The sequence below is a fragment of the Roseateles sp. P5_E1 genome (assembly GCF_054049335.1).
Window position 1 is genome coordinate 1 of the sequence record NZ_JBFUMN010000013.1, and the last position, 57380, is coordinate 57380.

General features: G+C 68.1%; 51 protein-coding genes and 2 tRNA genes (1 of these 53 running past the window's edge). 21 read left to right on the forward strand and 32 right to left on the reverse strand.

Annotated elements, in window-relative coordinates; translation table 11 throughout:
* The 3 genes from ACXJKJ_RS13290 to ACXJKJ_RS13300 form a co-directional block, all read right to left on the reverse strand.
* On the reverse strand, positions 1–1003 hold a 1003-nt coding region (locus ACXJKJ_RS13290), incomplete at its 3' end, for a DUF3488 domain-containing protein (protein WP_457390435.1).
* On the reverse strand, positions 1000–1983 hold the full coding sequence (locus tag ACXJKJ_RS13295) for a DUF58 domain-containing protein (protein WP_056193455.1): 984 nt from the start codon (positions 1981–1983) through the stop codon (positions 1000–1002). The genes ACXJKJ_RS13290 and ACXJKJ_RS13295, both read right to left, overlap by 4 nt.
* Before the next feature lie 50 nt (positions 1984–2033).
* Positions 2034–2861: a plasmid replication/partition related protein gene (locus tag ACXJKJ_RS13300; RefSeq protein WP_457390436.1), complete on the reverse strand. Its 828-nt coding sequence runs from the start codon at positions 2859–2861 to the stop codon at positions 2034–2036.
* 99 nt (positions 2862–2960) lie between these two features.
* Between ACXJKJ_RS13300 and ACXJKJ_RS13305 the strand changes: the two genes are divergently transcribed.
* From ACXJKJ_RS13305 to ACXJKJ_RS13325, 5 genes are all read left to right on the forward strand, one after another.
* On the forward strand, positions 2961–3497 hold the full coding sequence (locus tag ACXJKJ_RS13305) for a CbrC family protein (RefSeq protein WP_056193460.1): 537 nt from the start codon (positions 2961–2963) through the stop codon (positions 3495–3497).
* The gene (locus ACXJKJ_RS13310; protein ID WP_235531855.1) at positions 3494–3943 is read left to right on the forward strand and encodes a DUF5990 family protein; all 450 of its coding nucleotides are present in this window, start codon (positions 3494–3496) and stop codon (positions 3941–3943) included. The genes ACXJKJ_RS13305 and ACXJKJ_RS13310 overlap by 4 nt, the downstream gene beginning before the upstream one ends.
* A gap of 290 nt (positions 3944–4233) precedes the next feature.
* Positions 4234–4542: a luciferase domain-containing protein gene (locus ACXJKJ_RS13315; protein ID WP_457390504.1), complete on the forward strand. Its 309-nt coding sequence runs from the start codon at positions 4234–4236 to the stop codon at positions 4540–4542.
* Positions 4543–4697: 155 nt separating this feature from the next.
* Positions 4698–4853 carry a DUF3096 domain-containing protein gene (locus ACXJKJ_RS13320; RefSeq protein ID WP_457390437.1) on the forward strand — a complete coding sequence of 52 codons (156 nt, stop codon included), beginning with the start codon at positions 4698–4700 and terminating at the stop codon, positions 4851–4853.
* 189 nt (positions 4854–5042) lie between these two features.
* Positions 5043–6374 (forward strand): MBL fold metallo-hydrolase, encoded by a 1332-nt coding sequence (locus tag ACXJKJ_RS13325; RefSeq protein ID WP_457390438.1) that lies wholly within the window; start codon positions 5043–5045, stop codon positions 6372–6374.
* Positions 6375–6517: 143 nt separating this feature from the next.
* Here ACXJKJ_RS13325 and rsgA read toward each other — a convergent pair whose 3' ends face one another.
* The 4 genes from rsgA to ACXJKJ_RS13345 form a co-directional block, all read right to left on the reverse strand.
* Positions 6518–7588 (reverse strand): ribosome small subunit-dependent GTPase A, encoded by a 1071-nt coding sequence (rsgA, locus tag ACXJKJ_RS13330; protein WP_457390439.1) that lies wholly within the window; start codon positions 7586–7588, stop codon positions 6518–6520.
* Positions 7589–7910: 322 nt separating this feature from the next.
* Entirely contained in the window at positions 7911–8615 is a 705-nt protein-coding gene (locus ACXJKJ_RS13335) for a general secretion pathway protein GspB (RefSeq protein ID WP_457390440.1), read from the reverse strand.
* A gap of 26 nt (positions 8616–8641) precedes the next feature.
* Complete coding sequence (locus tag ACXJKJ_RS13340) at positions 8642–10306, reverse strand: ExeA family protein (protein ID WP_457390441.1); 1665 nt, start codon at positions 10304–10306, stop codon at positions 8642–8644.
* A gap of 105 nt (positions 10307–10411) precedes the next feature.
* Positions 10412–11350 carry an AAA family ATPase gene (locus ACXJKJ_RS13345; protein WP_457390442.1) on the reverse strand — a complete coding sequence of 313 codons (939 nt, stop codon included), beginning with the start codon at positions 11348–11350 and terminating at the stop codon, positions 10412–10414.
* Between the two features lie 35 nt (positions 11351–11385).
* On the opposite strand from ACXJKJ_RS13345, the gene ACXJKJ_RS13350 reads away from it, so the two are divergent.
* Both ACXJKJ_RS13350 and ACXJKJ_RS13355 read left to right on the forward strand, forming a co-directional pair.
* Positions 11386–12321, forward strand: a complete 936-nt coding sequence (locus tag ACXJKJ_RS13350) for a histone deacetylase family protein (RefSeq protein ID WP_457390443.1) — start codon at positions 11386–11388, stop codon at positions 12319–12321.
* A gap of 121 nt (positions 12322–12442) precedes the next feature.
* Positions 12443–13753: a mechanosensitive ion channel family protein gene (locus ACXJKJ_RS13355; RefSeq protein WP_457390444.1), complete on the forward strand. Its 1311-nt coding sequence runs from the start codon at positions 12443–12445 to the stop codon at positions 13751–13753.
* Here ACXJKJ_RS13355 and ahr read toward each other — a convergent pair.
* Genes ahr through ACXJKJ_RS13375 form a run of 4 tightly spaced genes read right to left on the reverse strand, consistent with a single transcriptional unit; the run spans position 13750 to position 17684 of the window.
* Positions 13750–14763, reverse strand: coding sequence for an NADPH-dependent aldehyde reductase Ahr (gene ahr, locus ACXJKJ_RS13360; protein WP_457390445.1), 1014 nt, complete (start codon positions 14761–14763; stop codon positions 13750–13752). The genes ACXJKJ_RS13355 and ahr overlap by 4 nt on opposite strands.
* Before the next feature lie 23 nt (positions 14764–14786).
* Complete coding sequence (locus ACXJKJ_RS13365) at positions 14787–15632, reverse strand: alpha/beta hydrolase family esterase (RefSeq protein WP_056201393.1); 846 nt, start codon at positions 15630–15632, stop codon at positions 14787–14789.
* Positions 15633–15648: 16 nt separating this feature from the next.
* On the reverse strand, positions 15649–16107 hold the full coding sequence (locus ACXJKJ_RS13370; RefSeq protein WP_457325365.1) for an N-acetyltransferase family protein: 459 nt from the start codon (positions 16105–16107) through the stop codon (positions 15649–15651).
* 38 nt (positions 16108–16145) lie between these two features.
* Entirely contained in the window at positions 16146–17684 is a 1539-nt protein-coding gene (locus ACXJKJ_RS13375; protein WP_457390446.1) for a fumarate hydratase, read from the reverse strand.
* A gap of 111 nt (positions 17685–17795) precedes the next feature.
* Between ACXJKJ_RS13375 and fumC the strand changes: the two genes are divergently transcribed.
* Positions 17796–19184, forward strand: coding sequence for a class II fumarate hydratase (fumC, locus tag ACXJKJ_RS13380; RefSeq protein ID WP_457390447.1), 1389 nt, complete (start codon positions 17796–17798; stop codon positions 19182–19184).
* 245 nt (positions 19185–19429) lie between these two features.
* On the opposite strand, the gene ACXJKJ_RS13385 is transcribed toward fumC, so the two are convergent.
* Complete coding sequence (locus tag ACXJKJ_RS13385; RefSeq protein ID WP_457353172.1) at positions 19430–20017, reverse strand: TIGR00645 family protein; 588 nt, start codon at positions 20015–20017, stop codon at positions 19430–19432.
* 49 nt (positions 20018–20066) lie between these two features.
* The gene (locus ACXJKJ_RS13390) at positions 20067–22952 is read right to left on the reverse strand and encodes a protein kinase domain-containing protein (RefSeq protein ID WP_457390448.1); all 2886 of its coding nucleotides are present in this window, start codon (positions 22950–22952) and stop codon (positions 20067–20069) included.
* A gap of 85 nt (positions 22953–23037) precedes the next feature.
* On the opposite strand from ACXJKJ_RS13390, the gene ACXJKJ_RS13395 reads away from it, so the two are divergent.
* From ACXJKJ_RS13395 to ACXJKJ_RS13420, 6 genes are all read left to right on the forward strand, one after another.
* Positions 23038–23628 (forward strand): ECF-type sigma factor, encoded by a 591-nt coding sequence (locus tag ACXJKJ_RS13395; protein WP_162247835.1) that lies wholly within the window; start codon positions 23038–23040, stop codon positions 23626–23628.
* A gap of 124 nt (positions 23629–23752) precedes the next feature.
* Entirely contained in the window at positions 23753–24529 is a 777-nt protein-coding gene (locus ACXJKJ_RS13400; RefSeq protein ID WP_457390449.1) for a PEP-CTERM sorting domain-containing protein, read from the forward strand.
* Positions 24526–26547 (forward strand): amidohydrolase family protein, encoded by a 2022-nt coding sequence (locus ACXJKJ_RS13405; protein WP_457390450.1) that lies wholly within the window; start codon positions 24526–24528, stop codon positions 26545–26547. Before ACXJKJ_RS13400 ends, ACXJKJ_RS13405 begins: the two co-directional genes overlap by 4 nt.
* Positions 26548–26639: 92 nt before the next feature.
* Positions 26640–27275: a PEP-CTERM sorting domain-containing protein gene (locus ACXJKJ_RS13410; RefSeq protein ID WP_457390451.1), complete on the forward strand. Its 636-nt coding sequence runs from the start codon at positions 26640–26642 to the stop codon at positions 27273–27275.
* Between the two features lie 93 nt (positions 27276–27368).
* Positions 27369–29330, forward strand: coding sequence for an acetate--CoA ligase (acs, locus tag ACXJKJ_RS13415; RefSeq protein ID WP_457353162.1), 1962 nt, complete (start codon positions 27369–27371; stop codon positions 29328–29330).
* 291 nt (positions 29331–29621) lie between these two features.
* Positions 29622–30572, forward strand: a complete 951-nt coding sequence (locus ACXJKJ_RS13420) for a PEP-CTERM sorting domain-containing protein (protein ID WP_457390452.1) — start codon at positions 29622–29624, stop codon at positions 30570–30572.
* 17 nt (positions 30573–30589) lie between these two features.
* On the opposite strand, the gene ACXJKJ_RS13425 is transcribed toward ACXJKJ_RS13420, so the two are convergent.
* From ACXJKJ_RS13425 to ACXJKJ_RS13440, 4 genes are all read right to left on the reverse strand, one after another.
* Positions 30590–33361, reverse strand: a complete 2772-nt coding sequence (locus ACXJKJ_RS13425) for a protein kinase domain-containing protein (RefSeq protein WP_457390453.1) — start codon at positions 33359–33361, stop codon at positions 30590–30592.
* Positions 33358–33948, reverse strand: a complete 591-nt coding sequence (locus tag ACXJKJ_RS13430) for an ECF-type sigma factor (RefSeq protein WP_457326558.1) — start codon at positions 33946–33948, stop codon at positions 33358–33360. Before ACXJKJ_RS13430 ends, ACXJKJ_RS13425 begins: the two co-directional genes overlap by 4 nt.
* Before the next feature lie 69 nt (positions 33949–34017).
* The gene (locus tag ACXJKJ_RS13435) at positions 34018–35388 is read right to left on the reverse strand and encodes an esterase-like activity of phytase family protein (RefSeq protein ID WP_457390454.1); all 1371 of its coding nucleotides are present in this window, start codon (positions 35386–35388) and stop codon (positions 34018–34020) included.
* A 138-nt stretch (positions 35389–35526) separates the two neighbouring features.
* Entirely contained in the window at positions 35527–35829 is a 303-nt protein-coding gene (locus tag ACXJKJ_RS13440; RefSeq protein WP_056201431.1) for a c-type cytochrome, read from the reverse strand.
* A gap of 59 nt (positions 35830–35888) precedes the next feature.
* Here ACXJKJ_RS13440 and ACXJKJ_RS13445 point away from each other — a divergent pair, with 59 nt between their 5' ends.
* Positions 35889–36149 (forward strand): TIGR04438 family Trp-rich protein, encoded by a 261-nt coding sequence (locus tag ACXJKJ_RS13445; protein WP_056201434.1) that lies wholly within the window; start codon positions 35889–35891, stop codon positions 36147–36149.
* Between the two features lie 229 nt (positions 36150–36378).
* Here the strand turns inward: ACXJKJ_RS13445 and ilvD are convergent, their stop codons facing one another.
* Complete coding sequence (ilvD, locus tag ACXJKJ_RS13450) at positions 36379–38058, reverse strand: dihydroxy-acid dehydratase (RefSeq protein ID WP_457390455.1); 1680 nt, start codon at positions 38056–38058, stop codon at positions 36379–36381.
* Positions 38059–38149: 91 nt separating this feature from the next.
* On the opposite strand from ilvD, the gene ACXJKJ_RS13455 reads away from it, so the two are divergent.
* The 6 genes from ACXJKJ_RS13455 (at position 38150) to ACXJKJ_RS13480 (ending at position 41879) form a co-directional block, all read left to right on the forward strand.
* The gene (locus tag ACXJKJ_RS13455; protein ID WP_457390456.1) at positions 38150–39004 is read left to right on the forward strand and encodes a LysR family transcriptional regulator; all 855 of its coding nucleotides are present in this window, start codon (positions 38150–38152) and stop codon (positions 39002–39004) included.
* A gap of 74 nt (positions 39005–39078) precedes the next feature.
* Positions 39079–40056 carry a tetratricopeptide repeat protein gene (locus ACXJKJ_RS13460; RefSeq protein WP_457390457.1) on the forward strand — a complete coding sequence of 326 codons (978 nt, stop codon included), beginning with the start codon at positions 39079–39081 and terminating at the stop codon, positions 40054–40056.
* A 55-nt stretch (positions 40057–40111) separates the two neighbouring features.
* Positions 40112–40927, forward strand: a complete 816-nt coding sequence (gene lgt / locus ACXJKJ_RS13465) for a prolipoprotein diacylglyceryl transferase (protein ID WP_457390458.1) — start codon at positions 40112–40114, stop codon at positions 40925–40927.
* 1 nt (position 40928) lies between these two features.
* Positions 40929–41657 carry a DNA polymerase III subunit epsilon gene (gene dnaQ / locus ACXJKJ_RS13470; protein ID WP_457353146.1) on the forward strand — a complete coding sequence of 243 codons (729 nt, stop codon included), beginning with the start codon at positions 40929–40931 and terminating at the stop codon, positions 41655–41657.
* Positions 41658–41691: 34 nt separating this feature from the next.
* Positions 41692–41766 (forward strand) — tRNA-Val (locus ACXJKJ_RS13475).
* A 38-nt stretch (positions 41767–41804) separates the two neighbouring features.
* Positions 41805–41879: transfer RNA gene (locus ACXJKJ_RS13480), tRNA-Val, on the forward strand.
* A gap of 63 nt (positions 41880–41942) precedes the next feature.
* Here ACXJKJ_RS13480 and ACXJKJ_RS13485 read toward each other — a convergent pair.
* From ACXJKJ_RS13485 to ACXJKJ_RS13550, 14 genes are all read right to left on the reverse strand, one after another.
* A complete protein-coding gene (locus tag ACXJKJ_RS13485; protein WP_457390505.1) occupies positions 41943–43703 on the reverse strand; it encodes a glycoside hydrolase family 9 protein in 1761 nt (586 codons plus the stop codon).
* 98 nt (positions 43704–43801) lie between these two features.
* Entirely contained in the window at positions 43802–46636 is a 2835-nt protein-coding gene (gene galA, locus ACXJKJ_RS13490; protein ID WP_457390459.1) for a beta-galactosidase GalA, read from the reverse strand.
* Positions 46637–46803: 167 nt separating this feature from the next.
* Positions 46804–47547: a PEP-CTERM sorting domain-containing protein gene (locus ACXJKJ_RS13495; protein ID WP_056201512.1), complete on the reverse strand. Its 744-nt coding sequence runs from the start codon at positions 47545–47547 to the stop codon at positions 46804–46806.
* Positions 47548–47693: 146 nt separating this feature from the next.
* On the reverse strand, positions 47694–48608 hold the full coding sequence (locus ACXJKJ_RS13500; protein ID WP_457353110.1) for an ACP S-malonyltransferase: 915 nt from the start codon (positions 48606–48608) through the stop codon (positions 47694–47696).
* Positions 48609–49439 (reverse strand): triphosphoribosyl-dephospho-CoA synthase MdcB, encoded by an 831-nt coding sequence (gene mdcB / locus ACXJKJ_RS13505; RefSeq protein ID WP_457390460.1) that lies wholly within the window; start codon positions 49437–49439, stop codon positions 48609–48611.
* Complete coding sequence (gene mdcG / locus ACXJKJ_RS13510) at positions 49436–50068, reverse strand: malonate decarboxylase holo-[acyl-carrier-protein] synthase (protein ID WP_457390461.1); 633 nt, start codon at positions 50066–50068, stop codon at positions 49436–49438. The genes mdcB and mdcG overlap by 4 nt, the downstream gene beginning before the upstream one ends.
* A 3-nt stretch (positions 50069–50071) precedes the next feature.
* A complete protein-coding gene (locus ACXJKJ_RS13515) occupies positions 50072–50773 on the reverse strand; it encodes a biotin-independent malonate decarboxylase subunit gamma (RefSeq protein ID WP_457390462.1) in 702 nt (233 codons plus the stop codon).
* Positions 50773–51633: a biotin-independent malonate decarboxylase subunit beta gene (locus ACXJKJ_RS13520; RefSeq protein WP_457390506.1), complete on the reverse strand. Its 861-nt coding sequence runs from the start codon at positions 51631–51633 to the stop codon at positions 50773–50775. Before ACXJKJ_RS13520 ends, ACXJKJ_RS13515 begins: the two co-directional genes overlap by 1 nt.
* Entirely contained in the window at positions 51633–51950 is a 318-nt protein-coding gene (gene mdcC, locus ACXJKJ_RS13525) for a malonate decarboxylase acyl carrier protein (protein WP_457390463.1), read from the reverse strand. Before mdcC ends, ACXJKJ_RS13520 begins: the two co-directional genes overlap by 1 nt.
* A gap of 7 nt (positions 51951–51957) precedes the next feature.
* Positions 51958–53622: a malonate decarboxylase subunit alpha gene (mdcA, locus tag ACXJKJ_RS13530; RefSeq protein ID WP_457390464.1), complete on the reverse strand. Its 1665-nt coding sequence runs from the start codon at positions 53620–53622 to the stop codon at positions 51958–51960.
* A 10-nt stretch (positions 53623–53632) separates the two neighbouring features.
* Positions 53633–54994 (reverse strand): TRAP transporter large permease, encoded by a 1362-nt coding sequence (locus ACXJKJ_RS13535; protein ID WP_457390465.1) that lies wholly within the window; start codon positions 54992–54994, stop codon positions 53633–53635.
* Positions 54991–55566 carry a TRAP transporter small permease gene (locus tag ACXJKJ_RS13540; protein WP_457390466.1) on the reverse strand — a complete coding sequence of 192 codons (576 nt, stop codon included), beginning with the start codon at positions 55564–55566 and terminating at the stop codon, positions 54991–54993. Before ACXJKJ_RS13540 ends, ACXJKJ_RS13535 begins: the two co-directional genes overlap by 4 nt.
* A 7-nt stretch (positions 55567–55573) precedes the next feature.
* Positions 55574–56593 (reverse strand): TRAP transporter substrate-binding protein DctP, encoded by a 1020-nt coding sequence (gene dctP, locus ACXJKJ_RS13545; protein ID WP_457390467.1) that lies wholly within the window; start codon positions 56591–56593, stop codon positions 55574–55576.
* A gap of 142 nt (positions 56594–56735) precedes the next feature.
* Positions 56736–57380, reverse strand: partial view of a hypothetical protein gene (locus tag ACXJKJ_RS13550; protein ID WP_457390468.1) — the 3' portion only. The gene runs 1059 nt beyond the window's last position; 645 of the gene's 1704 nt are visible here — the last part of the coding sequence; its start codon lies beyond the right edge, outside the window; it ends in the stop codon at positions 56736–56738.

Here is a 57380-nt window from a genome sequence, read left to right on the forward strand (position 1 = left end):
CCCACAGCCTCTCGGTGATGGCCCGCGGCCACAGCAATTGCAGCACGGGCCCGCGCAAGACGGTCAGCTCCCTCAGGTACAACTCGCAGACGACGCCCCCCAGGCTCATCTCCAGCAGGGGCAGCACCGAGATGCGCAGCGGCTCCAGCGTCATTTCATAGCGCAGCGCCGGGCCGGCCGTGGCCAGGTCGTCGCGGCCGCGCAGCCAGCTCTGGCTGGAGCGGGAGTCATAGGCGCGCCAGGTCTTGCCGTCGAAGCGGGTCAGCACCGGGCCGCGGAAATAGCGCTGGTCGGGCGGCGGCAAGGCCCCCTCGAACTTCAGCCGCATCGCGATGCTCTCGTCGTTGGCGATCTCGTTCATCGCGCCGAACTCGAGCTGGTTGGACAGGCCCGTGCGGCCGATGGCCTCGGTCGGCACGCCCCACAGCGGCGCGATGCGCGGGAACAGCACGAAGAGCAGCACCATGACGGGCAGGCCCAGCGCCGTGGTGCCGGCAGCGTGCCTTGCCGCGATGCCGATGCTGGGGATGCCCGTGGGCATCTGCGCCAGCACGACGGCGGCCAGCAGCCCCCACAGCGACGCCAGTGACCAGACCGCCATCAGCAGCGACTGCGAGTACAGGAACTGCGTCAGCACCAGGAAGAAGCCGAGGAAGAAGACGACGAAGGCATCGCGGCGCGCGCGCAGCTCCATGGTCTTGAGCGCCATCAGCATGACCAGCAGCGTGATGCCGGCCTCGCGGCCGATCAGCGTGCGAAAGGTCAGCCAGGTCAGGCCCGTGTAGACCGCGATGACGGCGGCCAGCCACCAGCGCCCAGGCAGCGGCCGCTGGCGCCAGGCCAGCGAGGCGCGCCAGGCCAGCACGACGGTGGTCAATGCGCTGCTCCACCAGGGCAGGTGGTCGGCATGCGGCGCGATGACGGCCGTGATGACGCCGAGCAGGAAGAAGCTGTCGCGCGCATCACGCGGCAGGCGGGCCCACCAGGCAGCTAAACCATTCATGCGTCAAACCCCGCGAGGGCTTCGAGGCAAGCTTGGCGGTGGGCCGCCCCGAGGGAAGGCGTGAGGTCACGCCCCGCCATGCGCAAGCCATAGGGCTGGCCCAGGCGTTCAGCCGCCAGAACCCAAGCGGCCAGGCGCGACAGGCGTGCCTCGACATCGCGACCCTGGGTGTCGCGCCAGTCCAGCCACAGGTCCTGGGCCAGCGGCGCCTCGGTCTCGCGCACCCACAGCGGCAGGCCCTGGTCCAGCGCCAGCGCGGACTTGCGCCACAGGATCTGCTTCATCGAGTCGCCGCGGCGGTAGCTGCGCACGCCGGAGAAATCGGTGCCGCTGGAGGACTGGCGTGTCGACGCGGCTTCGCCAGCGCCTGCCTCGGCCTGGGTGGGGAAGGGCGCCAGCACCTCCTCGGCCCGCGGGTAGACCCAGACCTTGGCTGCAGGCCGCCAATAGCTCCAGGCGCGGAAGAAGCCGAGCGGAAAGCGTGTCGTGACGATGAGGCGGGGCAGCTCGCGCAGGCCACGCTTGTCAGCCGGCAGGCGCAGTTTCAGCACTGCATGGCCCAGGGCCGGCACGTCGATCCAGGCCGGCTCGGTGGCGCCGCTGTCGAGCTGCGCGCTGACGGCGATGCCGAAGCGCGCGCTGCCCGGGTTGTGCAGGCGCAGCTCCAGCGCGTACTCGTCACCGGCGTGCACGCCCTCAGGCGCCTTCAGATCCATCTGCAGGCCGCGCAGGTTGGCGTGGGTGGTGTGCATGGACGCCAGGCCCGCGCCGGTCAGCGCAAAGGTCAGCGCGTAACCCAGACTCAGCTGCTCGTTGATGCTGGCCAGCAGCAGCACGCCCAGCGTGCCGCAGAAGGCCACGCCGGCCCAGGTCGGCACGATGTAGACATTGCGCTGCGTCGTCTGGTGGGTGTCGGCGGGCGACTGGCGGGCCTGCCACCAGGCTTGCCAGCGTTGGCGCAGGGCTTGGACGGGAGCCATGGGTCAGAGGATACGTGGGGTTCGCAAGCCTCAGCGTGACCTGGGGGTGTTCAGAAGGGTGCTTGCGCTTCCTCGACAGGGTGGGGCGAGGACGGCTGTGGGCGAAGCGCTGCCAGTTCCTGCCGCAACGCCGCGTTCTCGGCTTCAAGCGCCGAGACCCGCTGGCGCAGCGCTTCCATCGTGGGTTCCGGCGCGGAGGCTTCTGCCGTATCCAGCATCGGGTCGGCCGCGGGCGGCTTGCGCTTGGTCTCGCGCACGCGCTTGGCTGCCTGCTTGAGCTCTTGCGCACCGGCCGCCGCAGCGGCTGCCTGCTCCTCGGCCGGCAAGGTGGCGACGGCCGCGGCCGCGTTGATCGAGATCGCGCCGGCCTTCACCGCGGCAACCACCTCGGGCGTGGCCTGCTTCTGGATCTTCTCGATCATCACCACCTGGTTGCTGCTCAGGCGCGCGGCCTTGGCCAGGGCTTCGCGCGTTTGCAGGGCGTCCTGGGCGGGTGCCGGTGCCGCTGCCTGGGCGACAGGCTCAGCCGCTTCCACAGCGGCGCTGCGCGCACGCCGCTCGGCCASGATSTCGCGCTTGCGCAGCGCCAGCACGCCGCGCTGGAAGTCSGASAYGCTGCGCCGRCCCAGGTGCTGSTCGATCATCCACAGRTGCACRTCMTCCATSGACTKGAAGCGRGKGTTCTGCACSGTCTGGAAGGGCARCCCGTGCTTGCTGCAGATGCCGTAGCGGTTGTGCCCGTCCACCAGCACGTCGCCCCACAGCACCAGCGCATCGCGGCAGCCCTCGGCCAGGATGCTGCGCTCCAGGGCCTCGTGTTCCTCCGCCGTCAATGGGTCGATGTAAGCCTTGAGTTCTTCGTTGACGACGATGTCCATGGAGCCGGGTGCAGGGAGCTGGCAAAAGGGTGCGGATTCTAGAGAGCCTCAGCATGGGCCTGGGCGGCGAGCCAGAATCCAGTCTCACACGGAGTACCGATGGACAGCGACCTTCCCCATTTCCGCTACCACCCCGACCCGATGGCTACCGGGGCCATCGAGCCGCGACGGGTCCAGTGCGCCTGCTGCGGCCAGGCGCGCGGCTTCGTCTACGTGCAGCCGGTCTATGCGACCAGCGAGCTGGACGAGAAGCTGTGCCCCTGGTGCATTGCGGATGGCTCGGCGGCGAGCAAGCTGGGCGCGAGCTTTTCGGACGCGCATCCGCTCCAGCAGGCGGGGCTGGCGCAGGAGATCGTCGACGAGGTGAGCCTGAGGACACCGGGCTTCTCGTCCTGGCAGCAGGAAGAGTGGCTGGCTCATTGCAACGACGCCTGCGAGTTCCGCGGTGATGCGTCGGTGCAGGACGTGGAGCGTGCGAGCGAGGCCACCAAGGCGGACTGGCGGCAGCACTACGGGCTGACCGAAAAGGACTGGGCCCGCGCGACCGAGGACTACGAGCCCGCGGGCGACAACGCGTTCTACAAGTTCATGTGCCGGCACTGCGGCGTGGTGCGGCTGGGGTGGGATTGCTCGTGAGCGAACGCTTGGCTGCACCCAGCCTTCGCATGCGGATCGTCGTCGTCGATCCGCCGCCTGGCGTCAGCTTCGCCGTGCAGCGCGGCAAGTCCGAACTGCTGGCGCCGTTGGCTGAGCGGGGCGAGACGATCCAGTTCGAGTTGTCGCTTCGCCTGGGGTTGCCCTTGCCGGATGGGTCAGTCAACTTCCTGGGCGAGTTCGCTCAGGGCACGCCCGCGGATCGTTTCGTCTACCTCAACTCGGGCGCTCTCGCGGGACAGCCGGGCTCCAACTGGACGCGCCGCGCCAAGTTGAAGCTGGCTTCCATTCCCCGCGAGGTCGTGGAGGCCGTGTTGGCTTCCAGTGCGGGCGCCATCGAGGCCCGTGTCCTTGGCACCATGGCCGATGGCGGCCCCATCTGCGCTTCGGTGAAGCCGCACGCGGTGGTGTGGAGCCAGGTGGCCTGACCTGGCGCCAGAGAGGTCGGCTGGCAAGCGGTTACCGGATAGCCAACCAGCGCGCGGGCCTCGGGCAAACAACTTGGTATGGCCGTCATGCAATGTGAAGCAGTCACGCGCACTTCGGTCGCATGGGCATGCGCAGGCCGGATTCGGGTGCGGCAAGTGGTTGGGCAGCGCGGTAGCTGTCATCCGGGAATGCCGGGTCGGTGACCCGCTCCCGGCCATGAGCAGTCAGTTGCGAACGACGGCTTTCAGGTAGGCTCTCCACGCAACTTCGATGTCGGCACCACGTGAACATGCTCAAGCTGAAACTGCTTCAGTCGCTTGTCTCTATCGAAGGACTAGCTGCCGAACCGTCTCCTGTCTCGGGTGGTACAGCTCTATTCTTTAGGGGAAGGGAGTTTGTGCACTTCCACGACGACCATGAACTCGACCTGAGACTCACAAAGAAGGTCATCCGCGCGTTGGGTCTCTCCCATCCAGCCGGCTCCGTTCACCATCCGACCCGTTCTTCGTCCTCGCCTTGGATCGAGGTGCGCTTCCATACCGATGCTGAGGCAGAGCGTGTCGCCGAACTGGTCAAGGTCGCCATCGAGCAGCTATGAGCAGTCCAACGGCGGTTTCAGCTTGCAGGGATCTGAGCGGATGCTCGGCATCGGCCAGGAGACGCCGCTGACGATCGGCAGCTTTCGGGTAGGCTGAAGTGCATGCTTGGCGATGCTCTTGTCGTCGAGGCCGTGCGATAACCAAGGAAATTTCTATGAATCTCCATCTCGGCCTTGCCCCGATCATCTCCCTGCTCGCCGGCATCCTGATCCTCGTGGTTCCCAGGTTGCTCAACTACATCGTCGCAATCTACTTGATCGCGATCGGGCTGATCGGCTTAGTGGGCGCCGGTCAGATGCACCTGGGTTAGGCGGGGTTCACTGCCAATTTCGCGGATCGGCCAGGAGCCGACGGTTGAAGTGGTCTGCTTTCGGGGTGTCTAGCCGCGTCGAAGTGCGCATTGCCGAGGAATACACGCGGCCTATCAACACCCACGAAATGCCCGAATGCCGTATATGCGACGTCTGGAGATGGTTATCCGCCCCACCGGAGAAGTTTGATGAAGCACAAGCTGGTGAGCTGGGGGCCCTTTGCGGCTGTTGCGGCGATCTTCTCGTCGGTCGCCAACGCAGCGCCGCCGTCGGTGGAAATGACCTGGATGTCGATCGCCAATTGGTATTTCAAGGTCGGCGACAAGCGCATCGTCATGGACGGCTACATCTCCCGTCTGCCCGAAAACTTGTTCACGGCGTCTCCGGTCTACGCAAATGACGTGTATGCCTACACGAAGGAGCCGGCAGGCGTCGACGTCGCCTCCATCACCAAGGTGCGCGATGCAATGCTGGGGACTGACAAGCTCGATCTGCTTGTTGTCGGCCACAGTCATTGGGACCACAGTTGGGACACCCCCACGTGGGCGAAACTGACCGGCGCCCCGATGATTGGCGGCTCATCCACTTGCATGCAAGCCGCAGCACAAGGCGTAGCCGGGTCCCAATGCCGCAGCGTCAGCGGCGGCGAAAAGATCTCACTGGGCGACGGCATCACCATGCGTGTCGTTCGCTGGAACCACAGCGGCGACTCAAGCAATCCGATACAGCACTTTGCGCGAGAGCTGTATCGACCGCCGATTCCCGACCCGAAGTCCGGAGGCCTTCGCGCCGGCGTTGGAGAGGACTATCCCAACGGTGGCGGTAACAGGGCCTACCTGTTCACGGTGGACAGTCCCGAGGGCCAGCTCTCATTCTTCGTCAGCAATTCGGCAAGCGCGTTCGATCTGGACAAGGACATCGTGGTCGACGGTGTGAACTTCGGGCCACCTCTTGGCAACTTGGCCGCTGCAATGACGGATGCCGGACTCACTAAGGTCGACGCATGGATCGGCACAGGCGGAAAGCCGGTGGCGGAAATGGTTGTCCCGGTCATTCATCCGAAGACTTACCTGCCGAGCCACTGGGATGGACTGTTCAACGCTTTTTGGCCGGGCATGCCGTATCCATTCAAGGATGACGCACTCAAAGGGTATCTGGATGGCCAGAAGGTTTCGCTCGTAGCGCAAACGCAGTATTTCGACAAGTACATCCTGTCGTCGAACGGCGTCGTCACGGCTGCAAATCACGACGTCAAGAACAAACTGGGATTTGCGGATACAAAGCGATTTAGTCAGTCACTGCTGGATGCCGTCACGCACGTTTCCTCCACCAGCGTCGGTGACGATTGTGGTGAAGGATTTCAGCCACCGAGCGACTGGGCGAAGACCTTTGCCGAATTGCGCCAGTTCGGACCGGGCCAGCACGCTGACGCCGTTGGCCTCACGCGAGGTGCCAGGCGAGACCATCCCTTCGATCCGACACGGCGCATGACTCGCGATTCGACGGCTATGTCCCACTAGCACGCGTGCCACCGTCGATGCAGACCAGAGCAGTCTGCGCAAATGATTGCGTTCTTCTCGGGTCGGAACGCCTTCTAGCGATCGGAGGTCGTCATCTGCATGAGATGCTGGCATTGCCAAGCCGCTGTCTTGCTCGAGCCCCCTCAAGCCCTCTTCTCCCGCGCACGCTGGCTGCCCGCCTTGCCGATCTTCTTCCACTTGCTGCGCTGCGCTATGCGCTCCAGCGCCGTCTGCTCGCCGCGCTGGGCGTCGCGCATCAGCTTCTTGTAGTTGTCGAGCCGGTCCGCGTCGACGCGGGCGCGCACCGCGCAACCAGGTTCGTTCTCGTGGCAGCAATCGCGAAACCGGCATTGCTGCGCGAGCGCCTGCACGTCCTCGAAGGTGGCGGCGAGCGTGCTGGCGTCAGCATCGGGCCGGAAGGTGCGCAGGCCCGGCGTGTCGATGATGCAGCCGCCTTGCACGCAGCGGTGCAGCGAGCGCGCCGTCGTCGTGTGGCGGCCGCGGCCGTCGCCCTGGCGCACGCCGCCCGTGGCCTGGCCGGCGTTGGCAAGCGTGTTGATGAGCGTGGACTTGCCGGCCCCCGAGGAGCCGAGCAGCACCAGCGTCTGGCCTGCATGCAGCCAAGGGCCGATCTCGGTGCTGGCCTGGCGCGTCAGCGCGTTGACCGGTAGCACCGGCACGGTCGCGGGCAGGCGGGCATACATCTCGGCGATGCGTGCCTGCGCTTGCGGCGCGATATCGAGCTTGGTGAGCACGACGACCGGCACCACGCCGCAGGCGCGCACCATCGCAATGTAGCGCTCCATGCGGCGCGCGTTGAAGTCGGCGTCCAGCCCCATCACGAGCAGCGCCGCGTCGACGTTGCTCGCGAGCGGCTGGCGGCGCCCGTCGTTGGCGCGGCGTGCGATCTGCGTGACGGGCTCGACCCGGTCGGCGATCCAGGCCTGGCCGTGCGCGTCGATGTGAACGCCGACCCAGTCGCCGATGGTCAGCTGTTGAACCTGGGYCTGCAGCTGCTGCACCAGCCGGGGCAGCGCGCGAGCAAACAGCTCGGTGTAGCCGTCATGCAGCGTGAAGCAGTCGCGCTGCGCCTCGATCACACGCGTCAGGCGCAGTGCGGTTTCGGCATGGGGTTGAGGAAGTTGTACCGCACGGCTCGCGATGGCGGGGGTGAGCCCGAGGGCGTGCAGCGTCTCGAAATCGAATTCGATCATGGGAGTCCATTGAAAGTGGGCTTCGTCCGCGCACGGTGGCGCGGAGCAACAGGTGGGAAGCCGGCCGCGCTGTTGCGGCGATCAATGGACCCGCGGTGGACGCGAGGTCAGTCCGAACGCGAGTTCGAACTCAGTGGTGCTGGGCGCTCAGGCAGCCGGCAGGAGGAGGGCGACACGATCTGCTTGTTCCATGGTCTTCTCCTTTGCGGGCTGATTGATGAAGGCCGCCAGTCTGCCTGTGGCGTGCGGTACGCGTCAATGGCGATGCATGGTGCTGCAGGCATGCTGTTGCTTTGCCAGCGACGTGGCGGCCTCGGTGCCCCTACACCGGTTGTCGGTAGCGGTGGCCCCTGAACCTGAACACCAGCTCGCGCGGGCGGATCAGCTCCAGCACGTGGTCGGGGCCCAGTTGGGCGCCTTCGCGCAGCACCTCGCCATTGATCATCGCGAAGCGGCCGCGCGGGTCGTCGGAGTAGACGGAGCCGCTGACGACGATGCGGGGCACGTCGCGGCGGATGGCTTCGGGCAGCTCGGCCAGGCGGGGGATGGGAGCTTCGGCGGCTGGGGTGGGAGCTGGGGCGGGCGGTGCAGCAGGGACGGGGGCAGGCACGGCGACAGCCACGGGTGCGGGCGTGGCCTCGCTGACGGGACGGGGCGCCGGTGCTGTGGTCACCGCGACCGGCGGTGGCACGAGTGGCAGGTAGGGCGAGGCGGACGCGGTGGGCTGTGGCGTTGGCGCGGCGGGTGGCGCGGGCACAGCCACTGGCGCCGCGGTGGCCACCGGGGTGGGCGTTGGCGGCGAAACCGGCGGGGTCGCGTCCTGCGGGCCGCTTGCCCACCAACTGCCGGCGCCGATGCCAGCCAGCAGCAGCAGGCCGCCGCCGGCCCAGGGCAGCCAGCGGCGTGGGCCGGCGGCGCGGGCGGCGTCGCTGGCGGATACCGCTTGGGTGTTCAGGCCCGGCACCTGGCCGCGCTCGCGTTCGCGATCGGCTTCGGCACGGCGCAGGGCGTCGAGGATGTAGGACATGGCGTTAGGTCTTGCGATTCTCGCGTTCAGCGCGCCACGTCCAGGCGCGGCTCGGCTATACCGGCAGCCCGGTTGACTTGCATCAGAGTGATGGGGCCGACGCGGCCATCGGGTTGCAAACCCTGGCTGGCCTGGAAGGCCTGCACCTGGCGGCTCAGCTCGGGCCAGCCGGGCGCGGGTGCGGAGGCCGGCGCGGACGGCGCGCTACCCGGCACGCTGGCGAGCTGTGTGGCCAGCCAGTTGCGCAGGGGAACGATGTTCTCGGCCCGCTCTGCATAGCCCGGTGGCACGCGCCAGAAGGTCGTGAACTCGCCGCGCCAGGCGCCGGCCAGCTCGGGCAGCGTGACGCGGCGGGGCGTGCCGTCCACGACCAGCGTGGCGTGCTGCGCGCCCAGCGCCACCAGCGCGGCCAGGGCCGCCGGGTGGCCGGGGCGCTGCAGGGTCAGCAGCACGGGGCGGTCGATGAGGCGGATGAGCGAGAGGCTGCCGCTGCCGCTGCGGTAGCACTGCAGGCCGCGCTGCGCGGCCACGGTGCAGGGGTCGGCCTTGTCCGGCAGCGGCAGGCCCCAGCGCTGGGCGAGGGCCGCCCAGGCGTCGGCGTCCTGCGGCTTCCAGTCGGCGAGCGTCAGCAGTTCGGGGGCTGGCTCGGCGCGGCTGGCCGCGGAGGCGGGTTGCGAAGCCGCACTCGCAGCCGCTGCCGCAGCAGATGCCGCGCTGGCAGCCGCAGCCATGCCCTCCGCTCTGGCCTTCTGCAGGCGCCCGTCCATGGTGGCCTGCTGCGCCCGCCAGGCCAGCCAGCCGCCCACGATGGCCGCGGCCAGCAGGGCCACGCCAATGCCCGCCGCGACGGGCCTGCGCCCGGGCACGGGCGGCGCGGCCTGCTCGTCGAACATCTCGCGCGCAGCCTGGCGCACTATTGTTCGCGTGACCTGCGCCTGGCCGCTGGCATAGCCACCCAGCAGCGCGCGGTCGCAGAGCAGGTTGATGCGGCGCGGCACGCCGCGGGTGAGCTGGTGGATGAGGCGCAGCCCCTTGCGATCGAAGGGCAGCGCGCCGGTGAGGCCGGCCACGTTCAGGCGGTGGCGGATGTACTGCGCCGTCTCGGCCTCGGACAGCGCGCCCAGGTGAAAGCGCGCGATCACGCGCTGCGCCAGCTGCTCCAGCTCCGGCCGGGCCAGCATGCCGCGGAGCTCGGGTTGGCCGATCAGCACCACCTGGAGCAGCTTGCGCTCACTGGTTTCCAGATTGGTCAGCAGGCGCAATTGCTCCAGCACGTCGGCCGAGAGGTTCTGCGCCTCATCGATGATCAGCACGTTGTTGCGCCCGGCCGCGTGCTGCGCCAGCAGGAAGGCGTTCAGCGGGTCGACGTAGTCCTTCACCGTCCGCGCGCCCGCCGGCACCACGACATGGAATTCGTCGCAGATCGCCTGCAGCAGCTCTGTGACGGTGAGCTTGGGATTGAAGATGTAGGCGACGTTGCAGTTCGCCGGGATCTGCTCCAGGAAACAGCGGCAAACGGTGGTCTTGCCGGCGCCGATCTCGCCGGTGAGCAGCACGAAGCCGCCGCCCCCGTCCAGCCCGTACAGCAGGTGGGCCAGCGCCTCGCGGTGGCGCTCGCTCATGAACAGGTAATGCGGGTCCGGCGCGATCGAGAACGGCGCTTGTTTCAAGCCGAAGAAGGGCACGTACATGGGGCGGCAGGATAACCATCCCGCCGATCTGCCCGGCCCGAACCCGTCCGGCCAACCGCGACGTGCCGGCTGCGCAGGAGCGCCAGGCCGGCAATCAGCGCCAAGCTAGGGGAGGGCGATGGCTTCGATCATCGCCCGCACCTGCTCGCGAGCGCCGCGGCCCGCGCCGGCGCGAGGCTGCAGGCGGTGGGCGATGGTTTGCGGCAGGATGGCCTGCACGTCGTCGGGCGACACATAGTCGCGCCCCTGCAGCAGGGCCCGGGCGCGGGAGGCTCGCAGCACGGCAAGGCCGGCGCGCGGCGACAGGCCTTCCACGAACCATTGGCCCGAGCGTGTGGCCGCAATCAGTGCCTGCAGGTAGTCCAGCAGCGGCGGCGCGGCGTGGATAGCCTTGACGGCGGCTTGCGCCTGCATCAGCTCCGCCGGCGTCATGAGGGCGCCCAGCGACCGCAGTTGCTCGCGGCTGTCCTTCCCGGTCAGCAGCTCGCGCTCGGCGGCGGCGTCGGGGTAGCCAAGGGAAATACACATCAGGAAGCGGTCCAGCTGCGACTCTGGCAGCGGGAAAGTGCCGAGCTGCTCGCTGGGGTTCTGCGTGGCGATGACGAAGAAGGGCTCGGGCAGCGGGTGGCTGATGCCCTCGATGCTGACCTGGTGCTCTTCCATGGCCTCCAGCAGCGCGCTCTGCGTCTTGGGGCCGGCGCGGTTGATCTCGTCGGCCAGCAGCACCTGGGCGAACACCGGGCCGGGGTGGAAGGCGAAGCCGTTCTTCTCGCGCTCGTAGACGCTGACACCCAGCAGGTCGCTGGGCAGCAGGTCGGCCGTGAACTGCAGGCGCGAGAACTTCAGCCCCAGGGAAATGGCCAGCGCATGGGCCAGCGTCGTCTTGCCGACGCCGGGAAGGTCCTCGATCAGCAGATGGCCGCCGGCGATCAGGCAGGCCAGGGAATCGGCGATCTGGGCCGGCTTGCCCTTGATGACCGTGCTAATCTGGTTTTGCAGTGCCAGCAGTTGCGCTGCCAGCGTTCGTGATGGAGCTTGCGTCATGAGGCTGGACCATAGCAAGAGACAGCCGTTCCTTCATGCCTACCGCCTATTTCAATCCGCCTGAATGCCGCCGTCACGACATGGGCGAAGGCCATCCCGAATGCCCGGAGCGGCTGGCCGCCATCGACGACTGGCTGATCGCCTCGGGCCTGGGCCAGGCGCTCGAGTACTTCGACGCCCGGCCGGTGGACCTCAAGGACGTGGAGCTGGCTCACACCCACGGCTATGTCGCCGAGATCGGCGCCCTGCTGCGGGACTGCGCCGAGACGGGCGAACGTTGCGCCGTCGACCCCGACACCTCGGCCAACGCGCATACCTGGACCGCTGCCCTGCACGCCGCGGGTGCGGCCGTGCAGGCGACCGACCTCGTCATCGATGGCCGTGCCGACAATGCTTTCTGCTCGGTGCGCCCGCCCGGCCACCATGCCACGCGCGACCAGAGCATGGGGTTTTGCTTCTTCAACAACGTTGCCATCGCCGCCCGACACGCGCTGGACCGGCGCGGCCTCAAGCGCGTGGCCATCGTCGACTTCGACGTCCACCATGGCAACGGCACCGAGGACATCATTGCCGGCGACGAGCGTGTGCTGATGGTCAGCCTGTTCCAGCATCCGCTCTACCCCTACAGCGGCGCCGTCCCCAAGGGCACCAACATGGTCAACGTGCCGCTGCCGGCCTATACGAGAGGCGGCGAGACGCGCGAGATCATCGAGGCCATGTGGCTGCCGGCCCTGGAGCGCTTCAAGCCGCAGATGATCTTCATCTCCGCCGGCTTCGACGCCCACCGCGACGACGATCTCGGCCAGTTGGGCCTCGTCGAGGCCGACTACGAATGGATCACGCAGAAGATCAAGGCCGTGGCCGACCGTCATGCGCAAGGCCGTATCGTGTCGGTCCTGGAGGGCGGCTATAACCTGCACGCCCTCGCGCGCAGCGTAGGCATCCATTTGCGCGTATTGGCTGATTTGTGAACTTTGCGGGACAGACCGCCCGAGCGAAGCGAGTAGCTCTGTCCCCAACTAAGCTGAGAATTTTGCGGGACAGACCGCCCGAGCGCAGCGAGTAGCTCTGTCCCCAACTGACTAAAACCGTATGCACCAACCTTTGAGCCTGGCCGAACTCCAGGCCTTGCTGACCCGTGTCTTCAGCGCCGACGCGCTGGCCGAATGGGGCCTGCTATTCGGCTGCCTGGCTCTGGCAGGGTTGCTGAGTTGGGCGCTGTCGCGCGCCGTCACCCGGCGCGAGAACAGCGTGCTGTTCGGCGATCGCGTCATCGACGGCACGCTTTTCCCGCTGTTCGCCCTGGCCCTGGCCTTTGGCGCGCGCCGCCTGCTGCCGCTGTACGGGCTGGCACCGGCCTTGTTCAAGCTGGCGCTGCCGGTGCTGGTGTCGCTGGCCGCCATCCGCCTCATCGCCCGCGTGCTGCGCGCCGCCTGGCCCAATTCGACCGCCTTCAAGGCCTTGGAGAAGCTGGGCTCCTGGCTGGTGTGGATCGGCGCGGTGCTGTGGATCACCGGGCTGTGGCCCGTGCTGATGGACGAGCTGGACGACATCGGCTGGAAATTCGGCACCGTCAAGCTGACGCTGCGCAATCTCATCGAGGGCGGGTTGACGGCCACGCTGGTGCTGGTCGTTGCGCTGTGGATCTCGTCGGCCATCGAGGCCCAGCTGCTGCGCCGCGAGTCACTGGACCTGTCCATGCGCAAGATCGCGTCCAACGCGATCCGCTCGCTGCTGCTCTTCATCGGCCTGCTGTTCGCGCTGTCGGCCGCGGGCATCGACCTGACGGCCCTGGGCGTGCTGGGTGGGGCGCTCGGCGTCGGCCTGGGCTTTGGCCTGCAGAAGCTGGCGGCGAATTACGTGAGCGGCTTTGTCATCCTGGCCGAGCGGAGCTTGCGCATCGGCGACATGGTCAAGGTCGACGGCTTCGAGGGCCGCGTGACCGACATCAAGACGCGTTACACGGTGATCCGGTCGCTCGGCGGCAAGGAAGCCATCGTGCCCAACGAGATCCTGATCACTCAGCGGGTCGAGAACTCCTCGCTGGCCGACCCGCGCGTGCTGCTGTCGACGGTGGTGCAGGTGGACTACGACTGCGACGTCGACAACGTCATGCAGGCCATCACCAAAGCCGTCACCGAAGTCCCGCGCGTGTTGAGCGACCCGGGGCCATCGGTGCAGCTGAGCCGCTTTGCCGACAGCGGCCTGGAGCTGAGCGTGTTCTTCTGGATCATGGACCCCGAGAACGGCAGCGGCGGCGTGCGCTCGGACGTCAACCTGGCCGTGCTGCACACGCTGCAGCGCCTGGGCGTGGACATTCCCTACCCGCAGCAGGTGCAGCGCCAGCCGAAGTCGGCGACCACGGCCACGTCGCCGGAGGCACCTGCACCGACTGGCGGCTAGAAATCGGCGTCCAACACCACGCGGTAGCGCGCCTTGCCTGAGCGCAGGTGATCCAGTGCGTCGTTGACGCGGCTCATCGGGAAACGTTCCACCTGCGGCAGGATCTGATGCCGTGCCGAGAAGTCCAGCATGGTCTTCAGGACGGAGGGCGGTGGTGTGGGTGAGGCCGACAGGCTCTTCTGCCAGCTCAGCAGGCCGCCACTCTTCAATGCCATCGCGTCGGTGACGACGCCGACCAGATGCATGCGGCCCTTGGGTGCCAGCGTGGCCAGCAGTGCGTCCCAGTTCAATGCGGCGCCCACGGTGATGAGCAGGAAGTCCAGGCTGCCGGCGGCGGCTTTCAGCTCGGCCTTGTCGACGCTGGACAGCGTCTTGTGCGCGCCCAGTGCGAGGGCTTCGTCGCGCTTGGAGGGCGACGACGTGAAGGCCGTGACCTCGCAGCCCCAGGCACGTGCGAACTTGACGGCCAGGTGACCCAGGCCGCCGATGCCGACGACGCCGACGCGGTCGGTCGGCTTGATGGCATGCAGTACAAAGGGCAGGAAGACCGTGCCACCGCCGCACATCAGTGGGCCCGCCGCGACCGGGTCCAGCGCATCGGGCAGGGGCACGGCCCAACTCCAGTGGGCGCGCAGCCGGTCGGCGAATCCGCCATGGCGGCCGATCAGCGTCGGCTGGCGCTTGCCGCACAGATGCTGCTCGCCGCCAAGGCAGAAATTGCAATGCGTGCAGCTGCTGGCATGCCAGCCCACACCGACGCGTTGGCCGATCTGCCGGCCCTTGGCATGGGCGCCCAGCGCCGTGACGCGGCCAATGACCTCGTGGCCGGGCACCACGGGGTAGGCGGCCGGGAACCACTCGCTGTCGATCATGGCCAGGTCGGAGTGGCAGATGCCACAGTGCTCGACGGTGACTTCGACGTCCTCGTCGCCCAGCGGGCCGGGGTCGTAGTCGAAGGGTTGCAGGGCGCCGCCGGGGGCGAGGGCGGCGTAGGCGCGGATGTTGGACATGCGAGTCTCCTGTTGTGTTCGACCTACTGGAGCGGGTGAGCCTTGAAGAACTGCCAGATCGTGTCGGTTGCATCGACCTCGGTATGGGGCCAGATGTGGCCCATGCCGTCGATGCGCAGCAGCCTGACCTCTGAGTTGCCCGTGCAGCCCGCGTAGCGGATGGTCTGGAGCGCTCCGGGCTGGGCGTCCTGGACGAGTTTGGGCTGGCAACGGTTGTGGGCGGCCCATCCGGCCAGGGCCTCCGGCACGCTTTCCACCCACTCGGGGCCGCGGTCGGCATGACCTTCGTAGGAGTTGGTCGAGTCCGCCAGGCCGTGCACGGTCAGCACCGGCACGGCGCGGCCCGCGCAGGGGCCGAACCAACGCAGCCCGCCGACCGGTGCGATGGCTGCGATGCGGTGGTTCAGGCGGCAGCCGAGCAGAGAGGACATGCGCCCGCCGCCTGAGAAGCCGGTCGAATAGACCCGCTTCGGGTCGATGCAGACCTGGGCGGCAATGTGGTCGATGACATCGGACACGTACTGCACATCGTCGGCGCGGGTGCTGGCCACCGGCACATTCCAGCGCGAGTCTTCCGCCTGCAGTGTGGCGACAGCGAAGCCCTCTCGCGCCGCCAGTGTCTCGAAGCCGCTTTCCCTGGCGCGCCCCGCGGTCTTGCCGCCCGTGCCGTGCAGGTCGAAGACCAGCGGGAGCTGGCTGCGGCCCGCGACGGCAGGCGGCACGAAGAGTCGATAAGTCCGCGTGCGGCCACCCGAGGTCAGCTCGCGCATCTCGCCGGCGACCGGCGTCAGGGCGCAGGTCTGTGCCCTGGCGGGCGGCGAGAGGGTGTACAGCGCCAGCAGGACGGCGGCGACGAAAAACAGGCGCACTTGAAGTCCTCCGAGGTCAGGCGACGTCTTGGGCGTAGACGATGAAGCCCATGTGATGTGCAACCTTGTCGTACAGCGCGCGGCCCGTGGCGTTGGTGGTGTGCGTCTGCCAGTAGACGCGCTTGATGCCCGCCTCGCGGGCCGCCGCATACACGGCCTCGATCAGGGCGCGGCCCACGCCGCGGCCACGCGCCTCAGGTGTCGTGAACAGGTCCTGCAGATAGCAGGTCAGCTCGACGCGCGTCGTGCTGCGGTGATAGAGGTAGTGCACGAGGCCGAGCAGCTGGCCGCTTTCATCTTCGGCGACCAGTGCATGAACCGGTTCGGTGGCGTCGAAGAAGCGCGCCCAGGTGGTCTCGGTGACTTCAGCGGGCAGCGCGGTCTCGCCGGCACGGCCGTAGAAGGCGTTGTAGCCGTCCCAGAGGGGCTGCCAGGCGGCGCGGTCGGTGGGCTGGAGGGGGCGGACTTGGGTCATATCGGGTGGTCAAGGTTGACCACCCGATTGTGTAGGCGTCAGGCCGAGGCGACCGGGATGCCGACGGCCTTGCCCGAGGCGATACGCTGCTTCCACTCCGCCGGGCCGGTGATGTGGGCGCTGGTGCCGGTGGCGTCGACCGCCACGGTGACGGGCATGTCCACCACGTCGAACTCGTAGATGGCTTCCATGCCGAGGTCCTCGAAGCCGACGACCTTGGCGSCCTTGATCGCTTTGCTGACCAGGTAGGCCGAACCGCCGACCGCCATCAGGTAGGCGCTCTTGTGGTTCTTGATGGACTCGATGGCGACCGGCCCGCGTTCGGCCTTGCCGACCATGGCGATGAGGCCGGTCTTGGCCAGCATCATGTCGGTGAACTTGTCCATGCGCGTGGCGGTCGTCGGGCCGGCCGGGCCCACCACCTCGTCTCGCACCGGGTCCACGGGGCCGACGTAGTAGATGGCGCGGTTGGTGAAGTCCACCGGCAGCGGCTCACCCTTGGCCAGCATGTCCTGGATGCGCTTGTGGGCGGCGTCGCGGCCGGTCAGCATCTTGCCGTTCAGCAGCAGCGTCTCGCCGGCCTTCCAGGTGGCGACGATGTCCGGCGTCAGCGTGTTCAGGTCGACGCGCCGGCTCTTGTTGTAGTCGGGCGCCCAGTTCACGTCGGGCCACAGGTCCAGGCTGGGCGGCTCGAGGTAGCTCGGGCCGCTGCCATCCAGCACGAAGTGGGCGTGGCGCGTGGCCGCGCAGTTCGGGATCATGGCGATGGGCTTGCTGGCTGCATGCGTCGGGAAGGTCTTGATCTTCACGTCCAGCACGGTCGTCAGGCCGCCCAGGCCCTGCGCGCCGATGCCCAAGGCGTTGACCTTCTCGTACAGCTCGATGCGCATCTCTTCGAGCTTGTTCTGCGGGCCGCGCTGCAGCAGCTCGTACATGTCGATGTCTTCCATCAGCGCCTGCTTGGCCAGCAAGGCGGCCTTCTCGGCCGTGCCGCCGACGCCGATGCCCAGCATGCCGGGCGGGCACCAGCCGGCGCCCATGGTCGGCACGGTCTTGAGCACCCAGTCGACGATGTCGTCGCTGGGGTTGAGCATGTAGACCTTGCTCTTGTTCTCACTGCCACCGCCCTTGGCCGCGACGATGACGTCCACGGTGTTGCCGGGCACCAGCTCCATCTGCACAACGGCGGGCGTGTTGTCCTTCGTGTTTTTGCGCGCAAATATGGGGTCATCCAGCACGCTGGCGCGCAGCTTGTTGTCCGGGTTGAGGTAACCCTGGCGCACGCCTTCATTGATGGCGTCCTCGATGCTGCCGGCAAAGCCTTCCCAGCGCACGTCCATGCCGATCTTCAGGAAGACATTGACGATGCCGGTGTCCTGGCAGATCGGGCGGCGGCCTTCCGCGCACATGCGGCTGTTGGTGAGGATCTGGGCGATCGCGTCCTTGGCCGCGGGCGAGGCCTCGCTCTCGTAGGCGCGGGCCAGATGGGCGATGTAGTCGGCCGGGTGGTAGTAGCTGATGTACTGCAGGGCGGCAGCAACGCTGTCGATGAGGTCTTGCTGGCGGATCGTGGTCATTTGGAGGGCAGACAAGCTTGGGGGCGGCCGGAATTATCGGTGGCCGCAAAGATGAGAAGGGTTCTCATCCTGGCTATGCTGAAAGCCAACCCCGCCTTCGTGAGAATCGTCATGAGCAGAACCCGCATCGAGCACGACACCTTCGGCCCCATCGAGGTGCCGGCCGACAGGCTGTGGGGCGCGCAGACGCAGCGCTCGCTGCAGAACTTCGACATCTCCGGCGAACGCCAGGCGCCCGAGCTGATTCGAGCGCTGGCCAAGGTGAAGCGAGCGTCGGCCGTCGTGAACCGTGGGCTGGGGCTGCAGGACCAGGCCAAGACCGAGGCCATCGTGGCCGCGGCCGACGAGGTCATTGGTGGCCTGCATGCTGACGAGTTCCCATTGGTGGTCTGGCAGACGGGCTCGGGCACGCAGACGAACATGAACGTCAACGAGGTGCTGGCCAACCGCGCCAGCGAGCTGCTGGGCGGCGAGCGGGGCGAGGGGCGGCTGGTGCATCCCAATGACGACGTGAACCGCAGCCAGAGCAGCAACGACGTCTTCCCGACCGCCATGCATGTCGCCGCCGTGCAGGCCTTGCAGGAGCGCCTGCTGCCGCCGCTGCGCGCACTGCGCACGACGCTGCAGCAGAAGGCCGAGGCTTTCGATGACATCGTCAAGATCGGCCGCACCCATCTGCAGGACGCCACGCCGCTGACGCTGGGGCAGGAGATCTCGGGCTGGGTGGCGCAGCTGAACCACGGTGAGCGGCATGTGCTGGCGGCGCTGCCGCATCTGTACGAGCTGGCTTTGGGCGGCACGGCGGTGGGCACCGGGCTGAACGCGCCCAAGGGCTATGCCGAGCAGGTCGCCGCGGAGCTGGCGCGACTGACGGGCCATGACTTCGTCACGGCGCCGAACAAGTTCGAGGCCATGGCCTCCTGCGACGCCCTCGTCCACGCCCACGGCGCGCTGAAGACGCTGGCGGCCAGCTTGACCAAGATCGCCAACGACGTGCGCTGGCTGGCCAGCGGCCCGCGCAGCGGCATTGGCGAGATCAGCATCCCGGAGAACGAGCCGGGCTCGTCCATCATGCCCGGCAAGGTCAACCCGACCCAGAGCGAGGCGGTGACCATGCTGGCCGCCCAGGTCATGGGCAACGACGTGGCCATCAACATCGGCGGCGCGTCGGGCAACTTCGAGCTCAACRTGTTCCGGCCCATGGTCATCCACAACTTCCTGCAGAGCGTGCGGCTGCTGGCCGATGGCATGGCCAGCTTCAACAGGCACTGTGCCGTCGGCATCGAGCCCAATGAGGGGCGCATCGCCGAGCTGGTGGCGCGCTCACTGATGCTGGTGACGGCGCTCAACACGCATATCGGCTACGACAAGGCCGCGCAGATCGCCAAGAAGGCGCACAAGGAAGGCAGCAGCCTGCGCGAGGCGGCGCTGGCGCTGGGCCATGTGACGGCCGAGCAGTTCGACGCCTGGGTGGTGCCGGGGCAGATGGTCGGCCGCTAGAAACGCTGCCCCTCGTCCGGTTGCGCCTCGCTGAACGCGGGCGACCCAGCCGGTCTTGCAGACCGCGCTGCGTCAGTGCCGCAGCCCTTCGGCAGGCACATCGCGCCCACTGGGCGCGCCGTGTCCGGCCTCAGCCCCCGAGGGGACGGCGATGCTTGCCGGATCGACCGGCAAGCACATCGGCATGACGGGCCGGCTTGGGAGCGGCCCGGCGCTCGGCCCGAATTTCTAGCCGCCGCGAACGATCAGTGCTTGTCGCCGTGATGCGCCGGCTGCGGCAGCAGCCGGTCCGTGAAGGCGATGGCCATGGCCGACAGCAGGAAGGCGACGTGGATGATGGTCTGGTACATCAGCGTCTTCTCGGCGTAGTTGTCGGCGTTGATGAAGGTCTTCAGCAGGTGGATGGAGCTGATGCCGATGATGGCCGTGGCCAGCTTGACCTTCAGCACCGAGGCATTCACGTGGCTCAGCCACTCGGGCTGGTCGGGGTGGCCGTCGAGGTCCATGCGCGACACGAAGGTCTCGTAGCCGCCGACGATGACCATGATCAGCAGGTTGGAGATCATCACCACGTCGATCAGCCCCAGCACGACCAGCATCAGGATCGTCTCGTTGAGCTTGCCGGGAATCGCCTCGCCCTTGTAGCCAATGCTCTTGACCAGGATCTCAAGCGCATGCTGGTCGCCGAACGCCGCCTCGATCAGGTGCACCAGCTCGGTCCAGAACTGGAAGACGTAGACGGCCTGCGCCAGGATCAGGCCCAGGTAGAGGGGCAGTTGCAGCCAGCGGCTGGCGAAGATCAGGCGGGGCAGGGGGCGCAGCGGGGCTGTCATGGAAGTCCGGGGTCGGCGAAGAACGCGCGGATTCTAGGGACAGGCCGTGTCAGCGGCGCTGCAGTGCGATGCCGAGCTTTTGCAGCGGCAGTTTGGAATACGCCGCCACATCGGGCTGAGCCTTGAAGGCCTGGCGCGCCTGGGCTGCCAGAGCGAGCGCACCAGGGCGGTCGCCTGCGGCCAGGGCGCACAGGCCCGCCTGGGCGCGCAACCAGGCGGGCCGGGGTGAGTTCGGGTTGCGGTCACGCAGGAGGGCCTCGGCCTGGGCGACGAGCTTGTCGCGCCCGGCCCCGGCGCGGCCCTGGATGCAGTCCAGCTGGGCAGCGACGGCCTCGCTGGTGAAGCGCTCGGGTGGCAGGTCAGGCGTGGACCCGGGCGACAGGCCCTGCACGGCGGCCGCGGCTTCGGCCGGTCGACCCAGGTCGAGCAGGATCTGGGCTTTGACCCAGGCCAACATGGCGCGCGAGGCCGGTGTAGGCGACGCGGCCTCCAGCTTGAGCAGGCCTTCCTGAGCATCCCCCGCTGCCGTCAGCCACAGCGCGAAGCGCGCCAGGTCGCCGGGCTGGTCCAGCGGCCGCATCTGCCCATCGCGGATGAGCTTCTGCCAGTAGTCGCCCACCTCGTGGCCTTGGGTGAATATGGCGCCCACGGCGGCGGCAAAGATGTCGGATGYGGTCCATTGCAGGCGCTGCCAGTACCGGGGCGGCCGGCCTTCCGAGGATGCCGGAAAGCTGGAATGCAGAAAGGTCCACGCCGACTGGATATCGCCGTGGATGTAGGCCAGGCGGCTGCGCGCCAGGTTCAGGCGCAGTTGCAGGGCTTGCGGTGGCTCCGGCTGGACTTCGATCAGGGCCGTGGCCGAGTCGGCGGCCTGCTGGGCATCCGCATGGCGGGCCAGGCCCGCCTGGTAGCGGGCCAGCGCAAATTCGGTCTGGATGACGCGGGCCTCGATGACCGCCTGGCCGCCGCGTGCATTCAGGTTGCGCACGACGGCGTCGATGAACGGCGCCGCGGCCTGTGCGCGCCCATGTTCGATCAGGCTCTGCGCGGCGAGAGATCGCAGCCGATGCACGAGCGGCGATGCGTCCCCGTGCGCGCTGAGCGCCAGCGCGACGCTGCGCTCCAGATGGGCGTCGGCCTCGGTGGGCTGGTCTGCCCGCTCCGCCATCTCGGCGCGCAGCACCTGCGTGCGAGCCGGCGCCGTCGAGCTGGCGGGCTGTGCCGGCAGCATGGGCTCAACCTCCTGCAGCGCGGCCTGCGCCGCCTTTGCACGGCCGGCGGACCAGGCAGCCTGCGCCATCGAGGCCAGCGCCTCGGCGCGCAGCAAGGGATCACCRCCTGCCAGCTTCAGCGCCTCTTGCGCGGCAGCATCGGCCTCGGCCCAGCGGCTGGCCGCCAGCCAAGCCTCCGCGGCCAGCAGCCGTGCCGCCGCCAGCGCCTGCCGGCCGGCGTCCGCGCGTTGCAGGGCTTCGACCTGGCGCTGCGCATGATCGGCGGCCAGGTCGGGCCGGTCCATCTCCAGGAAGAGGCGTGCGATCGCGCCCAGCAAGTCGGCCTGCAGTTCGGGCTCTTCCGGGAAGCGCTGCTGGACCAGCGCGGCGCTGTCGGCCAGCGTCAGCTCGGGCGTGGGGCGGCGCGAATCCGTGCGGGCAAAGAAGGCAGCCTGGTCGGCTCGCAGCAAGGCCGCGGTGAAACTGGTCATGACGCGCTGGCGCTGTGCCGCCAGCTCGGCGCGCTGGGCCTGGCGCRGCGCAATGCCGCCGCCCAGCGCCAGCGCGGCGATGACGACCGCCGACGTGCCGAAGGCAAGCCGGTGGCGGCGCAGCGTGCGGCCGAGGCGGTGCCAAGTGCTGTCGGGCTGGGCCAGCACCGCCTCGCCGCGCAGGTGGCGCTCCACGTCCTGGGCGAAGGCGTCGACGCTGGCATAGCGCTCGGCCGGGTCGCGCCGCAGCGCCTTGGCCAGGATGGCGTCGATGTCACCGCGCAGCGCGCGGGCCGTCGCGGTGTCAGTGCAGCGGATGCTGGCGCGCTCGGGCTCATCGACAAGTACCGCTGCTTCCCAGGCAGCGCGGCTGTCGCGAGCAAGGCGATACGGCGTGTGGCCGGTCAACAGTTCGAAGGCCAGCACGCCCAGGCTGTAGACGTCGGTGGACACGGTGACCGGCGCGTCGCGCAACTGCTCCGGCGAGGCGTAGTGGGGCGTCAGATGGCGCTCCGACGCCAGCGTGAGGCCGGCGCCAACGGCAGCCTCGGACAGCAACTTGGCGATGCCGAAGTCCAGCAAATGGGCCTGGCCGTCGGGCGTCACCAGCACGTTGGAAGGCTTGATGTCGCGGTGCACGACCAACCGCCCGTGGGCATAGCCGACGGCGCGCATGACCTGCAACAGCAGCGTCAGGCGCGCGTTCACGCTCAAGGCCTGCTCGCGACACCAGGCGTCGATGGGTTGGCCGGCCACCAGTTCCAGCGCGAGATACGGCCAGCCGCGCATGTCGATGCCGGCGTCGTAGAGGCGGGCGATGTTGGGGTGCTCCAGCATCGCGCCGATGTCCCGCTCCTGGGCCATCAGTCGTGCCAGCCCCTCGCCCCAGGTCAGCCGCGGCAGCTTGAGCGCCACCTCGCGCCGGTAGCTGCCGTCCGCCCGCTCGGCCCGCCACACACTGCCCATGCCGCCGCGGCCAATCTCTTCCAGCAGCCGGTAGGGGCCGATGCGGTCGCCGGCGTGTACGGCGGCGGGGTCCTCGCCCTCCCAGGCGCCCAGGCGCGGCAGTGTCAGCTCGCCGGGCGGGTTCGCCAGCATGTCGCGCAGCGCCGCCACGAGGTGTGCGGCGTCCGGCGGCAGGGCTGCCAGCCAGGCTTCATGGCTTTCGGGCGCCAGCGCCTGGGCCTGGTCGAGCAGTCGGCTCAGCCGGCTCATGTCCGCCGGGGTCAGCATCGTTGGGCTCTTTTCATTGGGTTCGCACACTAGGTCAGACGCAAGCGCATCGCCAGGGCGGACATCCCCAGTAAGGATGATGTCCGTGGCGGCAGTGCGCTGGCACCATGCGCCCGTGCCAGACGATGCCATCGAAACCCTGATCGAACAGGTCAATGCCGGTAGCGCCGGCGCCCAGGACCGGCTCTTCGCTGCCGCTTACGACGAACTGCGCAAGTTGGCCCGCTCCCGCCTGCGCGACGGCGGGCGCAACACCGTGCTCGACACCACAGTGCTGGTGCATGAGAGCTATCTGCGCTTTCTGGGCAGCGGCCGGCTGCGGCCGGACAGCCGGCGCGCCTTCTTCGCCTATGCCTCACAGGTGATGCGCTCCGTCATCATCGACGCGGTGCGCGAGCGCCAGGCCCAGCGCCGTGGCAGTGGTCTGGCTCACCTGACGCTGGACACCCACATCGCCGACAGCACGCCGGCCGGCGAAGACGAGGTGCTGAAGGTGCACGAGGCCCTGGAGGCCCTGGCCGCGGCCGAGCCGCGCCTGGCCAAGGTGGTGGAGATGCGCTATTTCGGCGGCTACAACGACCTCGAGATCGCCGAGGCGCTGCAGCTCACCGACCGCACGGTGCGCCGTGACTGGGACAAGGCGCGGCTGCTGCTGGGAGTGCTGCTGGGCCAGTGAGCGGGCCGGGCGGCGGCGGTCTTGTCCGGATTCGCTGCAAGGCTGYGTCTGAAAGCAGGTGAGCAAGCCGCTCACGCTCTTGGAACGCGCCATGTCCCGCCATCCCCTTCGAGTTGCTCGAACCGTGCTTGCCGCCTGCGCGCTGCAAGGCGCCGCGTCGGCCTGCATGGCCCAGACCCAGATCACGCCAACCGTGCGGGCGAGCTGGCAGAGCCAGGACCCTGGCGGCGTATTGACGGGCGGGTTGGAAAGCCCGCCGGTGTTGAGTTTCGAGAATGGGCAATGGGTCTTCCAGGGTGGCGGTGCCCTCCTGCTGAACTGGAACCCCTCCCAGCCCAACGCCGGGCTTGGCACGCTTGACCTCCATTTCGACTTCCAGCCTTGGCATATGCCGCTGGACGCGCATTGGGAGCTGGTCATCTCCCCCCATCCGGACCAGATGAGCGTGCGCGCCGTCAGCCGCTTCATTGCGCCGCCCGATGCGCAGCTGGCCACGGCCCGCGGCTCCAACCGATGGGACGTGACCGCCGCGGGCACCGAGCATTTCGGCGCCGAAGCGAGCCCGGTGGCGCTCGGGAGTCTGGACAGCTTGGTTGGCCTGGCGCCGCCCGTGTGGGCCACGGCGCCACAGGGTGCCGGGCACTGGGATCTTTCGGTGACGCAGACACTGATCGGCAGCTACCACCTGGTGGCGTCTTCGGACCCCGACTGTCTGAGCCTGGCCTGCATGCCCGGGCAGCGGGCGGCAGCCAGCCTGCAGTCGTTGCAGTTCTACCTGCCGCAGAGCGTCGAGTTCCAAGCCCTTGCGTCTAGCGTGCCCGAACCCCAGGTGCCGGTGCTGTTGGCGGCAGGCCTGGGCCTGCTGGCGTTGCGGCGCGGCAGGTCGGGAGCGCGGTCATGAACGCGCCGCGTGTGATCGGGCTGCTGCTGTGGCTTGCACTCGGCAGTGCGCGGGGCGCCGAGTACACGGTGCTGTCGCAGGAGCATGTGGCCGGCCATCTGCGTGTCGAAACCCAGTCCGATGGCCGCATCGAGACCGACTACAGCTACCGCGACAACGGCCGCGGCCCGGACATCAAGGAGAGCTTTCGCCTCGCCACCAACGGCGCGCCGCGCGACTATCGCGGCCGGGGGCGCAGCACCATGGGTGCCGAGATTGCCGAGGATTTCGATGTCGTCGAGGCCCACGCGCGCTGGCGTTCGCGGGCCGACAGTGGCGATGTGCCGGCGGGTGATGACTTCGTCTTCATCCCGCTGGAGGCCTCGCCGGGCTACTACGGCGCCCTGGTGCGCATGCTGCTGGCCCAGCCCGACGGCCGTGCCGCCACGCTGGGCGGGCTGAAGATCCGCGCCGAGATCCTGGCCCGCCTGACGCCCGATGCCGCGACGGGGCCTCTGGCCCTGGTGGCCGTCACCGGCGCGGATGCCCAGCCCTGGTACTACTGGGTGCGCGACGACGCCAGCCACGCGCTGTTCGCGATCACCTGGCCAGGCTTCGCGGTGGCAGAGAAGGGCGCCGAGGCGCTGGTGCCCGCTTTGCTGGCCCGCCAGCAGCAGGCCGCCAACGAGCGCCTCGGCGCGCTGCGCCAGCGCCTGGCCAAACCGTTCGAAGGCGTCACGCTGATCCGCAATGTGCGCTGGTTCGACGCCCCGGCGGCGCGCATGCGGGGCCCCAGCGATGTGTGGATCTCACAGGGCCGCATCGACGCCGTGACCGAGCCCGGCGCGCTGCGCGTGCTGCCCGAGCGCGCCATCGACGGCCGCGGCCAGACGCTGCTGCCGGGCCTGTGGGACATGCACGCCCATCTGTGGAGCGAGGACGGCCTGGCGCATCTGGCCGGCGGTGTGACCAGCATCCGCGACCCCGGCAACGACAACCAGGAGTTGCTGCGCCTGCGCGACCGCATCGAGCGCGGCGAGGTCATCGGCCCGAACGTCTACGCCGCCGGCTTCATCGAGGGCAAGAGCCCTTTCTCGGCGCGCAATGGCATCGTCGCCGAGACGCTGGACGAGGCACTGGATGCGGTGAGCTGGTATGCCTGCCATGGCTTTGTCGGCATCAAGCTCTACAACTCGATCAAGCCCGAATGGGTCAAGCCGTTGACGACCAAGGCCCGCAGCCTGGGCCTGCACGTCAACGGCCATGTGCCGGCCTTCATGCTCGCCGAGCAGGCGGTGCGCGCCGGCTACGAGGAGCTGACGCACATCAACCAGGTCATGCTGAACTTCGTCAGCCGCCCGGGAGACGACAGCCGCACCTTGCTGCGCTTTCAGCGCGTGGGCAGCGACGCCCAGGCCGTGGACCTCGCCAGCCCGAAGGTGCGGCGTTTCATCGCGCTGCTGCGTGAGCGCCAGATCGTCGTCGACCCGACGCTGATGACCTTCGAGGCCATGTTCACCCAGGCCCAGGGCGAGCTCGACCCGGTGCTGGGCGACGTGGCTGGGCATCTGCCCGTGCTGTGGCAGCGCCAGCTGCGCGTGGCGCCGATGGACCTGGCGGGCGACAAGCTCGACACCTACCGCCGTTCCTACGCCAAGCTGCTGGCGTTGACGCGCGACATGCACCGCGCCGGCGTGCCGCTGGTGGCGGGCACCGACGGCACGGCCGGCCTGGGTCTGCACCGCGAGCTGGCGCTGTACGTGAAGGCGGGCATTCCGGCGCCCGAGGTGCTGCGCATCGCGACCTGGAACGGCGCGCGGGTGGCGGGCGCCAGCGCCGAGCGTGGCCGCATCGCGCGTGGCTATGCAGCCGACCTGCTGCTCGTCGAGGGCGACCCGTCCCAGGACATCGAGGCGCTGCGCCGTGCCAGCCTCGTCATTCAGGGCCGCGTGGCCTATGCGCCGGCCGAGCTTTATGAAGCCATGGGCTTCAAGCCTTTCGTGGCCGCACCGGGCATGTTGGTGCGGCCGCGGCCTTGAACTAGGGGGGGCGTGTCCGGATCTGCCGGCGCGGCCCGTCCTGAAGAAGGCGGGGCACTCGCGCCGCCACCTCAACCTGCTGGGAGCTCCTGATGATCCAAACCCAAATGCGCCGTGTTCCGGCCGCCCTGCTCGCCGCGCTGGCGCTGCTGAGCGGCCCCGCCCGGGCCGAATTCTTCAATGCAGACACCTGGCTGACCACGCCAGACCTCACCGTCGACTTCGAATCGGTTGCGCTGAGGGCGAGCGAGGTCGTGTCCGATCAGTTCGTCAACCTCGGCCTGAAGTTCGATTCCGCTTTCGCCAACGCCGACATGAATCCGGCGTTTGTGCATTTCAGCGGCAACCGTGTGAGCAACTTCCGGTCGAATGTGGGTGCCTCGACCGACTTCGCGATCCATTTCGTCAAGCCCGTTTCAGCCGCAGCCTTCGCGATGGTGACGGCGGACAACGGCGTCTCGACTTTTGACGCCTACTTCCATGGTGGCTGGGTCGAATCTGCCGCCGCACCCTCATCGCTGACGGGCTCGACCAATATCTATGGTTTTCGCGACATCGTCTTTGACGAGCTGAGGATTCACACCAACACCACGGATCACGCGCTGCTGATCGACAACCTGCAATTCATCAACGCCCCGGTACCCGAGCCGGCGAGCGCGGGCCTGCTGCTGGCCGGCCTGGGCCTGCTGATGGGCCTGAAACGCCGGCCCCGCGCCGAGCCGCGCTAAGCTTGCGCCGCGGGGCGCAGAGCCGAGAGTAAGGGCATCGTCAGTGACTCCTCGCACAGTGCGCGCCAAGCAGCCAGAACGAGGAGACACACGATGAGTACGCTCAACACCTACGCCCCCAGCCCGGAATGGGTTGCCAACGCCCATGTGAAGGGCGAAGCGGGCTATGCCGCTCTTGTGGCCGAAGCCGAGGCCGATTACGCCGGCTTCTGGGCCCGCCAGGCCCGCGAGCTGCTGAGCTGGCAGACGCCGTTCACCAAGACGCTCAACGACAGCGACGCGCCGTTCTTCAAGTGGTTCGAGGACGGCAAGCTCAATGTCTCCTACAACTGTCTGGACCGCCATGTCGAGGCCGGCAAGGGGGAGAAGACGGCATTGATATTCGAGGCCGATGACGGCACGGTCACCCGCGTCAACTACGCCGAGCTGCTGGCCAAGGTCAGCCAGCTCGCCAACGCGCTCAAGGGGCGCGGCATCCAGAAGGGCGACCGCGTCGTCATCTACATGCCGATGTCCGTCGAGGGCGTGGTGGCCATGCAGGCCTGTGCGCGCATCGGCGCGACGCACTCGGTCGTGTTTGGCGGCTTCTCGGCCCAGTCCCTGCGCGACCGCGTGCAGGACGCCGGCGCCGTGGCCATCATCTGCGCCGACGAGCAGGCCCGCGGCGGCAAGGCGCTGCCGCTCAAGGCCATCGTCGACGAGGCGCTGGACGGCGGCGCCTGCCCGACGCTGAAGGACGTCATCGTCTACAAGCGCACCGGCGGCAAGATCGCCTGGGTCGACGGCCGCGATGTGTGGCTGCACGACCTGATGTCGGCCGAGTCGACGAGCTGCGCGCCGGAGTGGGTCGAGGCCGAGCATCCGCTCTTCCTGCTGTACACCTCGGGCTCCACCGGCAAGCCCAAAGGCGTGCAGCACAGCACGGGCGGCTACCTGCTGCACGCGGCGCTGACCACCAAGTGGACCTTCGACCTGAAGGACGACGACATCTTCTGGTGCACGGCCGACATCGGCTGGGTCACCGGCCACACCTACATCACCTATGGCCCGCTGGCCCTGGGCGGCACCGAGATCGTCTTCGAGGGCGTGCCCACCTACCCGGACGCCGGCCGCTTCTGGCAGATGATCGAGAAGCACAAGGTCACGATCTTCTACACGGCGCCCACGGCCATCCGCTCGCTGATCAAGGCCGCCGAGAGCAACCCCGCCGTGCATCCCGCGCGTTCCGACCTGAGCAGCCTGCGCCTGCTGGGCTCGGTGGGTGAGCCCATCAACCCGGCGGCTTGGGAGTGGTACTACGAGCATGTGGGCGGCAAGCGCTGCCCCATCGTCGACACCTTCTGGCAGACCGAGACCGGCGGCCACATGATCACGCCGCTGCCCGGCGTGACGACGCTGGTGCCGGGCTCCTGCACGCTGCCCTTCCCGGGCATCACGGCGGCCATCGTCGACGAGACCGGCAACGACGTGCCCAATGGCCAGGGTGGCATCCTGGTCGTCAAGAAGCCCTGGCCGAGCATGATCCGCACGATCTGGGGTGACCCGGAGCGCTTCAAGAAGAGCTACTACCCGGCCGAGCTCAAGGGCTACTACCTGGCCGGTGACGGCGCCATCCGCGACGCCGAAACGGGCTACTTCACCATCACCGGCCGCATCGACGACGTGCTGAACGTGTCCGGCCACCGCATGGGCACGATGGAGATCGAGTCGGCGCTTGTCAGCTGCACCGAACTGGTGGCCGAGGCGGCGGTGGTGGGCCGCCCGGACGACACGACCGGCGAGGCCATCTGCGCCTTCGTCGTGCTGAAGCGCCCGCGCCCGAGCGGCGAYGAGGCCAAGGCGATTGCCAAGCAGCTGCGCGACCACGTCGCCAAGGAGATCGGCCCCATCGCCAAGCCCAAGGACATCCGCTTCGGCGACAACCTGCCSAAGACGCGCTCSGGCAAGATCATGCGGCGGCTGTTGCGGTCGGTGGCCAAGGGGGAGACGGTGACGCAGGACACGTCGACATTGGAAAACCCAGCCATCCTGGAGCAACTGGGCCAGGCTTACTAGACTGGACCGGTTGCTCTAGGCAGCGCGAAGCGCGGTCGGCGCAGCCGATGGGCTGGGTTTGGGGCTTGCTCATATCGCTTGCGATGTGAGCGAGCACCAAAATCCCGCAATCCTTGAGCACTTGGGTCAGGCTGACCGAGGTGTGCCGAGGGCATGACCTGCGTCTTGCCCGACGCCTCACTAAGGACTCGCCTCAGGCCCCAAGTTCTAGGGGGTGGTGATCCCTTCTGCGGGCTTAGTGCGGTTGAACGTGTGCAGACGCCCATCAACCCCGACCCGGAGCTTCAAGCCATGCCTTCATCCCGCTATTTCCTGTGCTTGGCACTGGCCGGCCTGGCCAGCAGTGTGCAAGCCGCCCCGAGGCACCAAGACGTCACCGGCCCCGGTGGCTTCATGAGTTCCTGCGCTGCGCCGTCGAGTCCCGGCGCGCCGAGAACGGCAGGTACCGACTTCACCGGCGGCTTCGCGTCCGGCCACTGCACGGTGGCCTACTTCACCGGCAACAGCAGCGCCACCACGAGCGACAGCTACAGCAGCGGCAACATCAGCAACTCGACCTGGGGTTCGGTGGGCATCGGCCACATCCACATGCGTTCAGACAACAACTCGCCCAACAACGCCTTCTTTGCCGTGGCGGGGTCCAACGGCGGCTTCGAGGACAAGCTGACCCTGCAATGGGCCGGGCATACGGGGCAGACGGTCTACATGCTGGTCGACATGTCCATCGACGGCACCCTGGCCGCCGCGGGCTTTGCCGGGCGCAGCCAGATCCAGGTGACCGGTTACATGAACACCTTTGAGTTGTCCTCGTCCAACCCGGGCTACAGCCGGGGCAACTCCGATCTCTTCGCCACCGACCGCCAGCGCGTGGCCTGGGGTGTGGCCAGTTCGCCCGCCACCTCGCGCGTGGTCGACGGGCACTGGACCTTCAGCGTGCCGGTGGTGGTGGGCACGGCCTTCGACCTGGGCATCTACGCCCGCGCCGAGTCGGGTCAGCGCAGCTTCAGCGCGGTGTCGGGCAACTCGAACAGCCAGCTTGATTTCTCCAGCAGCGTGCTGGTGCAGGGCGTGACCGGCCTGCTGGTGGGCGGCAGTTTGGTCACCGATGGCTACACGCTCAGCGCGGCCAGCGGGCTGGACTGGACAACGGCGCTGCCCGTGCCCGAGCCGGGGAGCGCCCTGCTTCTCGCGGCTGGACTCGGGTTGCTCTGCTTGCGCCGTCTGCGCAGGGACTGCCGATAGCGCCGCAAACCGTGCGGTCAGGCCCCGGGCACTGCGGACCCCTGCTTGACGCCCTTGGCTTCGGTCTCCTGCAACTGTGACAGGACCTGGCGTTCTCGCAGGGTGACTGGAGCGGGCAGCAGAGCGCTGCCCTCGCGAGCCAGGCGTGCGGCTTCCTGCGGGCGGGTCGACAGGCTCAGGCGGGCCAGGCCGGCCAGGGCGCGGGCCTTCTGCAACTGCCTGGAGCGCGGCGGTGTCGCGGAGTCTGCACGGGCGGTTTCAAGCACCCTGCGGAACTGTTCCGATGCTGCGGCATCGCCTTGCCGTGCCAGGACTTCGGCCAGCACCAACCGGGCCTGCCTCGCCAGCAGGGTGTCGCTGCCCGCAGCCTCGTAGATCGCTGCGGCGCGCTCGGCCGCCTGGCGCGCCAGCGCGGGCTGCCCGGCTTGCCGCTCGGCCTCGGCCAGGAGCATCCGGTTGGCGGCGTAGCTCGAACCCGTGGCGTCGGCCGGCCAGCGTGCGGCCAATTGGCGTGCGGCGACCAGGGCGGCAGCCGCGTTGCCATCGGCCAGGTCGAGTGCCACCTGGGCCGACAGGACGCGATCGCTCAGGGTTCGGCCGGGCTCACCCGTCGGGTGGTGCTGCGCCAGCGCCAGCGCCTCGCGCAGCTCCGCCCTGGCCGCTTCGGGCTGGCCCAGCTCATGGCGCGCCCGCGCGGCATTGACGAGCACGACCACGCGGTCCGGGTTGCGGCCGCTGTCGGTGCGCTGCATGAGGGAGAGCGCCCGGTCGTAGGCTGCCAGCGCTTGTTCCATCTCGCCCCGGCGGGTTTGCAGGTCGCCCAGGTAGAGCTGCAGCAGCGCCTCGGCCTGCTCCGGGTGCTCGGCACTGGGCGTGAGCGCAAGCGCCTTCGTCAGGGCGGCCTGCGCCGCATCGAACTGGTCGCGCATCGAATGCACGTTGGCCTGCCACTGCAGGGCGAAGGCGTGGGTGGCGTCGTGGGGCCGGTGTTGACGGCAGGCGAGTTCGGCGCGCTCAAACAGGCTCAATGCAAGTTCGTACTGGTCGGTGCGATAGGCGTTCACGCCGCGCATCCACAGCGCAAAGGGGTAGCTCTCGGTGTGTTGCTGGCCGATCCTCTCCATCAGGGCAATGGCGTCGTCGTAGAGCTGGTTGGATTCAGCGCGCCGCCCCAGCTTGGGCAGGTTGGTGGCGCGCTCGACCAGGGCGTAGACGTACTTCTCACTGGTCGCGCCGAAATGCTGCTTGGCCAGTTCGAGCGCTTTGAGCTGCAGGGGCTCGGCCTGCGCATGCAGGCCGTTGATGCGCTGCAGTTCCCCGAGCGCGGTCAGCAGTTCCAGGCGTGCCTCCGGGTCGATCTTGAGGTCGTCCTTGAGCAGTTCGGCACCACCGCTTTCGATCAGCTGCAGCACGGTGGTCGCGGCACCGTTGGCCTGGGTTCGCTGGCCGATCTGCGCCGTGTTGAAGGACTTGAGGAGGAAGTCCTTGATGGCCGTGGCCTTGGCGGCCTCGGTTTGCGCCAGCACGGCCTGATGCCGGGCCCTGTCGGCCTGCCAGAGTGTGGCGCCGACGCCGGCCGCCAGCGCCGACGCCAGCAGCACGCTGCCGGCCACGGCGAGTCGGTTGCGGCGCACGAAGCGTGCGGCCCGGTAGCGCCAATCCCCGGCCCGGGCGCTGACCGGTTCGTGGCGCAGGTAGCGTTGCACATCCTCGGCCAGGGCCTGCACCGAGGGGTAGCGCGCGCCGGGTTGCTTGCGCAGGGCGCGCGCCGTGATGAAGGCCAGATCGCTGCGCAGGGCCCGGGCCAGCTGGGCTGCTGAAGTGCCCCGCGCCGCAGCGGCCTGCACGCTGGGCTGAGCCCGGGAAAGCGACAGGGGCTCGGCCTCGACGATGTCGCGCACCCACTGCGCCGGCGTGCTGTCGGTGCCGGCATAGGGGCGCTGGCCGCTGAGCAACTGGAACAGCAGCACACCCAGGGCATAGACGTCGGTGGCCGTGCTGATGGCGCCGCCGGTGAGTTGCTCGGGTGCGGCGTAGGCGGGTGTCAGGCCCGCGGCGGCGGCCCGGGTGAGGTCGCTGTCGGGACCCGTGTCGTCGGCCAGCAGCTTGGCGACGCCGAAGTCGAGCAGCTTGACCTGGCCGTCCTCGCTCACCAGCAGGTTGGCGGGCTTGAGGTCGCGGTGCACCACCAGGTGGGCATGCGCGTACGCCACGGCCTCGCAGACCTGCAGGAAGAGCGCGAGCCGCTGTGCCAGACCGACGCGACGGACGTCACACCAGTCATCAATCTGAGCGCCGGCCACGTATTCCAGCACCAGATAGCGTGCGCCGTCCGGCTGCACACCGGCATCCAACAGGCGCGCGATGTGCGGATGCCCAAGCCTCGCGAGCAGCTCGCCCTCCCGGGCGAAGCGGGCGCGTTGCGCGGGCGTGGTGGCGCGGGCATGCAACAGCTTGATCGCTGCCTGGGCGTCGTAGAGCCCGTCACTGCGTTCGGCCAGCCAGACCTCGCCCATGCCGCCGCTGCCAATCGGCTCCAGCAGCTTCCAGGGACCGAGGCGCTGCCCGGCATGGGCCTGCACCGCCGGCGGCTTGACCTCGGGCATGAACTGCTGCATCTCGGCAGACGCGTCGGCAGCAATCAGCGCGAGCAGTTTTTGGTGCCGCACCGTGTCGGCCTGGGCCTGCGCCAACAGCTCGGCCCGTTCGCTGGCATCGGCGTCGAGCCAGGCGTCGAACAAGGCCATGGCGTCGCGCCAGGGCCCGATGCTGGCGCGTTCGGTGTTCATCCCCTGAGTTGCTCGAACAGGAAGGCGCGCGCCCGGCGCCAGTCGCGCTTGACGGTCGGGACTGAGACGCCCAGCAAATCGGCAATCTCGTCCTGGGTCATGCCGCCGTAGAAGCGCATCTCGACCACCCGGTGGGCGCGCTCGTCGATGGCCGCGAGTGCGTTCAAGGCCTCGTCGAGGCGAATCGGGTCCATGCCTTGCGCAGCCTGCGACGATGGCGAGGTCACCGGCTCGCCCTCGGGTGTCGCGGCGAACTCCAGCAGGGCCGACGTGTTCAGCGTCACCTCGGCCACCCCGCCACCGCGCTTGTCGGCATGGCGGCGGCGCAACTGATCCACCACCACGCTTCGCATGACGCGGCTGGCTAGGGCGAAAAACTGCGCGCGATAGGCCGGCACCACCATGCCGCGTGTGCGCAGCCACAGCTCGTGGATGAGCGCGGGCGGGTCCAGGGTGACGGGGCCCACTGCGTGCAAATGGCGCCGGGCAAGCCGGCTCAGCTCAGGGTAGAGCAGGCTGTAGAGCTGGTCGGCGGCGCCGGGCTCGCCCGCCGCCACACCGCGCAGCAGTTCAGTGACCTCAGCCATGTGCCAATGCGACTTGCATCGCGCAAGTTTCGCATCGGCGGGCTGTGGCCGCGAGGGCCTTTGCCCGGCTCAGCGGCGACGCCGCAGCTTCAGAGCCAGCAGACCCAGGCCACCCAACGACAGGGCTACGCTGCCCGGCTCCGGCACCGCCGACACATTGAGCGCCTGGTCGAGGTGGATCTTCAGAAACTCGGTGTTGTCCGAACCCAGGTTGCGGCCGCCCGTGCCGGGGTAGTTGTTGTCATTGGCGACCAGCAGGGTGTGGGCGTCCAGGATGAGCACACTCTCGATGGTCGTGAACGGAAAGGTGAAGGCGCTGCTGCCGTCGCCGTTCAGATCGTGCGGGTCGGCGATGTTCATCAGGTCGATGATCTCGCTCTTGACGAGGTTGCCGCTGCCGTCCAACTGGTTCAGGTCGACCTTGAAGATCTTCTTGAACGGCGTGCCCCCGCTGGTGGCCGTAGCGCCGTTGCGCTCGATGATGAGGAACTCGTGGTCGTTGATGGCCGTCATGTCACCGATGTTGGTGCCGGCGCCGTCGAGCTTGTAGTTCCATTGCTGGCCGGTGTAGCTCTCGGTGCCCACATCGAAGGCGTTGATGCGCAGCGTCTTCGCCGGGTCGCCCGTGACCTTGCCTTCCAGCAGTGTGTAGAGGCGGTCGCCGTTCGGGTTGATGGCCATGCCTTCGAAGCCGTTGGAGCGGCCCAGCGTCGCGCCGATGGTGCCGTTCACGACCGCCTCGTTCTGCGGCGACGCCACGCCCAGCATGCCAATCTCGCGGCGCAGCACTTCGCCCTTGGCGTTGGTCTTGATCAGGTAGGGACCGAACTCATCGCCGAACCACAGGTTGCCGTTCTTGTCCTTGCGCACCGACTCGATGTCCAGGTCGGCGCCGGTCAGCTGGCGGCCGCTGCGGATGCTGGGGTCGACCAGCGGGTTGGCTGCCGTGTTGTAGTAGCGCGTGTAGTCGGCCTGGATCTTCAGCGACAGCAACTGGTTTGGATCGGACAGCGTGACGTAGCTGCCAGACGTGAAACCGCCCATGCTGGCGCCGCTGTTGAAGTTGGCGGCCGAGACCGTACCGGTGCCGCCCGTGGCCGTCTTGAAGTTGGGTGTGACGGCGTACATGCGCAGCAGTGCGTCGGCCGAGTTTTCCTTGGCGCCGAAGCCGTTGTCGGGCATGAAGAGGTAGGTGCCAGCGGCAGGGCCGGCCAGTACGGCGGAGAAACCTTGCACGGATTGCTTGTTCAGCAGCGGCAGCGAGTTACCTCCGGCGCCGCTGGCGAACTGGCCGGTGGTCGGACCTTCGGCGAAGGTGTTGGCCGGCATCAGGGCCCAGCCTTCCAGCGTGGCCGAGGCGGCCTGGGCAGTGCTGGCGGCGAACAGGGCAAGGACGGCCGTCGCGAGCGCGGCGGGCTTCAGTGGGCAAATGGAGTTCATGGGCGATGCCGTGGCTGCGCGCAGAACAGCCTGCGCGGCGCGGATTCTTGGCAGCCGCCGTGACGCGCCAGTGACGCGTCGCACCACCCGGAAAGCAGAACAGGCCCCTCAGGGCCTGTTTTCAAAAGGGTGACGGCCTTATTTGACCGTCAACACCCACTTGGCCAGCGTCTCGGCCTCGGCCGGGCTGACCTGGGTGTTGGCTGGCATGGGCACGGGGCCCCAGACGCCGGAGCCGCCCTTCTGGATCTTCTCGGCCAGCTTCTTGTAGGCGTCCTTGTCCTTGGCGTACTTGGCCGCCACGTCCTTGTAGGCCGGGCCGACGAGCTTCTTGTCCAGCGCATGGCAGGCCATGCAGTTCTTTTTCTGCGCCAGCTCCTGGGTGGCGAAGGCGGCGGGAGCGACGACGAGGGCGAGGCTGAGGATCAAAGCATTCTTCATGCGAACCTTTCGGGGCGTTGGACTACAGTGGTTGCAAAGATACCTGAAGGAGAGCCCGCATGGGTTTCGTATTGATCGGCGTGCTCTTGATCGTGCTGCGGCTCGGCGGCTGGGTGCAGTTCCACAAGGACGACTTCTGGGCCTGGATCATCGTGCTGTCGCCCTTTGTGCTGGCCGCGGTCTGGTGGGCCTGGGCGGACTCCAGCGGCCTGACGCAGAAGAAGGCGATGAATGCCCTGGACGCCAAGAAGGCGGCCCGGCGCGAGGAACTGATGGAAGGGCTGGGGCAAGGCAAGCCCGGGGCGAAGAAGAAGCGCTGACGTGCCCCTCGCCCAGCCTCGCGCCGCTGAACGCGGGCGAGCCTGGTCGGTCTTGCAGACCGCGCAGCCGACGGAGCGGCTGCTCTTCGGCAGGCACGACAAGTCCACAGGACTTGCCGTGTCCGGCCTCAGCCCCCCGGGGGGACGGCGATGCTTGCCGGATTGACCGGCAAGCAAATCGCCATGACGGGCCGGCTAGGGAGCGGCCCGGCGCTCGGCCCGGAACCCCTCACTCAAACTTGTCCAAAACCGCACCCGAACTCGCGCTCGAAGCGTTCTTCGCAAATTTGGCCAACACGCCCCGCGTGTAGCGCGGCTTGGGCTGCAGCCAGGCCGCACGGCGCTTGGCCAGCTCGTCGTCGCCGACATTGAGGTTCAGCACCAGTTGATGGGCGTCGATGGTGATGGAGTCACCCTCCTGCACCAGCGCGATGACGCCGCCTTCATAGGCCTCCGGCGCCACATGGCCGACCACCATGCCCCAGGTGCCCCCCGAGAAGCGGCCGTCGGTGATGAGGCCGACGCTCTCGCCCAGGCCCTGGCCGATCAGCGCGCCAGTCGGGGCCAGCATCTCCGGCATGCCGGGGCCGCCCTTGGGGCCGAGATAGCGCAGCACCATGACGTCGCCGGCCACGATCTTGTTGGCCATGATGGCGGCCAGCGCGCTCTGTTCGTCATCGAAGACCCGCGCCGGGCCCGTCATCACGGGCGTCTTGAGGCCGGTGATCTTGGCCACGCAGCCTTCGGGCGAGAGATTGCCTCGCAGGATGGCCAGGTGGCCTTCGGCGTAGATGGGCTTGACGACGGGCTGGATGACGTCCTGGTCGGCGCTCAAGGCGGGAACGTCGGCCAGGTTCTCGGCCACGGTCTTGCCCGTGATGGTGATGCAGTCGCCGTGCAGCAGCCCGGCAGCCAGCAATTCCTTCATGACCGCTGGCACGCCGCCGGCCTTGTGCAGGTCCACGGCCAGGTATTTGCCGCTGGGCTTGAGGTTGCACAGCACCGGGATCTTCTTGCGCATGCGCTCGAAGTCGTCGATGGTCCAGTCCACCTCGGCCGCGTGGGCGATGGCCAGGAAGTGCAGCACCGCGTTGGTTGAACCGCCCGTGGCCATGATGACGGCGACGGCGTTCTCGATCGCCTTCTTGGTGACGATGTCGCGCGGCTTCAGGTCGGCCTTGACGGCCTCCACCAGGTAGTCGGCCGCCAGGCGGACGTTCTCGACCACCTCGTCTTCGACGTTGGACATGCTGGACGAGTAGGGCAGGCTCATGCCCAGCGCCTCGAAGGCCGAGCTCATGGTGTTGGCCGTGTACATGCCGCCGCAGGAGCCGCTGCCGGGGATGGCGAGCTTCTCGATCTGGCAGAAATCTTCCTCGCTCATCTTGCCGGCGCTGAACTGGCCCACGGCCTCGAAGACGCTGACGATATTGAGGTCCTGGCCCTTGTAGTGGCCGGGCTTGATGGTGCCGCCGTAGATGTAGATGGCCGGCACATTGGCACGCAGCATGCCCATCATGCCGCCGGGCATGTTCTTGTCGCAGCCGCCGATGACCATGACGCCGTCCAGCCACTGGCCGCCCACGCAGGTCTCCACGCAGTCGGAGATGACCTCACGCGACACCAGCGAGTACTTCATGCCCTCGGTGCCCATGGCCATGCCATCGGAAATGGTCGGCGTGCCGAACAACTGGGCGTTGGCGCCGGCGGCCTTCAGGCCGATGACAGCGGCGTCGGCAAGCTTTTGCAGGCCGGAGTTGCAGGGCGTGATGGTGGAGTGGCCGTTGGCGATGCCGATCATGGGCTTGCCGAAGTCACTCTCCTGGTAGCCCATGCCGTAGTACATGGAACGGTTGGGCGCACGGGCCACGCCCTCGGTGATGTTCTTGCTGCGGCGGTTGAAGCTCATGACGGTCTCCTGGAGAAGCCGGCAGTTTGGCGCGCCTGAGTTTGCTTTTCAAATATATTGTTCACTCTGAATTGATATGCGTGGTGAATCAATGATCGAACTGCGCCCCCTCCAGCAATTCCTCGCCGTGGCCGAGTTGCTGCACTTCGGCCGTGCCGCCGAGCGCCTGCACATGAGCCAGCCGCCGCTGACCCAGGCCGTTCGCAAGCTGGAGGCCCAGCTCGGTGTGCAGCTGTTCGAGCKCAGCAGCCGCAGCGTGCGTCTGACGCCGGCCGGCGCGGCATTGCAGGCGTCGGCGCAGAAGCTGCTGCTTGAGGCCGCCGCGCTGCCGGCCGAGGTGAGGGCGGTGGCTGACGGCCTGGCCGGGCGACTGCGCCTGGCCTTTGTGTCGACTGTCGGCTTCGGCGGCCTGCCGCTATGGCTGCGCTCCTTCCGCGAGGCCTGCCCGCAGGTGGCCCTGGCGCTGCGCGAGGCGACGCTGGACGTGCAGCTGCGCGAGTTCGAAGCCGGCAGCATCGACGCCGGCTTCGTCATCCACACGCCCGGCGCTGCGCCGGTGGGCTTCCAACGCCTGTCGATCGGTATCGAACCGCTGGTGCTGGCCCTGCCCAGCAGCGACGAAACGCCGACCGACGTGCAATGCCGCGCCGCGCCGCTGGTGATCTTTCCGCGCGAGGTCGCGCCGTCGCTGTACGACGCCATCCTGGCCCACCACGGCAGCGCCGGCGTGGCCCAGGAGGCCATCCAGATGCAGACCATCGTCAACCTCGTGTCGGCCGCCATCGGCGTGGCCTGGGTGCCGGCCAGCCTGCAGGGCCTGCAACGGGCTGGCGTGACCTATCGTGCGCTGCCCCGTGCGCCGCAGGTCGAGACCAGCCTGATCTGGCGTGCCGATGCGCCGCCCGTCGTCGCGCGCTTCGTCGAGCACGTGCGCACCCATGCCTGAAGTCATGCGTAAAAACCCGTGTCTCCGTGGATGCTGCTGCAACGTTAACGAATTCACACTCTGGAGACCCCTGCATGACCCTTCGCCTGCTCCCCCTCCCCCTCGCCCTGGCCCTGCTGGCCGGCGCCGCCCAGGCCGACCTGCTCAAGGACCCGCAATGGCAGGCGTGGCTGGATGCCGGCAAGACCGCCGACCTCGTGCGCGCCGCCAAAGCCAAGGGTGATGACGACCAGGCCGCTGTCGCTCTCGCCATGGCCGCCGTCGACGACAACGACGGTGCCCGGTTGGAGGCAGCCATCCCTGCCTTGCAAAACTGCTCAGAGAAGCGCCCGCAGGCCGTCTGCAGCTATGCCCTTGGGCGCGTCTACGGCCAGCAGGCCATGGCGGCCAGCGTCTTCAAGATGCCTGGCCTGGCGAGCAAGACCAAGGAGCAGTTCGCCAAGGCCGTCGAGCTCGATCCGGCGCTGTTCGAGGCACGCAGCGGCCTGACCCAGTTCTATCTGATGGCGCCCGGCTTTGCCGGCGGCAGCACGGCCAAGGCCAAGGAGCTGGCCGCGGAGGCGCAGCCACGCCAGCCCGAGCAGGCCAAGCTGCTGCGCGCCATGCTCGCCATGAACGACAAGGATTGGGCCGGCGCCGAGCGCGAGTTGGCCAGCGCCAAACCGGGCGACGACCGCACGGTGGTTCGCGAGCTGCGCGGCCAGTGGACGCGCCTGGGTTTCGAGCTCATGGAGCAGAAGAACCTGCCCAAGGCCCGCGGCATCTTCGAGGCCCTGCAGCGCGACTATCCCGGCCACGCCGCCGGCCCCTATGGCCTGGGCCGTGTGCTGACGGAGCAGGGCCAGCTCGATGAAGCCGTCAAGGCCTTCGAGCGCGCGCGGGCCCTGGAAGGTGCGGAGCGCATGCCCATCGACCATCGCCTGGGCCAGGCCCTGATCGCCAAGGGCGACAAGGCCGGTGCCAGGGCGGCGCTAGAGCGCTTCGTGCAGAACAAGCGCGCCAATCCGCGCAACGTCGACGAGGCGAAGAAACTGCTGGCCGGCCTGGCTTGACAGGGCAGGGCGGTGCGCTGGCTATGATGCCGGCCGCTCTTCTTCCCATCGGGCCATGCTGGTTCATCCTCAGTTCGACCCCATCGCCGTCCACATCGGTTCCGGCGGCATCCATTGGTATGGCATCACCTACCTGATCGCCTTTGGCCTCTTCCTGTGGCTGGCTACGCTGCGCTCGCGCATGCCCCAGCACGCAGCCGTGGGCTGGACCAAGCGGGACGTGGACGACGTGCTGTTCTACGGCGTGCTGGGCGTCGTGCTGGGCGGACGCTTGGGGTACTGCTTCTTTTACAAGCCCGGTTACTACGTCCATCACCTGACCGAGATCATCCGGGTCTGGGATGGCGGCATGTCTTTCCACGGCGGCCTGCTCGGCGTGCTGCTGGGCCTGTACCTGTTCGGGCGCCGTCGCGGCCGCAGCTTCTTCGAGGTGTCAGACCTGATCGCGCCCTGCGTGCCGACCGGCATCATGGCCGTGCGCCTGGGCAACTTCGTCAATGGCGAGCTGTGGGGTCGGCCGGCGCCGGCCGACCTGCCCTGGGCCATGATCTTTCCCCAGGCCAATGACGGCGGCATTGCCCGCCATCCTTCCCAGCTCTACCAGGCAGCGGGCGAAGGCCTGCTGCTTTTCATCATCCTGTGGCTCTATGCCCGCAAGCCACGCGCGACCGGGCAGATCTCCGGCGTCTTCATGATGGGCTATGGCGCGCTGCGCTTCGTGGCCGAATACTTCCGTGAGCCCGATGACTTCCTCGGCCTGCGCGCGCTGAGCTGGAGCCAGGGACAGTGGCTGAGCCTGCCAATGGTCATCGTTGGTGCCGCCATCTTTGCCTGGGCCACCAAGCGCAATCAAAGGCCGGTCCAAGGTTGACATGAGACAGATCTTCTTCGACACCGAAACCACCGGCCTGGAGGCCGACAAGGGCGACCGCGTCATCGAGGTCGGCTGCGTCGAAATGGTCAACCGCCAGCTCACCGGCAACCACCTGCACCTCTACATCAACCCCGAGCGCGCCAGCCACGAGGACGCGCTGCGGGTGCACGGGCTGACCGAGGCCTTCCTGTCGGACAAGCCCAAGTTCGCCGAGATCGTCGACCAACTGCTGGCCTTCCTGGCCGGCGCCGAGCTGGTCATTCACAACGCGCCGTTTGACATCGGCTTCATCAATGCCGAGCTCAAGCGCCTGAAGCGCGGCGTGCTGACCGACCATGTGGGCGGCGTGCGCGACACGCTGCTGATGGCGCGCGACCTCTTTCCCGGCAAGGCCAATTCGCTGGACGCGTTGTGCCGCCGTCTCGAGGTCGACAACACCAAGCGCGTGCTGCACGGCGCGCTGCTGGACGCCGAACTGCTGGCCGACGTCTACATCCGCCTGACGCGTGGCCAGGACGCGCTGTTGATGGACGAGCATGGCGACAACGCCAGCGGCGACAGCCACGCCGCCATCGAGGCCGTGGACCTGTGCCGCTTCGTGCTGCCGGTGCTGCACGCCAGCGAAGCCGAGGCCGCGGCGCATGAGAAATTGCTTGCCGACCTCGACAAGGCCGCCGGTGGCGCCTGCAAGTGGCGAGTGCTGGAGCCCGCTCAACCCATGGCATAATCGCGGGCTTCGCGGAAGTCGAGATTCGCTTTCGGGGCGGTTAGCTCAGGGGTAGAGCACCACATTCACACTGTGGGGGTCGCAGGTTCGAAACCTGCACCGCCCACCAAGACTCTTGGAGTTGCGGTGGATTCAGTTTTCAGGATTGGGCGGTTAGCTCAGGGGTAGAGCACCACATTCACACTGTGGGGGTCGCAGGTTCGAAACCTGCACCGCCCACCAATCCGAATCGTCAGACCCGGCCTTGAGCCGGGTTTGTCGTTTGTGCGATGCGCGGCTTGTGACTCATGGCTTGGGAGTCAGCGTCTGAACGGCCGCTGATACGTACACCAGCGGTGCGTTCCAGTTGATCGCGATCTCGTTGGTGGTGTAGCTGCACAAGGCGTCGAGGTAGGCCTTGGCCGGCACCTTGGAAGGATAGGCGCCGGGGCAATCGTCGCCCGAGCCGGGGTTCGGGCCGCCGACGATCATGCCGGGTACCGGCGGCTGTCGCGGCATCGCGCCAGACGGACGGTGGTGCGGATGCAGCGGCGAGCGCGTTCCGAAGCCGGTCACCATGGCATATCCGCTGGGGTGCCGCCCGAGAACAAAGTCAAGTGCCGACTGTGCGGCATCGAGCATGCGGCGGTCACTGCCGAGGCGGTATCCCTGAATGAGCATCAAGGCCTGGTTCAGGGCCACGGCATTGCTGCCCCAGATGAAGTCCTCGGTCTGCATGGCCAGGCGATAGGGCGATCGATCCCAACGCTCGGCGAGCGCGGTGGCCAAGGACCGGATCTGGCCCTCGATGAGCCTGCGGTCCGCTACCGGGGTCAATCGGTCGCGATGCTGGGCGAGGCTTACCCATGCCAGCGCCCCGACGCTGCTCCAGCCCGGAATCTCGATGCGCGGCACGGCTTGCTTGAGCGCGTGCCAATAGCCGTCCTCGCGTGTGCTGATGTAGAGCTCTGCGGCGGCCCAGGCAAGTTCGTCAGCCAGTTGGTTGTCGTCATAACCGCCGGTGTGGATGTCGGCCGGCTGGCGGTAGATGACGTCGGGATGCGCTTTGGCCCAGTCCCAGGCACGCTTGGAGGCGGTCATCATGCGTGCCGACAACCCCGGGCGCTGCGCCTCGAACGCAGCGAATACGCGGCTGGCCTGTGCCATGACGGCGGCGAAGTCGAGTGTGGCCGCCGTCGCCTTCATCACGACATAGCGGTCGTGCCGGGCCTCATGGGGCATCACGATGCCGTCAAAGCCTTTGTCGGTGAGCTTGTGATAGACGCCGCCATCGACCGGGTCCTGCATGGACAGCATCCACTCCAGGTTCCACAGTGCTTCATCGAGAACGTCCGGCAGGCCGTTGCCGCTCTCGGGGATGGTCAGGCGCTGCGCATCGAAGAAGGCCGGGAAATGTTCATAGGCCGCCAGCAGCGTGTAGACGGTGATGCCGGAGTTGACGATGTACTTGTTGTAGTCGCCAGCGTCATACCAACCCTTTGGCGCTGAGAAGACGGTGYCCTCAGGCCGGCCAGGGCCAGCGGCTGACGCATGAACAAGCACGCGGTCGTCCGGATGACCTGCGGGCCTCGCCCAGACACCCGCGTGGACAGGGTCGAGCGCGATGCTGGCGCGGTTGTAGTAGAAGAACTTGAGCGCGGCGGCATTCAGCGACACATAGGCGTCTGCCGCGATGACGAAAGGAGCTGAAGGCGCAAGCCCTGCAACCTTCAGCCGGTATCGGCCGGGCTGACGCCAGGCAGAGAAGTCGGCCAGGCGCAGTGCCTCCTGCGCCGCCTCCCAGCGTTGCGCGCTGCGCAGCGGGCCGCGCCAGACTTCTTGTCCAGTCACTGCGTCGACCAGCGCAAAGCTGCTCACGGGCACATCGCGCAGCACTGCCCATTTCGCGCTCTCGGGCAGATAGCCCACCTGGTTCAGCTGTATGGCCTGGGTGTCGATCTCAGCGGACTGTTGCGGCTGCGCGATGGGGCTGTGCGACGGCGTGCTACAGCCGGCAAGACTCAGGACGCAGGCCAGGCAGAGCGCCAGCGGCGCGCGAAGGTTCACGTTCAAGGCAGGAATTCCCGTTCGATGTTGTCGGCGACGCCACGCCCGCCCGGAACGCGGCCATCGGAAATGCCCGAGGGTGAGCGGGCGGCGCCGGTTCAGCGTACCCCTGGCTCGAGCACCACGCGACCCCACAGGCCCGAGGGCTGGCCCGGCGCTGCTTCGACCAGCACGGTCACCTGGCGGCGCGGCCCGCCCTGGGGCAGGGTCACGGCAAATTGTGCGGGCTCGACGGTGTTCTTCTCGCCCAGCTTGACGCCGTCCACCCAGACCTCGGCCTTGCCGGCAATGCTGCCGAAGCCCAGTTGCGCGCGGCCGTCGTTGCGATCCGCACGCACCGACACGCTGCTGCGGTACAGACGGAAGGATTTCGCCCCAGCGTCATGGCGCATCGGCGGCTCGTCCCAACCCCAGGAGTTCATGTCGGTCTCGGCCAGCACGACGTTGGGGTCGGGCCGGGTGGCGTAGGCCGGCGAGACGCGCCAGCCCAGCAGCGGCGTCGTCGGCTCGGCGGTCGGCACGCTCGGCGGCGCTGGGGCGGGCTGCAGTGCCAGCACGACTTCGGCGGCCTGCAGGCCCTCGGCGACGGCGCGCAGCTTCAGCTCACCGCGGCCATCGCGCCGGCCCTGCACGATAAGTTGGGCCAGGCCGTTGAACAGGCTGCGCTCGCTGGCCTTGTCGGGCTCGTGGGAGTTCGGGTCGCCGTTGCCGACGCCAATGATGCTGGCCTGGCCATCGATCTCGAAGCGCACGTGGGCGTTCGCCGTCGGCACTGGTCGCCCTTGGGCGTCGACGACGCTGACCGTCACCGGCATGGCATCCAGCCCGTCGCCGATCAGCGCCTTGCGGTCCGGCGTCAGCACGAGGCGGGTGGGCGCTCCGCTGGTCTCAACCGCATCGCGTGCGATCTCCTTGCCGTCTTGCAGGGCCACGGCCTCGATGCGTCCCGGCGCATAGGCCACCTTGAAGTGCGCCATTTCATAGGGGTCGACATCCTGCTCGCCGACGGCCGTGCCGTTGAGCAGCAGGCGCACGCGCGGCGCGTTGCTGGCGACCATCACGTGCACGGCCTGGCCTTCGCGCCCGGTCCAGTTCCAGTGCGGCACCAACTTGACGACCGGGCGATCCTTGACCCACTGGGCCTGGTGGATCCAGAACGCCGTCTTGGCGAACCCGGCCAGGTCCATCGCGCCGAAGAAGGAGCCGACGCTGGGCCACTCATACGGCGTGGGTTCGCCGCGGTAGTCGATGCCCGTCCAGATGAAGCTGCCGGCGATGAAGGGCCGCTCGCCGATGGCGCGCCAGGCCTGGCGGTGAGTGTTGCCCCAGGACGAGGGCTCGTCGTCGTAGCTGCCGAACACCTGGCCGGCGCGGTCGCTGGCGAACTCGCCACGCGTCATGTAGGCCGCGGTGTCCTCGGTGCTCGTCATCGGGCGCTTCGGGTGCTTCTTGTGATAAGGGTCGTAGGCGCTGATCTGGTAGTTCACGCCGACGACGTCGAGCGCATCCGCGGCGTTCAGGTCGGTGAACAGGCCGCCGTGCATGGCGCCCGTCACTGGCCGCGTCGGGTCAAGCTTCTTGATCTCGGAAACCATGCGGCGCGCCATCTCATAGCCGGGCTCGGTGCTCTGCAGAGGCTCCTCGTTGAAGATGGACCACAGGATCACGCTCGGATGATTGCGGTCGCGCCGCACCATCCACGTCAGCTGCTTCAGGTAGTCGGGCGAGGGGTTGAAGTGGCGGTTCTCGTCCATGACGAGCAGGCCCAGGCGGTCGGCGATGTCCAGCACCTCGGCCGCCGGCGCGTTGTGCGAGAAGCGGATCGCGTTGGTACCCATCTCCTTGAGGCGACGCAGCCGGAACTCCCAGATGGCTTCGGGCACGGCGACACCGACGCCGGCGTGATCCTGGTGGACGCAGACGCCCTGCAGCTTGACCGATTGGTCGTTGAGGAAGAAGCCGCGGTCCGCGTCGAAGCGGATGGACCGGAAGCCGGTCTGCGTTTCGGTGCGGTCGAGTTCGTTCGCGCCGTCGCGCAGCGTCGCGCGCACACGGTAGACGTGGGGCTGCGCAAGCGACCACAGCTTGGGCTCGCGCACGTCGAGCTTGATGTGGGCGACGGCCGATTCGAGCGCGGCAACCCGCGCTCGGGCGCTGCCCTTGGCCACTTCGCGGCCCGACGGATCGATCACGACCACGTCGATGGTGCCGCTGCGCTCGGCCTTGGCGCTGCTTTGCAACGTCACTTCGACCGGAAGGCTCCAGCGACCGTTGCGCTGGACCGGGTTGGCATGCAGGCCGTCGGTGGCGATGTGCAGCGCGTCGCGCTTGACCAGCCAGGTGTGGCGGTAGATGCCGGCGCCTTCGTACCACCAGCCTTCCTGTGCGTCGGCGTCCACGCGCACGGCGATGGTGTTGGCGTCGGCGCCGTAACGGACATAGGGCGTGATGTCGATGCTGCGGCCGTTGTAGCCCGACCAGTTGCGGTCGACGACGATGCCGTTGACCCAGACCGTGCTGTGCGTGGCGACCGCGTCGAACTGCAGCTCGATGTGGCGGCCGCGGTCGGATTCGGGCAGCGGCAGATAGCGCCGGTACCAGCCGATGCCGCGCTGGCGATAGCCCTGAGACGCGTTCTCGTTGCGGTCGAACGGGTTCTCGACGGCCCAGTCATGCGGCAGGTCCAGGCGCCGCCAGCCGGAATCATCGAAGTCTGCGGCAGCCGCACCCCAGGCGCCGTTGGCCTTGCCGTTGTGATAGCTCATGCCGTGACCCTTGACCACGGGCATTGAGACGTCGCCGCGATGGAAAAGCCAGCCGCTGTCGAGTGACAGGCGTTCGCGGCCGGYGGCCTGGACAGCAGTAGCCGCGAGCGCGAGCGCCGCGAAGAGCATGAGGCTGAGCCAATGAAGAATGCGCGGCGCGCGTGACATAACTTGGTTTCCCGTCGATCGAACTGCTGATTCAAGGCAAGCGCTGCTGCGGCTGTCCGAGCCAGGCGCTTGATTTGTCAAAGGAAAAAATGCGTCGCGCGATCCCGTTGGAGATCGCGCGACCAAACCAGGTCAACGTGTGCCTGGCCGACTCGGAGACGAGCCAACTAATCTTTGCGGCGGCGAAGACGTGCGCCGACACCTGCCAGGCCGGCCAGCCAGAGGGCCATGGTCGCCGGTTCCGGAACGGCGGTCACGGAGTCGGCAGACACCGCCAAACCGATGGCCATTCTGAAAAAGCCCGCCTCTCCCGGATTCGTCCAGGTGGCGCTCAAAAGCGTCGGGCCGGTGTAGTTCGGGAAGGACGAGTCGATGAAGGCTTCCGTGTAGTTGCCGGGAGCGCAGGTTTCCGCCCAACTGCAAAAGTCGATGTAGACATTCGCCTGCCCGTGAGGGCCACTGACCTGCAGGCTGCTCAAGGCGACGGTCACGGTGACGGTTGCATTTTCGCTGGCCTGGAACAAACCATCAAAAACCTTCGCGTTGGCCCAACCGGACTGTCCTCCGGTGACGTTGACCTTCGCCGAAGCGGACACGCCGTTCAAGCTGCGGGAGTTGTCGGTGGCGGTTGTCGCAGTCAACTTGGCTTCCGCGATGGAGCCAGCAGAGGCAACCGATGCACCGATCACATCTCCCTGCCAGCCGCTGGCGGTGTCGCTGAAACTTGGATCCGCCAGCGCAACCGATGCGCCCGATGGCAGCGGCAGCCAAGTGACTCCCTTGAACACCTGGGCCCATCCCTGGGAAGTGCTGAAGTTGATGTTGCTGATGCTCGCTTCGGCGGTATCCGCGGCGGCCACTTGCGAAACAGCGAGCAGTGCTGCGCTGATGACGTACTTGAATCGATGCACGATGGTCTCCTGCGTGTTGTTAGCGGACCGGGCGAGACGCCCGTGGGATTTGAGTTGCCTGGTGACGTCTGAGCCAGAGCTCATTGCGGTATTACCAGTTTCTCATTTATACCCAATGTGGTCATACCAGAGAAAACACCTACAGCTCAGCTGAGTTGCCGGCCCAGCCAGCCCAGCACGCCGTCCGGCGCCTGGAACTCGTCGATCGACCGCGCCGGGATGTCGGGGTGCCGCTCGCGCCACATGGAGGCCAATGCGGCACCGGGGCCGATTTCCAGCACGCAGCGAACGCCGCGTTCGGCAATGCTGTCCATGCAGTCGTCCCATCGCACAGTGCTGGCAATCTGGCCGGCAAGTGCGGCCGCCAGCGCGGCGGGGACTCTGCTGGCAGCACCGGTGAAGTTGCAGACCACGGCGGTGCGTGGCGCCTGGAGACTGACCGTCGCCAGGTGCCGTGCGAATACCGTCGCCGCAGCCGCCATGGCCGGCGTGTGCGAGGCGATGCCAATGGGCAGGCGCGTGCAGCGCAGGCCAGCGGCGGACCAGCGGGCTGCGTTGGCGTCGAGTTCGGCCGCAACGCCGCCGACGATGACGCGCTCCGCGCTGATGCGGATCGCAATCGCCAACGAGGCTGCGGAGGCTTGGGCCAGGCGCAGCGCGTTCAGGCCCTGAACAGCAAGCAGCCCCGTGTCCTGGCCGGCCACGCTGTCACTCATGGCCTGCGCGCGAACAGCCGCGAGATCGAGGGCGGTTGAGGCGTCAAACACACCCGCCGCCGCGAATGCGGCCAGCTCGCCGACGCTGTAGCCCGCCACCACCACGGGTGGCGGCAAGCGCGCCGCCAGCGCCTGCCAAGCCGCGATGCCAACACCCGTCAGCAGCGGCTGGGCCACTGGATTGGCATGCAGCCAGGCCGAGTCACCCAGGCGATCACGCCAGCCCGGCCCCAGGTGCCGGGCCAGGGCATCCAGCGCCGGCCTGGCAGCGGGCTGTGCGTCCAGCCAGGGCAGCATCTGCGGGTGCTGTGCGCCCTGCCCGGGGAAGAGCAGCGCCAGGCCCATTCAGCTCAGGCGTTCCAGCCAGCAGGCGGCGGCGAGCGTGTCGGCCGCGCCACCGGGGGACAGGCGCTGGCGCACGAACTCGGCGCTGATCGTTTGGACCGTTTCGAGGCCCTGGGATGCACCACCCGTGGCGAGGAAGTCTCGCGCGGTGGCCTGCGCGAAGCGCAACCCCTCGAGGCCGCCGCGGTGGGCGAGGTTGCTGTCGTCCAGCACGGCCATGACGGCGAACAAGGTGTCGAGCCGGGCCGCGGCCGCCGAAAGGCCGCGCGCCCGGGCCGAACGCAAGGCCGGCTCGGCCGTCTCGAACAGCGTCGGAAAGCCCAGAGCGGCTTCGGTCGAAGCGCTGCGCAGTTGAAAGCGCTGCGCAGCCAGCCCGCCGGGCAGCGTGGGAGGGCGCTGCGCGCGAGCGGCCAGCGTCTCGCCCCAGCGCGTCAGCAGCGTCTGCCTGATCAGGGCGGGAGTGGGTTGTTGGCCCAGCGCGCCCGCTGCAGCGCACAGCAAGCCCAGCATGAAGATCGCGCCGCGGTGCGTGTTGATGCCGCCCGTGGCGGCCAGCATGCGGGCTTCGGCCGCGATGCCGCAGCGCTCCAGCGCCTCGAAGGGCGCGCTAGCGCCCCCCAGTTCGGCGATACGAACGAAGTAGCTGCGCAGCGCGAACAGGCTGCGCATGAAGGTGTGGGCGTCCATGTCGGCATGGCTGCCGCGGTCGGTCAGCGTGACGAGGCCGGGCTTGGGTGACAACGCGAGCTCGTCATAGAGCGCGAGCGTAGCGGCGCGGCCGATCTGCTGGGGCGTGGGGGCGCTGGGCGCCAGCGCGCGATGTGGCCTCATGCCAGCGCCTCCATCGAAGCGCCGTTGAGCCGTTTCACCAACAGAGCCTGCGGGCCACCGCTGCGCCAGGCGAGCCACTCACGCCAGGCAACGGCGGCGTTGCCGTCGAAGACGAGTTCGCCATCGAGCCGCCGGGAGGGCGAGGCGAAGGCGTTCAATGCGGCGGCCGCGGCATCGGCCTGTTCCTTGCTGCCGACTCCTACCCACACGTCGAGATCCGAGCCCTCGCGCACATGCTGCAGTCCGGTGATGTGTTGCCAGCCATGGCTGCCGTAGACGCGGGCCGTTGCGCCGCAGGCCTGCAGGGCCAGGGCCAGCTGGCGGGCGGGTGCGCGGGTGCTCTGAGGCAGTTGGGTGAGGACTTGGTCCAGGCGCGGGAACTCGTCGAAGTACAGCACCTCGGTGCGCTCGACGCGCAGCGCAATGCGTCGATGGCCCCAGCGGCTCGGCGCGCACAGGCCCAACGCAATGCCGTCGTCGTCGCGTTGGCGCGTGACGACGAGGGGCAGGCCTCGCGCAGCCCAGTGACCCAGGCAGTCGAGGGCTTCGGCGTCCCAGCTGCCGCCGAGCAGGCCCTGCCAGCCCACGGCCGACAGCCAGGCGATCTGGTGGCGATGCAGCGCGGCCATGGTTCAGGCGGCGTCGAGCACCCGCTGCGCGACCGCTGCGGCCATCTGCCGCCCGCCGCGCGCGGCGCCATCTTCAGCACGCCGGTCATCGGTCGGCGCATCCGCCAGCGCCTCACGCAGGGCCACGGCCAGATCGCCTTGCCAGAGCCGGCGCACGCCGCCCATGGCCACGTAGTTGCCCACGCCTGGTGCAAACACCGGGTTGGATTCGGACAGCTGGGCCAGCAGCGCCTCGGGCAGCTTGGTCACGCGGGCCATGGCCGGCAGGCGCATGACGCGGATCTCGGCCTCGGGCAGTGCATCGCAGGCGTCGGCGATGAGGCCCGAGGTGATGAAGCCGCCGGACAAGGCTTGGTCGTAGACGAGGCCCAGCACGCGGTGGCCGCGCCGGCGGGCGAGGTCGATCGTCATGCCCAGATGGGCCATCGCTCGGTTGATGCCCAGCAGCTCGTCGCGGCGGCGCAGTTGCTGGCCTTGGGTGTCGATCAGCAGCAGGATGGCGCGGCCGGGGTGCTGGGCCATCGTGTCCAGCACTGCGCGGGCCTGGGTCAGCGCGAGCTGCACGCCGATGGGTGCGTGGTTGGTGGTGCCGATGACGGCGATGGGCTCGCCGTCGAACTCGACCTCGCCGCGCAGGAAATCACCGTCGCGCGTGATGCCGTGATCGGCGCCGAAGAGTTGGGTTGCAAGCGTCTGCCAGTCCATCAGCGGGCTCCCAGGGCCAGCACACCGGCCACGTCGAGGTCGGGCACGTGGGAGGCGCTCTGTACGCCGAGCGAAGCCCACAACGCAATGGCTTCGGAGCCGTCGAAAGTGAGCCGCGCACTCAGCCGCGCGTGCTCGGCTTCCAGCAGTTCCAGCGTGACCGGCCGCCCCGAATCCAGCGCCGCAATGGCTGCCGCGCGGAACTCGGCCACGTCGTCTTCCACCAGCACGTCGCAGTCGCCAGTCAGCCAGCGGTGCTTGCCACCGGTGGTGCGCCAGACCAGCGCGCGGTCGCGTGAGTCGAACTCCTCGACGCCATGCGAAGCCTCGATGACCTCGGGGCCGGACATGGCCAAGCGGCCCAGGTCGCTCATGACGATGTGGTCGGCGCAGCGCGCGACGATGCCCATGCCGCCGAAGCAGCCATTGGCCCCGCCGATCAGCACGATGACCGGGATGCCTGCCGCGCGCACGTCCAACAGCGCGCGCATCACCTCGGAGACAGCGATGAGGCCGGCATTCGCCTCGTGCAGACGCACGCCGCCGGACTCGGCCAGCAGCAGCACGGCGCGCGGCTTGTCGCGCTGGGCGCGCTTCAGCCAGCCAACGAGCTTGGCGCCATGCACCTCGCCGACGCCGCCGCCCATGAACTCGCCCTCCTGGGCCGCGACGAAGATCTCCTGACCAGCCAGCGTCGCGCGGCCAATGGCCACGCCGTCGTCGAAAGAGGAGGGCACGCCAAGCTGCGCCAGGTGGGGGCTGGTCAGCCGCATCGCGGGCGGCAGCCACTCGTGGAAGCTGCCAGTATCAACAACCCCGGTCAGGCGCTCGCGCGCCGAGCATTCAGCGTAGGAAGTGATCACGGCTGCAGCTCCTGCGCGGCCTGGTCCAGCCGCAGGCTGACGACGGCGGGCGTGGCGCCCATGTCGTGGATGGACAGCTGCACTCCGGCGAGCTGGTGGCGCTGGTGGAAGTCACTGACGACGGCTGACCAGATCGGGCTGAAGCCGCGCGCCGAGGTTTCGATGTGGATGTGGCAGTCGCTGCCGGCCGCGGGCTCCAGCAGCACTTCGAGGTTGCCGGAACCGACGACGCCGACCAGCACCGGCGTGAAGCTGCCGGCCGGGCGCGTGCCGGTGAACGAGTAGTCCAGGGTTTCGAGACCAGGGGCGTTCATCGTGTCCTCACCAGTTGCGAAAGCGCTTGGGCGGGCTGTACAGGCCGCCCGAGGCGCGCACGAGGTCGCGCATGCTGCGCGCGGCCAGCAGGTTGCGCGTCGCGTCGCGCGGGTCGACGCCGAGGTCGGCAGGCCGCTTGATGACGCCGCGATCGCGCAGGTTCTCGACCATGCGCGCATCCCGCGCCAGGCCCACGGCCGTGTAACCAGCGACGCCGCGGATGGCCTGCTCGCGTTCCTCGTCGCTGCGGCACAGCAGCAGGTTGGCGATGCCTTCCTCGGTCAGGATGTGGCTCACGTCGTCGCCGTAGATCATGATCGGCGGCAGGGCCATGCCGGCTTGTTCCCGCAGCGTCCACGCGTCGAGGCGTTCGACAAACGCGGGCTGCATGTGCTCGCGGAAGGTCTCKACCATCTGCACCACCAGCTTCTGGCCACGAGGCGTGCCGGCGGCGCCTTGCCTTCCCGCACGGGCCTCGGCACCGGCCTTCAGCCACGCGGGGCTGGCGTGGCGGCGGCCGCGCGCGTCGGCGCCCATATTGGGCGCGCCACCAAAGCCGGTGATGCGGCCCAGCGTCGCGGTGGAGCTGTTGCCCTGCAGGTCGATCTGCAGCGTCGAGCCGATGAAGAGGTCGCAGGCGTAGTGACCCGCCGCCTGGCAGAAGGCGCGGTTGCTGCGCAGGCTGCCGTCGGCACCGGTGAAGAACACGTCTGACCGGGCGCGGATGTAGTCCTCCATGCCGAGCTCGGAGCCGAAGGAGTGGATGGACTCGACCCAGCCGGCCTCGATGGCGGGAATGAGCGCTGGGTGCGGGTTCAACGCCCAGTGCTTGCAGATCTTGCCCTTGAGGCCGAGCGACTCGGCATAGGTGGGCAGCAGCAGCTCGATGGCCGCGGTGTCGAAGCCGATGCCGTGGTTCAGGCGCTGCACGCCGTACTCGGCRTAGATGCCCTTGATGGCCATCATSGCCATCAGCACCTGGATCTCGSWGATCTGSGCCGGGTCGCGGGTGAACAGCGGCTCGACAAGGTTGGGGCGCGGCGCCTGCACGACGAAGTCCACCCAGTCGGCCGGGATGTCGATGCGCGGCAGCACGTCCACGATCTCGTTGACCTGGGCGATSACGATGCCACCCGAGAAGGCCGTGGCCTCGACGATGGCCGGCGTGTCCTCAGTGTTGGGGCCGGTGTAGAGGTTGCCTTGCGCATCCGCGGCGTGGGCGGCCACCAGCGCGACCTTGGGCGTCAGGTCGACGAAGTAGCGCGCGAACAGTTCCAGGTAGGTGTGGATGGCGCCGATCTCGATGCCACCCGCCGCGACCAGCTTGGCCAGGCGCGCACCCTGCGGGCCGGAGAAGGAAAAGTCGAGGCGCTTGGCGATGCCGCTCTCGAACACGTCCAGATGCTCGGGCAGGGCCAGCACCGACTGGACCATGTGCAGGTCGCGCACGCGCTGCGGGTCCACCTGCGTGAGCGACTGGGCCAGGAAGTCGGCCTGCTTCTGGTTGTTGCCCTCCAGGCAGACGCGGTCACCCGGTTGCAGCACGGCCTCCAGCAGCGGCACGATGGCCTCGGTGGCGACGCGCCGGCCCTGCACGCCGGTGATTTCGGCCGCCCGGGAGAGGCGCTCGCGGCGCTGGCGATCGCGCAGGTTCCAGGCGGGGGCGTTCATCGTCGGCTCCTCAATGCGACTTGGCGGCGACGCCCATGACGGCGTCGGGGAGGCCCGTCGCGATGCCCGGGAAGATGCAGATCAGCAGCACCGCCAGCAGCATCAGGACGACGAAGGGCAGCACGCCCCAGATGATGTCGCGCAGGTCGATGTCGGGCGCGATGTTCTTGATGACGAAGATGTTCAGCCCCACCGGCGGGTGGATGAGGCCGGTCTCCATGACGATGGTCATCAGGATGCCGAACCAGATCAGATCGAAGCCGGCGGCCTTCAGCGGCGGCAGGATGATGGGCGCCGTCATCAGGATGATGCTGACCGGCGGTAGGAAGAAGCCCAGCAGGATGACCATCAGCAGCACCGCGGCCAGCAGCACCCACTTGGACAGCTGCATGCCGACGATCCACTCGGCGGCCGACTGGCTGATGTGCAGATAGCTCATCACGTAGGAGAACAGCAGCGACATGCCGATGATGAGCATCAGCATGGTCGATTCCTTCAGCGTCGACTGGAGGATGGGCGCCACGTCCTTGGGCCGCCACACGCCGTAGATGACGGCGATCAGCGCCAGCGCCAGCAGGGCACCCAAGCCGGCGGTTTCCGACGGCGTCGCGAAGCCGCCATACAGCGCCACCATGACGCCGATCAGCAGCAGCACGAAGGGCACGACGCGCGGCAGCATCTCGAACTTCTGGCGGTTGGTGAAGGTCTCGTTGGCCAGCAGCGCCGAGGCGGCACCGGTGCGCTTGTATTCGGCCTCGGCCAGCGCGTACTCCTTGCGGTAGCGCAGCGCCGCGTAGCCGGCGAACAGCGCCACCAGCAGCACGCCCGGCATGATGCCGGCCAGGAAAAGCCGGCCCAGCGACTGCTCGGCCGCCACCGCGTACAGGATCATCGTGATGGACGGCGGCAGCAGGATGCCCAGCGTGCCGCCGGCCGCGATGATGCCGGCTGCAAAGCCCGGCGAGTAGCCGCGCTTGCGCATCTCCGGGATGCCGGCGCTGCCGATGGCCGAGCAGGTGGCCGGGCTGGAGCCGGCCATGGCCGCGAACAGCGCGCAGGCGAACACATTGGCAATACCCAGGCCGCCGGGGATGCGGCCCATCCACACATGCATGGCAGCGTAGAGGTCCTGCCCAGCGCGTGACTTGCCAATGGCCGCGCCCTTCAGGATGAAGAGGGGAATGGACAGCAGCGTAATGCTGGCCATCTCCTCGTAGACGTTCTGCGTGACCGTGTCCAGCGCTGAGGCCGGCATGAAGATGGCCATGAAGAGTACGGCCACGCTGCCGAGCGCGAACGCGATCGGTGCGCCCGAAAACATGAACAGCAGCGTGACGACGCCGAACAGCGAGCCCAGTAAAAGCATGCTCATGCCAGCACTCCTTGTGAAGGCTTGAAGAAGCCGTTGACGCGAGCGGTGAGCTGCACCAGCAGCTGCAGGCTCAGCAGCGTCATGCCCAGGGCCATCAGGCCGTAGGGAATCCACAGCGGCGGCGCCCAGGACGACGAGGTCGTCTGGCCCTCGGCCCAGGCCTCGTGGAACAGCGTCCAGGACTTCCACGCGAAGAAGGCGCAAAAGGCCGTGCCCATCAGGTCCACGAGCATCAGGCGCAGGCGGTTCACGGCGCGGGGCAGCAGGCCGGCGATGGCCTCGATGCCGACGTGGCCGCGCAGCGACTGCACGAAGGCGCCGCACAGGAAGGTGGCGCCGACCAGGCAGAACACGGCTGCCTCGTCCTGCCAGTCGGTCGAAGCCTTCATCACATAGCGCGACACGACGCTGTAGGTCAGCACGCAGGAGGCCACCAGCAGGGCCAGCATGCCGAGCACGACCATGGCGTGGTTGATGAAGTTCAGGCCGCGCGCGATGGGGCGCAGCAGGGCGGGCGTGTCGGGGTCGATGCCGGCCACCGCCGCCGGCTGCAATTCAAAACCGTGGCTCATGGCGGCCTCAGAGCAGCTTCTGCGCGGCCTTGAGGATGGCGGCGCAGGATTCGTTCTTCTCGCCGAAGTCCTTCCACGCGGTGTCGCGTGCGATGGCCTGCCACTTCTTCAGCGTCGGCTCGTCCATGTCGTAGACCTTGGCGCCGGCCTTGGCGTAGATTGCGGCGGCGGTCTGGTCGTCGGCCTTGGCGGCATCGCGGGCAAAGACTTCCAGCTCGGCGCCCACCGCCATGACGATGTCCTGCTGGGCCTTGGGCAGCTTGTTGAAGACCTCCTTGGAGATCATCAGCGGCTCGAACATGAACCAGTAGGTGCGCTGGCGGCCCGAGGTCAGGTGCTTGGCGATCTCTTCGAGCTTGAAGGAGATGAAGCTGGTCGACGAGGTCATGGCCGCATCCATGGCGCCGGTCTGCATGGCGGCGTAGATCTCGTTGGACGGCAGCGTGATGACCGAGGCGCCGGCCTGTTTCAGCATCATGTCCATCTCGCGGCTGCCGCCGCGCACCTTCAGGCCCTTGGCGTCGTCCGGCGTCACCAGCGGCCGTGCCCGGCTGGCCACGCCGCCGGCCTGCCAGACCCAGCTGACGATGAGGACGCCCTTGTCGTCCAGCACCTTGGACAACAGCTTGCCCACCTCCGCCGTCTTCCACGCCGCGCCCTGCTCGTAGCTGGGCACCAGGGCCGGCATCAGCCCGGCATTGGTCTCGGCCACCTCGCCGCCGGCATAGGACAGCGGCACCAGGCTCATGTCCAGCGCGCCCTTGCGCAGGGCCGAGAACTGGGCATTGGTCTTCATCAGCGACGAGCCCGGGTAGACCGAGGCCTTCAATGCGCCGCTGCTGCGCTTCTCCACCTCGGCGGCGAACTTGCGGCACAAGCGGTCGCGGAAGTCGCCCTCGGTGAGCGTGCCGCTGGGGAACTGGTGCGAGATCTTCAGCGCGCCCGCCTGGGCGTGGGCGCTGGGCAGCCAGAGGGAGGTGGTGGTGCCAGCGGTGGCGGCCAGCCATTGACGGCGATTGAGGGTCACTTGATGTCTCCAGGTCCGCCATTCAGTGGCGGTATGCGGCCGCAGTGTGGGAGCGGCCCTCGGGACGATCAATCAACCTCGCCGGCCGACGTTTACGCCGACCGCAACGATTCTGGGTAAACCCTGAACGCGACGAACGATTTCACTGCGGGCGCCCCAGTGCCCAACTGCGCTCGCCCAGACCGTTGTCGGAGCCCGCGATGCGGCCTTGCGTGACGACGCCCTCGGCGGTCCACACATGCCCGGCTTTGGTCGGCGCGCTGGTGCTGCCGGTCGGGCAGCTGACGGTCAACGTCGAATTCCACAGCGTGGCCAGGTCCAGCTTGTAGCGCGCCGGGCTGGTGGATTCATCGACGATGAGCTGGCCGGTGGCCTGGGCCTGCGCGAGCGGGATGTGCGTGGGCGTGACCGTGTGCTGGCAGACTGGATCCACCACCGTGTAGAGGTGCTCGGCATTGCCGGCGGGGTGGTAGACGCGGCGGGTCGCGGTGCTCTGCGCGGCATCGAGATTCCAGCGGGTGTCGAGGTTGTACTTGTGGCCGGCCCCGAGATCGCCGACGAAGGCCTCCAGCTTGCCGACCCAGGCGTCTTCGGTGACGCGGATCTTTGCGCTCAGCACCAGGTGGCGCCCGTTGCTGTTGCTGACGCTCCGGAAACGCAGCGTGAGCGGATTGGTGGCGGGCACCTGAGCTGGCGCGGTGTAGACGATGCCGGCCTGGGGCTCAAGGGCCAGCGTTCCCAGGGTGGCGTCGGGCGTGGTGCTGCCTTCCAGCGTCCACTGGCGCTG

Coding starts and splice junctions, on each gene's coding strand:
- ACXJKJ_RS13295 (WP_056193455.1), bottom strand. CDS start 1,983: ATGGCTCCCGTCCAAGCCCTGCGCCAACGCTGGCAAGCCTGGTGGCAG.
- ACXJKJ_RS13305 (WP_056193460.1), top strand. CDS start 2,961: ATGGACAGCGACCTTCCCCATTTCCGCTACCACCCCGACCCGATGGCT.
- ACXJKJ_RS13315 (WP_457390504.1), top strand. CDS start 4,234: ATGCTCAAGCTGAAACTGCTTCAGTCGCTTGTCTCTATCGAAGGACTA.
- ACXJKJ_RS13320 (WP_457390437.1), top strand. CDS start 4,698: ATGAATCTCCATCTCGGCCTTGCCCCGATCATCTCCCTGCTCGCCGGC.
- ACXJKJ_RS13325 (WP_457390438.1), top strand. CDS start 5,043: ATGAAGCACAAGCTGGTGAGCTGGGGGCCCTTTGCGGCTGTTGCGGCG.
- ACXJKJ_RS13335 (WP_457390440.1), bottom strand. CDS start 8,615: ATGTCCTACATCCTCGACGCCCTGCGCCGTGCCGAAGCCGATCGCGAA.
- ACXJKJ_RS13340 (WP_457390441.1), bottom strand. CDS start 10,306: ATGTACGTGCCCTTCTTCGGCTTGAAACAAGCGCCGTTCTCGATCGCG.
- ACXJKJ_RS13345 (WP_457390442.1), bottom strand. CDS start 11,350: ATGACGCAAGCTCCATCACGAACGCTGGCAGCGCAACTGCTGGCACTG.
- ACXJKJ_RS13350 (WP_457390443.1), top strand. CDS start 11,386: ATGCCTACCGCCTATTTCAATCCGCCTGAATGCCGCCGTCACGACATG.
- ACXJKJ_RS13355 (WP_457390444.1), top strand. CDS start 12,443: ATGCACCAACCTTTGAGCCTGGCCGAACTCCAGGCCTTGCTGACCCGT.
- ahr (WP_457390445.1), bottom strand. CDS start 14,763: ATGTCCAACATCCGCGCCTACGCCGCCCTCGCCCCCGGCGGCGCCCTG.
- ACXJKJ_RS13370 (WP_457325365.1), bottom strand. CDS start 16,107: ATGACCCAAGTCCGCCCCCTCCAGCCCACCGACCGCGCCGCCTGGCAG.
- ACXJKJ_RS13385 (WP_457353172.1), bottom strand. CDS start 20,017: ATGACAGCCCCGCTGCGCCCCCTGCCCCGCCTGATCTTCGCCAGCCGC.
- ACXJKJ_RS13405 (WP_457390450.1), top strand. CDS start 24,526: ATGAACGCGCCGCGTGTGATCGGGCTGCTGCTGTGGCTTGCACTCGGC.
- ACXJKJ_RS13410 (WP_457390451.1), top strand. CDS start 26,640: ATGATCCAAACCCAAATGCGCCGTGTTCCGGCCGCCCTGCTCGCCGCG.
- ACXJKJ_RS13420 (WP_457390452.1), top strand. CDS start 29,622: ATGCCTTCATCCCGCTATTTCCTGTGCTTGGCACTGGCCGGCCTGGCC.
- ACXJKJ_RS13425 (WP_457390453.1), bottom strand. CDS start 33,361: ATGAACACCGAACGCGCCAGCATCGGGCCCTGGCGCGACGCCATGGCC.
- ACXJKJ_RS13430 (WP_457326558.1), bottom strand. CDS start 33,948: ATGGCTGAGGTCACTGAACTGCTGCGCGGTGTGGCGGCGGGCGAGCCC.
- ACXJKJ_RS13435 (WP_457390454.1), bottom strand. CDS start 35,388: ATGAACTCCATTTGCCCACTGAAGCCCGCCGCGCTCGCGACGGCCGTC.
- ACXJKJ_RS13440 (WP_056201431.1), bottom strand. CDS start 35,829: ATGAAGAATGCTTTGATCCTCAGCCTCGCCCTCGTCGTCGCTCCCGCC.
- ACXJKJ_RS13445 (WP_056201434.1), top strand. CDS start 35,889: ATGGGTTTCGTATTGATCGGCGTGCTCTTGATCGTGCTGCGGCTCGGC.
- ilvD (WP_457390455.1), bottom strand. CDS start 38,058: ATGAGCTTCAACCGCCGCAGCAAGAACATCACCGAGGGCGTGGCCCGT.
- ACXJKJ_RS13460 (WP_457390457.1), top strand. CDS start 39,079: ATGACCCTTCGCCTGCTCCCCCTCCCCCTCGCCCTGGCCCTGCTGGCC.
- lgt (WP_457390458.1), top strand. CDS start 40,112: ATGCTGGTTCATCCTCAGTTCGACCCCATCGCCGTCCACATCGGTTCC.
- dnaQ (WP_457353146.1), top strand. CDS start 40,929: ATGAGACAGATCTTCTTCGACACCGAAACCACCGGCCTGGAGGCCGAC.
- ACXJKJ_RS13500 (WP_457353110.1), bottom strand. CDS start 48,608: ATGGGCCTGGCGCTGCTCTTCCCCGGGCAGGGCGCACAGCACCCGCAG.
- mdcB (WP_457390460.1), bottom strand. CDS start 49,439: ATGAGGCCACATCGCGCGCTGGCGCCCAGCGCCCCCACGCCCCAGCAG.
- mdcG (WP_457390461.1), bottom strand. CDS start 50,068: ATGGCCGCGCTGCATCGCCACCAGATCGCCTGGCTGTCGGCCGTGGGC.
- ACXJKJ_RS13515 (WP_457390462.1), bottom strand. CDS start 50,773: ATGGACTGGCAGACGCTTGCAACCCAACTCTTCGGCGCCGATCACGGC.
- mdcC (WP_457390463.1), bottom strand. CDS start 51,950: ATGAACGCCCCTGGTCTCGAAACCCTGGACTACTCGTTCACCGGCACG.
- ACXJKJ_RS13535 (WP_457390465.1), bottom strand. CDS start 54,994: ATGAGCATGCTTTTACTGGGCTCGCTGTTCGGCGTCGTCACGCTGCTG.
- ACXJKJ_RS13540 (WP_457390466.1), bottom strand. CDS start 55,566: ATGAGCCACGGTTTTGAATTGCAGCCGGCGGCGGTGGCCGGCATCGAC.